The organism is Streptomyces gardneri (assembly GCF_006539185.1).
Classification (GTDB): Bacteria; Actinomycetota; Actinomycetes; order Streptomycetales; family Streptomycetaceae; genus Streptomyces; species Streptomyces gardneri.
In genome coordinates this window covers 56369-114039 of the sequence record NZ_BJMN01000011.1, presented here as the reverse complement: position 1 = coordinate 114039, position 57671 = coordinate 56369, and the positions used below count along the sequence as shown (strand labels likewise).

Sequence of the window (57671 nt, the reverse complement as noted above, 5' to 3'; positions counted from 1 at the left end):
GTCCCGGTCGGCGCCGCGACGATCCCGCTCCCTCCCCGCCGTCGACCTCGTCGAGCACGGTCTCGGCGGCGGGGGGCACACGTCCTCCAGGGGGGCGCACGGAGCGGGAACGCCCGGAGGTGGAGTCGTCACGGGCCGACCGCCATTACCGCCGAGGCGGGCGACCCGTAACCGATCATCAGGCGGTTTTCCGGTACACCCCGGGTGAACTCCCGGTGCGGTCGGCCTTTACGCGGGTCGGCCGGCCGGTGTCGGGGCCACGAGCTCGTCGACCGTGCGCGCGACGGTGCCGAACAGGTCGGAGACCGTCGTCAGGCTCGCCGCCTGGAGCGCGTCCGACGTGAGGACGGTGCCGTCCGGCGCGGCCAGCGGGCGGGTGGCGGTGGCCTCGGCGACGACGGTCGGGCGGTAGCCGAGGTTGAAGGCGCCCTGCGCGGTGAAGAGGACGCACATGTGCGTCATGAATCCGGCGATGACGAGGTCGGCGCCGGTGCCGACGCCGAGGTCCTTGAGGGTCTGCTCCAGGTCCGTGGCGTGGAAGGCGTTCGGGACCTGCTTGACGACCACCTTCTCGCCCTCGATCGGGGCGACTTCGGCGCTGATCGAGCCGATCTCGGCCCGGATGTCGTAGGGAGTTCCCTCGCCGCCGTCGTTCACGACGTGCACGACGGGCGTGCCGGCCGCGCGGGCGGCCGCGAGCAGACGGGCTCCGGCGGCCACGGCCTCCTCGGCACCGTCGAGCAGCATGACGCCGGTGCGGTAGGTGTTCTGGAAGTCGATCATGACCAGGGTGGACTCGGCCAGGCGCGGAAGATCCTGGGGCAGGCCGATCACATCGCGCAGGGTGGTGGACGCGGTCATGGCGGGGTCCTTCCGGTTCGTTGCTTACGGGGCGAGGAGGAGCCGAGCGCCCAGGAGAGGTCCTTCGTGGAGGCGGCCACCTCCCGGACGTTCTTCACGCTAACACATTACGTAATCATCGCTAACGCGATTCCGCGGAGGTATCCCGAGCGCCCACAAACCCCCAGGTCCCGGTGTTAGCGCTGTTATCGTGGGAGCCATGTCGACGGCACGAGAGCGCATCCTGGAAGCCACCGAGGAACTGCTCGCCACCAAGGACGCCCTGGCCATCTCGACGCGGGCCATCTGCGACCGGGCGAAGGTCGGCATGCCCGAGATCTACCGCCAGTTCGGCGACAAGCAGGGGCTGCTCACCGCCGTCGCCGACATCGGCTTCGAGCGCTTCCTCGCCGCCAAGCGGCGTAATCCGCTCACCGACGACCCCGTGGCGGACCTGCGGACGGCCTGGGACAGTCACGTCGCTTTCGCGCTGCGCAACCCGTATCTGTACCGCCTGATGTTCACGCCGACGGGCGACGCCAAGCCGCAGGCGATCAAGGAGGCGCAGGCCATCCTCCTGACGGCCGTGGAGCGCTGCCGGGACGCCGGGCGGCTGCGCATGACCCCCGAACTGGCCGGACAGTCGATCCTCTCCGCCAACGTGGGCGTGTGCATGATGGCGCTGTCGTTCCCCGAGCTGTTCGCGGGCGACGAGATCTCGCGGGCGGTGCGCGACGCCGTGATCGGCAAGGCCACCGGGGACGAGCGCGAGGACTCCCGGATCGGTACGGCGACGGTCCTCGCCCAAGCGCTCGTCGGCACCCTCACGGGCACGGCACCCGTCAGCGGCGCCGCCCTCGACGACCTGACCCGCGCGCTGACGCCGCCGGTCACGCCCCCGGAGGCATAAGGGAGCCGAGGCCGGGGCCTTCGGGGCGCGACCGTGCGCGGAAGGTGCGGCGGTACGTGTCCGGGGGCACCCCGACCGTGCGGTTGAAGTGCCGGCGCAGCGTCGTGGCGGTACCCATGCCGGTCGCCGTCGCGATGGCGTCCACGCCGTCGTCGGTGGCCTCCAGCAACTCCTGGGCGCGGCGGATGCGTTGCGTCAGCAGCCACTGCAGCGGGGTGGTGCCGGTCGCCGCCCTGAAGTGGCGCCCCAGGTTCCGCGAGCTCATGCGCGCCTGACGGGCCAGGTCCTCCACGGTCAGCGGCCGGTCGAGGCGCTCGACGGCCCAGGGCAGCAGGGCGGTGAGCGGGTGGTCGTCCTGGGCGGGCACCGGAGCGGTGACGAACTGGGCCTGCCCACCGGCCCGGTGCGGGGGCACGACCAGGCGGCGGGCGATCGTGTTGGCGATCGCCGAACCGTGGTCGAGGCGGACCAGATGCAGACACAGGTCCATCGCGGCGGCCTTGCCGGCGGAGGTGAGCACGCTGCCGTTGTCCACGTAGAGCACGTCCGGATCGACCTCGACCCGGGGGTAGCGGTCGGCGAGGGCCCGGGTGTGCGACCAGTGCGTGGTCGCGCGCCGCCCGTCGAGGAGCCCGGCGGCGGCGAGGACGAACGCGCCCGTGCACAGGGAGACCACCCGCGCGCCCGCCTCGTGGGCCGCACGCACGGCGTCGACCAGCTCGGCGGGCGGATCCACGTCGACGTCGGCCCAGCCGGGGACGATCACCGTGTCGGCGTACGGAAGCCGGTCGAGGCCATGGTCGGGCTCCAGCCGGAACCTGCCGACCCGCACGGCGTCGGGTCCGTGGAGGGCGAAGTCGTACCAGGGGTCGCCCAGATGGGTCAGGTCGGAGCCGAAGACCTCGTACGCCAGAGAGAGTTCGAAGTGCAGCATTCCCTCGGTGACGGCCAACGCGACGGTCTTCATGTCCGTAATTGTACGCAGCATGTCGTTCCAGACACTCACGCCGGCCGCCCACCACCCCGCAAGATGTTCACAGTTGAACAAACGGGAACGGCAAGAGCAGCAAGAAACGGCGGGAGAAGTCGATGACGGCAGGTCAGGCGGTAGCGGTGTTCGGTGCCTACGGGCACACCGGGCGGTTCGTGGTGGCGGAGTTGCTGAACCGGGGATTGGTGCCGATCCTGACCGGACGCGACGCGGACAAGCTGGCGGCGCTCGGCGCGTCCCACCCGGGGCTCGCCGTCCGGCCTGCCACGGTCGACGACGCGGCCTCACTGGACCGCGCCCTGGCCGGCGCGGCGGCCGTGATCAACGTCGCCGGGCCCTTCGCCTCGACGGCGGCCCCGGTGATCGAGGCGGCGCTGCGCGCCGGGATCCCGTACGTCGACGTGGCCGCCGAGCTCGAGGCCAACGCCGACACGTTCGCACGGTTCGCGGAGCGCGCCGCCGACGCCGGCACGGTCGTGATCCCGGCGATGGCCTTCTTCGGCGGCCTCGGCGACCTGCTGGTCACCGCGGCGATGGGCGACTGGACCTCGGCCGACGAAGCCCATGTCGCCTACGCGCTGAGCAGCTGGCACCCCACCGCCGGAACCCGCAGCGCGGGCACCGTCTCCCGGCAGCGCAGGGAGGGCCGGCGCGTCGTCTTCAGCGAGGGCCGGATGCAGTACCGCGACGACGCTCCGCCGACGACGAAGTGGTCCTTCCCCGAACCGATGGGGGTCCGGTCCGTGATCGGCGAGTTCACCATGGCCGATGTCGTCACCGTCCCGAGCCACCTGGCCGTCCCCGAGGTGCGCACCTACATGACGGTCGAGGCGGCGAAGGACGTGGTGGCTCCGGAGACGCCGGCGCCGACCGCGGTCGACGAGGCCGGGCGCTCGGCCCAGACCTTCCTCGTCGATGTCGTCGTGCGCTCCGGCGACGAGGAACGGCGCGCCACGGCGAGCGGCCAGGACATCTACGCCTTCAGCGCACCGCTCGCGGTGGAAGCCGTCCAGCGCGTCCTCACCGGCCGGATCAAGACGGTGGGCGTGGCCTCCGCCGGCGCGATCTTCGACGCACCCGACTTCCTCCGCGCCCTGACCGAGCAGACGTCGCTCTCCCTCGCGCCGCGAGGGTGACGCGCCCGTCAGGCGTTGACGACCGGAGGGTGGGCAAGGCCCTCGTCAGGCGTTGTTGACCGGCAGGACGTCGGGCGAGAGCGCGCCCGCTTGGGCCGTGGACGAGGTCATGAGACGACGGTGGTGGCGTCGGCAGAGCACCTCGTAACCGACCTCCCCCGCCGGACGGTTCACGTCGCCGACCACGACCTGGGCACCCTCGACGACCATCTCGCCGCCCACCGTACGGGCATTGTGCGTGGCCCTTGCCCCGCACCAGCACAGCGCCTCGACCTGGAGCTGCTCGAGCCGGTCCGCCAGCTCGATCAGCCGCTGCGAACCGGGGAAGAGCTTGGTCCGGAAGTCGGTGGTGATGCCGAAGGCGAAGACGTCCAGGCCGAGATCGTCGACGATACGGGCGAGCTGGTCGATCTGCTCCGGCGCGAGGAACTGCGCCTCGTCGACGATCACGTAGTCGGCCTTGCCGCCCTGGGACAGCTGGGCGACGAGATACGCGTACAGGTCCATGCCCTGCGGAGCCTCGACCGCCTCCGTCACCAGACCGAGCCGGGAGGACAGCTTGCCCTCGCCCGCCCGGTCGTCGCGGGTGAAGATCACGCCCTGGAGCCCGCGCGCGTCGCGGTTGTGGGCGATCTGGAGGGCCAGGGTGCTCTTCCCGCAGTCCATGGTTCCGGAGAAGAAGACCAGCTCGGGCATGACGGGTCAGGGACCTTTCAGGTCGTGGGGGGTGTGAGGCGTGGGGCGGCGAGGGTTCAGGAACGGACTTCGAGCAGCGGGACGAGCTGCTCCGCGGGGGTCATGGACCCGTGCATGCCGACCATCGCCGACTCGTGGGGCTCGTTGACGGACGCGGTGATCGCGACGTCGTCATGGGCCGCGGCGACGACGTCGCCGATCCTGCCGTACACCCGATCGTCGATCTCGTCGCCGAACCAGCCCAGGGCGATGGCCTCGTCCCGGCTCGCCACCCAGAACTGCTCGCCGATCACCTCGCGCCAGCAGGTGAGGACGTCCGCCTCGGCGCCGGGCACCGCGTACACATGCCGGGCCCGGCCTTCGCCGCCGAGCAGGGCCACGCCCGCGCGCAGCTCCCAGTCCTCGTCGAAGTCGATGCGGTGCTGCTCGTCGAAGGGGATGTCCACCATGCCGTGGTCGGCCGTGACGTACAGCGCGGAGCGGGGCGGCAGCTGCTCCGCGAGACGCTGCACGAGCCGGTCGACGAACATGAGCTGTCCGCGCCAGGCGTCGGAGTCGATGCCGAAGCGGTGGCCCGCCCCGTCGAGTTCGCTGTAGTACGTGTAGACCAGCGAGCGGTCGCCGGCGGCGAGCTGCTCGGCGGAGAAGTCCATGCGCTCCTCGCCGCTGAGCCGCCCGTGAAACGTTCCGCCGCTGAGCGCGACCTGGGTGAGCGGGGTCTGCTCGAAGATCGGGGAGGACACCTGGGCGGTGTGGATCCCGGCCGCGTGCGCGAGCTGGAAGACGGTGGGGTACGGCTGCCAGACGCGCGGCTCGGTCCACGGCCGCCAGCGCAGCTGGTTCATCAGCTCGCCGGTGTCGGGATTGCGCACGGTGTAGCCCGGCAGCCCGTGCGTACCGGGGTAGCGGCCCGTGCCGACCGAGGCGAGCGAGGTCGCGGTGGTGGCGGGGAAGCCGGCGGTGACCGGGCGGCCCGTGCCGCCGCGCGAGGAGCCGAGCAGCGAGGTCAGGTACGGGGCCTCGTCCGGATGGGCCTTGATCTGCTCCCAGCCGAGTCCGTCGATCAGGAAGACGCAGTTCCGGTCGGCCGGGGTCAGCTCGGCGATCCTCGGGTCGAAGCCGGGCACGCCCTGCGCCGCGACGAGCGTCGGGAGCAGGTCGCCGAGGGAGCCGAAGGTGTACTCGGGCACCGGAGCGGTGTCCAGGGACAGCGGGACCGGGTCGTCGGGCCAGCCGTGGGCGACGGCGGCGGGCTGGACCATCAGCGAGCGGTGGCGGCGGTGGCCGCGATCGCTTCGGAGAGCGCCTGGGCGAAGGCCAGGGTCTGCCGGACGGTGTCCGGACCGTCGCCGGCCTCGCTCACCCGCAGGCTGAGGTCGTCGGCGGTGGCGTTGCCCGTGTAGCCGTGGTCGGCGTCACAGTTGGCGTCGCCGCAGGCGGCGGGCTCCAGGTCGATACGGGAGACGGCGCCCCAGCCGATGGTGAGCACCACCTCGCGGGGCAGCGTGCCCGGGGTGTACGACTCGGGGTTGGCGACGACGCGGCTGACGACGACCGAGGAGATCCGGTCGAGCTTCACGGACTCGGTGGACGTCGTGGCGTACGGCGTCGGGGAGCTGGTGTCGGCGGCCTGCTCGTCGGTGTGGCTCACGATGAAGCGGTGCGGCGTCAGGACGAGGACGGTGACGTGGCGCCGGACCTCGTTCGCGTCGAAGGTGGTCTCCTGGTGCACCACGTACGACGCCACGGCCTCGCCGCCGACGGCGGCCTCCACCGCCTCGGCCACGAGGGCCGGGTAGTAGCCGCTGCGCTCGATCGCCGCGCGCAGCCCCTGGGTCGTCGTACCGCTCTTCGCCATGGACTCCATCCTACGGGGCCGTGGGCCCCCTCAGAGCCTCAGTAACTCGGCAGGCGACGCGGACCGAGGTCGGTGCGGGGCGGGGGCGGGGCCAGTCGGACGGTCGCCCCGAGGACGGACAGTCCGCGCGGGGCCACGACGACCGGCTCCAGGGAGACCGCCACCACCTCCGGGTGGTCGTCGACGAGCCGGGAGACCCTGAGCAGGAGCTCCTCCAGGGCAGGGGTGTCGACCGGGGCGGATCCGCGCCAGCCGAACAGCAGCGGGGCGGTGCGGATGGAGCGTACGAGCTCGGCGGCGTCCCGGTCGGTGGCCGGGACCAGCCGGTGGGCCGTGTCGCCGAGGAGCTCGGAGGCCGCTCCGGAGAGCCCGAAGGAGAGGACGGCTCCGACAGCGGGGTCGATGGCGGAGCGGACGAGGGTGTCGACGCCCCGGGGCACCATCGCCTGGACGACGGGCTGGAGCTCCTCGGGCTTGCCGAGGACCTCGGTCAGCTCGGCGTAGGCGGTGCGGAGCTGCTCCTCGGTGGCCAGGTCCAGGCGGACGCCGCCGAGGTCGGGGCGGTGGCGCAGGTGGGGCGCGGTCGTCTTGAGCGCGACGGGGTAGCCGAGTCGGCGGGCGGCGGCGACGGCCGCGTCGGGGGTGGGCGCGGGGAGGGTGGGCAGGACCGTGATCCCGTACCGCGAGAGCAACTCCCCGGCGTCCTCGGTGTCGAGGGTCACACCGCGGCTGTCCCCGTCGCCGCCGGCGCCGAGCACGCGCTCGATGAGCGCGGCGGCGCCCGCCTCGTCGATGTCCTCGTACTCGGGCACCCGCCCGGGCTCGGCGGCCTGCCGCCGCCACTGCCCGTACCGCACGGCCTCGGCCAGCGCCCGCACGGCGCGCTCGGCGGCGGGGTAGGCGGGGATGGTGGCCGGCCGGTCGGGGGCCTGGGCGGCGGTGCCCTGCTCGGCACTCCGGGTGCCGGCGGGGGTGGCGGTCTGCGCCGGGGGCACCGGGGGCGGGGCGCTCGCGTGGGGCGCGGCGTCGGACCCGGTGGAGGTCGTGAGGCGGGCGGAGGCCTGGGCCGTGTCGGATCCCGGCGCCGACACAGATCCCGATACAGATCCCGACGCCGGTGTCGAAGCCGGTGTGGACGCCGATGTCGACGCCGTTGCCGACGTCGTACGGGTCCCTGTCGGCGTCGGTCGTGTGCTCGTCGCGACCGCGAGGGCCTCCGCCAGGCCGCCCATCTCGACGTGGACGACGACGACGGGCTTCACCGGGGCGGGGACGGAGGCGACGGCCTCGCGGAGGGAGGCGGCGAGGACCTCCCCGTCTCCGGACTCGGTGGCGCCGTTCTCCCCGACCCAGGGGATCGCGTTCACCACGACCGCGTCCGAGGTCTCGTCCGCGAGCGCCGCCGCGAGCGCGTCCCGGAAGTCCGCCGGGCCCGCCGCGGTCGTCAGGTCGAGCGGCCGCAGCGGGCGCAGTCCCTCGGTCAGGCAGGCGTCGTACGTGAGGAGACCGAGCGACTCGGAGTTGCCGAGGATCGCGACCCTCGGTCCGGCGGGCAGCGGCTGGGCGGCGAGGAGCAGTCCGGCGTCCACGAGTTCGGTGACGGTGTCGACGCGGATCACCCCGGCCTGGCGCAGCAGCGCGGAGACCGTGGCGTGCGGGATGCGGGTGACGGGCACCCGGTGGCCGGGCGGCGCGCTGCCGCTGTGCCGGGCGCCCTTGACGACCACGACCGGTTTGACCGCGGCGGTGCGGCGGGCCAGCCGGGTGAACTTCCTGGGGTTGCCGATCGACTCCAGGTAGAGGAGGACGACGTCCGTGCCCGGATCGTCGTACCAGTGCTGGAGGAAGTCGTTGCCGGACACGTCGGCGCGGTTTCCGGCCGAGATGAAGGAGGAGAGCCCGGCGCCGTGCCGGTGGAGTCCGGCGAGGAGGGCGATCCCGATCGCGCCGGACTGGGTGAAGAGGCCGATCCGCCCGGCGGCCGGCATGTGGGGGGCGAGGGAGGCGTTGAGCCGGACGTCCTCGGAGGTGTTGATGATCCCGAAGGCGTTGGGCCCGATGATCCGCATCCCGTACGAGCGGGCCTGCCGTACGAGCTGGCGCTGTCTCTCCCGGCCGGCCGGGCCGCTCTCCGCGTATCCGGCGGAGAGGACGACGAGGCCCAGCACTCCGTGCTCGCCGCAGTCGGCGACGACCTCCGGCACCCGCTCGGCGGGGACGGCGACGATCGCCAGGTCCACGGGCTCGCCGATGGACGCCACGGAGGGGTGGGCGGGGACGCCGTCGAGCTCCGCGGGCCCGTCGGTGAGCGCGGCGTTCACCGCGTGGACGCGGCCGGTGAAGCCGGCGCCGAGGAGGTTGCGGAGGACGGTCCGGCCGACACCGCCGGGGGCACGCCCGGCGCCGACGACGGCGACGGAGCGGGGGGTGAGGAGCCGCTGGACGGACCGGGCCTCCGCGCGCTGCTCCCGCGCGCGCTGGACGGCGAGGGAGCGGTCGGTCGGTTCGAGGTCGAGGTGGAGCCGGACGGAGCCGTCCTCGAAGCTCCGCTTCTGGGTGTAGCCCGCGTCGGTGAAGACCTTGATCATCTTGTTGTTGGCGGGGAGCACCTCGGCGGCGAAGCGTCTGATGTCCCGCTCGCGCGCGACCGCCGCGATGTGTTCGAGGAGGGCGGAGGCGACGCCGCGTCCCTGGTGGGCGTCCTGGACGAGGAAGGCGACCTCGGCCTCGTCGGCCGGTTCGGAGGCGGGCATGCCGCGTTCGTCGATGCGGTCGTAGCGGACGGTGGCGATGAACTCGCCGCCCACGGTCGCGGCGAGTCCCACCCGGTCGACGAAGTCGTGGTGGGTGAAGCGGTGGACGTCCTTGGCGGAGAGCCGGGGGTAGGGCGCGAAGAAGCGGTAGTACTTCGACTCGTCCGACACCTGCTCGTAGAAGCTGACCAGCCGGTCGGCGTCGTCGGCGGTGATCGGCCTGATGCGAGCGGTGCCGCCGTCCCGGAGCACCACGTCCGCCTCCCAGTGATCGGGATAGGCGTGCTCCGGTGATGCCGGTGGTGCCGGTCGATCCGCCGCTTCCGACTGCTCCGACGCGCTCTGCATGGGGCCAGCCTACGGCCGGTCCACGACACCGGCACCGGTCGCGCGGCGGGTGCGTGCCGTGCAAGGTGGGGAGGGCCGAAGGGCAGTCGCATCCGGGCCGAAGGTCGGCACGAGCACCGCGCGTCCCATGAGAGACTGGTCTAGACAACCCGCTTGAGACTTGAAGGGCAACACCATGGCTGAGCGCCGCGTCAACGTCGGCTGGGCCGAGGGCCTCCACGCCCGCCCCGCGTCCATCTTCGTCCGTGCCGCCACGGCTTCCGGCGTTCCGGTGACGATCGCCAAGTCCGACGGCACCCCCGTGAACGCCGCCTCGATGCTCGCGGTGCTCGGCCTGGGCGCGCAGGGCGGCGAGGAGATCGTCCTGGCTTCGGAGGCCGACGGCGCCGAGGCCGCGCTGGACCGTCTCGCGAAGCTGGTGGCCGAGGGTCTCGACGAGCTCCCCGAGACCGTCTGACCCCGCTTTCCCGTACGACGAGAACCGCGACTGCCGGAATTCCGGCGGCCGCGGTTCTCTCGTTTTCAGAGCCTGCATTTCCGAGCATTTCCGGGCAGCGCGAATAGGCTCCGCCGAATTACTCTTCTTTGTATACGGTGCGCGCGTTAATTCTGGCCGCTCGCCGTGTTGACGACATGTTGCGAAACCCTCACACGGCCGCCGTCCGGCCTTTTGAGCCGGTGCAGCGCCAGCGAGCGCTCCGCGTGCAGCGCCGTCAGCGCCCTGGCCCGCTCGGCGTCGCCGCGCGCGACGGCGTCCACGATCGCGCCGTGCTCGGACCATGCCTCCACGGGGTGGGTGGGCTGGTCGACCGCGTACATCCAGGCGATCTTGTGCCGGAGCTGGGTGAGCAGCGCGGTCAGCGCCGGGCTGCCGGAGGCCTGCGCCAGCGTCTCGTGAAACCAGCCCCCGAGCGAGCGCAGATCCTCGCCCTGGCCGCGCCTGGCCCGCTCCTGCCCCAGCCTGACCAGGCCGCGCAGCACCTTCAGGTGCGCCTCGGTGCGGCGCTGCGCGGCGCGGGCGGCGCCCAGCGGTTCGAGCAGGGCCCGCATGTCGAGCAGATCGGCCGCCTCCTGCTCGGTGGGCTCGGCGACGTGGGCGCCGGCGTGGCGGCGGGTGACGACGAAGCCCTCGGACTCCAGGGTGCGCAGGGCCTCTCGGACCGGGACACGGGAGACCCCGTAGCGGCGCGCGAGCTGCTCCTCGGTCAGCCGCCCGCCCCGCTCGAAGACACCGGAGACGATGTCGTCCCGGATCGCCGTGCATACCGATTGCGCGGGAACGCGCATGTCCGACCTCCGCCTTGGTCCGCGAGAGACAATTCGAGCGACGCCTGTTCTGCGTCTGTTCCGCGACTCTATTGCAGTGGGCCGGAAATTCCGATGCCCCTCCGGAATCCAGGTATATGTTCCGGACGGCAAAAAGCCCCGGCTCAGTACGAGCCGGGGCTTCTGCGACGTGATCGGCGTGGCGTCAGAGGCTGACGCCGCGGGCACGCAGGTAGGAGATGGGGTTCAGGTCCGAGCCGTAGTCGGAGCCCGTCCGCGCCTCGAAGTGGAGGTGCGGGCCGGTCGAGTTGCCGGACGAGCCCGAGATGCCTATCTGCTGGCCCGGCTCGACGCTCTGGCCGACGTAGACCCCGATGGACGAGAGGTGACCGTACTGGGTGTACGTGCCGTCGTTCATCCGGATGACGATGTTGTTGCCGTACGCGCCGCCCCAGCCGGCCTCGACGACGGTGCCGGAGCCGACGGAGACGACCGAGCTGCCGTAGGAGGCGTGGAAGTCGATGCCGGAGTGGCTGCCGGAGGACCAGAGCGAGCCGCCGGTCTTGTAGCCGGTGGTCACGTACGAGCCGGCCACGGGGAGCTGGAAGGAGTTGAGGCGCTGACGCTCGGCCTCGCGGGCGGCGCGCTCGCGCTCCTCGCGGACCTCCCTGGCACGGGCCTCGGCCTTGCGCTTCGCCTCGGCGCGGGCCTCTGCCTGGGCCTTCTCCTTGGCGACGGCCTCGAAGGCCTCCTGCTCCTGGGCGGCGGCCTGGGCGTCGATCCGGTCCGCGAGCGAGTCCTCGGTGATCACCTGCGTGAGGCCGGTGTCCTCGGCGGAGCGGTTGTCCGTGTCGGCGGCGAGCGCCGGGGAGGCGAAGCTTCCGATGACGCCGGTGGTGGCGAGTGTCGCGACGCCGGCGATGCCCACGCTGCGGCGCGCCATCCGGCTCGGCCCACGATGCTTCCCGGTGGCACGGGTGAACGCCATGTAGGGGCTGGTCCTTTCCTTCCTTCTCGCCTACCGGGTTAGCTGACGGGTTCGGAGCAGGAAGGTCTCCTACGAGCCCCTCCGTACGTGACGAAGGCGCCCGATTCACCCCAGGGACTGTGTGGGTCCCCGGCTCCCCAGGCTCGCGCCTGACGGGGACTCGGCGATGACTGTCCGCTGCCGCGAGTGCGGCACGTGCAACTGACGAACAGCCGCACCGACGCTATGCGGATCGTCTGTCAATCACCAAACAGACACGCCAGTTTGTAAGACATGCCACAGGGCAGACGACCACCCTTGCCCGCAATCCGGACAAAGCGGAAGGCCTCGACGAAATCATGACGTCGAGGCCTTCCGTCGCCGGGTCGGCGTGTGCGACCCGGCGGTCGGCGCATGCGATCAGCCGGTCACCACGGTGACTTCACCGATGCCGAGCGCGCGCACGGGCTCGGCGATCTGCGCCGCGTCGCCCACGAGCACGGTGACGAGCCGGTCCACGGGGAAGGCGCTGACCACGGCCGCGGTCGCCTCGACCGTGCCCGTCTCGGCGAGGCGCGCGTACAACTGGGCCTGGTAGTCGTCCGGGAGGTGCTGCTCGACCTGGTCGGAGAGCGTTCCGGCAACCGAGGCGGCCGTCTCGTACTTGAGCGGTGCCACACCCACCAGGTTCTGCACGGCCGTCTCGCGCTCGGCATCCGTGAGACCCTCCGCCGCGAGGGTCCGCAGCACCTTCCACAGGTCGTCAAGTGCCGGGCCCGTGTTGGGGGTGTCGATCGAGCCGCTGATGGCGAGCATCGAGGCGCCGTTCCCCTCGGCGTCGGAGCGGAGCACCTGCCCGAAGGCCCGCACGCCGTACGTGTAGCCCTTCTCCTCGCGCAGGACCCGGTCGAGCCGCGAGGTCAGCGTGCCGCCGAGGCAGTACGTGCCGAGGACCTGGGCCGCCCAGACGCTGTCGTGGCGGTCCGGACCGATCCGGCCGATCAGCAACTGCGTCTGGACCGCGCCGGGACGGTCCACGATGACGACCCGTCCGGTGTCGTCGGCGGTGATCGGCGGCATCGCGAGCGCCTCGGCCGGCTCCCCGGTCCAGGCGCCCAGCGTCTCGGCGAGGACCTTGTCCAGGTCGACGCCCGTCAGGTCGCCGACCACCACGGCGGTGGCCGTGCCGGGGCGGACGTACGCCTCGTAGAAGGCGCGGACCGCGGCGGCGTCGATCGCGGCGACCGTCTCCTCCGTGCCCTGACGCGGCCGGGACATGCGCGACTCGGCCGGGAAGAGCTCCTTGGAGAGCTGCTTCGCGGCACGACGGGCCGGGTTGGCCGTCTCGTGCGGGATCTCGTCGAGGCGGTTGCGCACGAGGCGCTCGATCTCGGTCTCCAGGAACGCCGGGGCGATCAGCGCCTCGGAGACCAGCCCGAGCGCCTTGGGCAGCCGGGAGACGGGCACCTCGAGGGAGACCCGGACGCCCGGGTGGTCCGCGTGCGCGTCGAGCGTGGCGCCGCAGCGCTCCAGCTCGGCCGCGAACTCCTCGGCGCTGCGCTGGTCCGTGCCCTCGGAGAGAGCGCGGGCCATGATCGTGGCGACGCCGTCGAGACCGGCCGGCTCGGCGTCCAGCGGGGCCGGCAGGAAGAGCTCCACGGCCACGACCTGCTGGCCGGGGCGGTGGCTGGTGAGCACGGTCAGGCCGTTGGCCAGGGAGCCGCGGTCCGGGGCCGGGAAGGCCCAGGGCCTGGCGACGCCCGGCGCGGGCTGCGGGTGGAAGTCCATGCTCGTCAAAGACACGGCAGCGTCGGTCACTGGTCCGCTCCCTCTTCCTCGTCGCTGTCGCTCTCGCTCTGTTCGGTGGCCACCGGCTCGTAGACGAGCACCGCGCGGTTGTCGGGGCGCAGCCGGGCCTCGGCGGCCGCCCGCACCTCCTCGGCGGTGATGTCGAGGACGCGGTCGACGGCGGTGAGGGCGAGCTGCGGGTCGCCGAACAGCACCGCGAACCGGCACAGTTCGTCGGCGCGGCCCGCGACGGTGCCGAGCCGGTCGAGCCACTCGCGCTCCAACTGGGCCTGCGCGCGCTCCATCTCCTCGGACGTCGGCCCCTCGGCGGCGAAGCGGGCGAGCTCCTCGTCGACGGCGGCCTCGATCTGCGGGACCTCGACGCCGCCGGAGGTCTTGACGTCCAGCCAGCCCAGCGAGGGGGCCCCGGCGAGCCGCAGCAGGCCGAAGCCGGCGGCGACGGCCGTCCGGTCCCGGCGGACCAGGCGGTTGTGCAGACGGGAGGACTCGCCACCGCCGAGGACCGTCAGGGCCAGGTCGGCGGCGTCGCACTCGCGCGTGCCGTCGTGCGGCAGCCGGTAGGCGGCCATCAGCGCACGCGCCGGGACCTCCTCGACGAGGACCACACGCTGCTCCGAGCCCATGACGTCGGGCAGCGAGCCGTCACGCGGGGGCAGCTTGCCGTCGTGGGACGGGATGGAGCCGAAGTACTTCTCGACCCAGGCGAGGGTCTCCTGCGGGTCGATGTCGCCGACGACCGACAGCACCGCGTTGTTCGGCGCGTAGTACGTGCGGAAGAAGTTCCGCGCGTCCTCCAGCGTGGCGGCGTCCAGATCCGCCATGGAGCCGATCGGCGTGTGGTGGTACGGGTGGCCCTCCGGGTAGGCCAGCGCCGTCAGCTTCTCGAAGGCCGTGCCGTACGGCACGTTGTCGTACCGCTGGCGGCGCTCGTTCTTGACGACGTCCCGCTGGTTCTCCATGGACTCGTCGTCCAGGGCCGCGAGCAGCGAGCCCATGCGGTCGGCCTCCAGCCAGAGCGCGAGCTCCAGCTGGTGGGTGGGCATGGTCTCGAAGTAGTTGGTGCGCTCGAAGCTCGTCGTGCCGTTGAGCGAGCCGCCCGCGCCCTGCACCAGCTCGAAGTGCCCGTTGCCGTGGACCTGCTTCGAGCCCTGGAACATGAGGTGCTCGAAGAGGTGGGCGAGGCCCGTGCGGCCCTCGACCTCGTGCCGCGAACCGACGTCGTACCAGAGGCAGACCGCGGCGACCGGGGTCAGGTGGTCCTCCGAGAGCACCACGCGCAGGCCGTTCGCCAACCGGTGCTCGGTCGCTGTCAGGCCGCCGGAGCCGGCCTCGGCCGTGGCCGTGTGACCCATGGGCATGTACGTCCCTTCGATCGCGATGTGAAAAAGTCCTGCCACTGTATGCAAGCGCGCCGACACCTCGCGAAGTTCCCGCCCCTTCCAGATGTCCCTCTTCCGGGTCGCGGTCGGCGTTGTCGGTGGCACAGTCCACAATGGTCCGCGTCAGATCAACCATGTTGGTGAAGGAGCCGCAGCCGCGATGGCCCGCCGCAGCACGAAGACACCGCCGCCGGACGACGCGTACGAGGAGAGGATCCTCGACATCGACGTCGTCGACGAGATGCAGGGCTCCTTCCTCGAGTACGCGTACTCGGTGATCTACTCGCGCGCGCTTCCCGACGCCCGCGACGGCATGAAGCCCGTCCAGCGCCGCATCGTCTACCAGATGGGCGAGATGGGGCTCCGGCCCGACCGCGGGTTCGTCAAGTGCGCCCGCGTCGTCGGCGAGGTGATGGGCAAGCTCCACCCCCACGGCGACGCGTCGATCTACGACGCCATGGTCCGCATGGCGCAGCCCTTCTCGATGCGGCTGCCCCTCGTCGACGGCCACGGCAACTTCGGCTCCCTCGGCAACGACGACCCGCCCGCCGCCATGCGGTACACGGAGTCGCGCATGGCCCCCGCCGCGCTGCTGATGACCGAGTCCATCGACGAGGACACGGTCGACTTCTCGCCGAACTACGACGGCCAGGAGCAGGAGCCGGTGGCGCTGCCCGCCGCCTACCCGAACCTGCTGGTCAACGGCGCGTCCGGGATCGCGGTCGGCATGGCGACCAACATGCCGCCGCACAACCTCGGCGAGGTGATCGCGGCGGCCCGCCACCTGATCCGCCACCCGGGCGCCGACCTCGAGACGCTGATGCGCTTCGTGCCCGGCCCCGACCTGCCGACCGGCGGCCGGATCGTCGGCCTGTCCGGCATCAAGGACGCGTACGAGTCGGGCCGCGGCTCCTTCAAGATCCGCGCCACGACGACCGTGGAGACGGTGACGGCCCGCCGCAAGGGCATCATCGTGACCGAGCTGCCGTTCACGGTCGGCCCCGAGAAGGTCATCTCCAAGATCAAGGACCTCGTCGGCTCCAAGAAGCTCCAGGGCATCGCGGACGTCAAGGACCTCACCGACCGCAACCACGGCCTGCGTCTCGTCATCGAGATCAAGAACGGCTTCGTGCCGGAGGCGGTCCTGGAGCAGCTCTACAAGCTGACGCCGATGGAGGAGTCCTTCGGCATCAACAACGTGGCGCTGGTGGACGGCCAGCCGCTCACGCTCGGCCTCAAGGAGCTCCTGGAGGTCTACCTCGACCACCGCTTCGAGGTCGTCCGCCGCCGCTCCGAGTTCCGCCGCACCAAGAAGCGCGACCGGCTCCACCTGGTCGACGGCCTCCTCGTCGCCCTGCTCGACATCGACGAGGTCATCCGGCTCATCCGGGAGAGCGAGGACTCCGCCCAGGCCAAGGAGCGCCTGATGGAGCGCTTCTCGCTGAGCGAGATCCAGACGCAGTACATCCTCGACACCCCGCTGCGCCGCCTCACCAAGTTCGACCGCATCGAGCTGGAGACCGAGCGCGACCGGCTCAACGGCGAGATCGACGAGCTGACCGGGATCCTCGACTCCGACGCGGAGCTGCGGAAGCTGGTCTCGGCGGAACTGGCCGCGGTCGCCAAGAAGTTCGCCACCGACCGTCGGACGGTCCTGCTCGAATCGGCGGGCGCGCCGGTCGCGGCCGTTCCGCTGGAGGTCGCGGACGACCCCTGCCGGGTGCTGCTCTCCTCGACGGGACTGCTGGCCCGTACGGCGACGGCGGAGCTGCCGCCGGCCGACCCGGACGCGCCGCGCACCAAGCACGACCTGATCGTGTCGGCGGTGGCCGCCACCCAGCGCGGCGACGTCGGCGCGGTGACCTCGGACGGCCGGCTGCTGCGGATCGCGGTCATCGACCTGCCGCAGCTCCCGGACACCGCGACCACCCCCAATCTCGCGGGCGGTGCGCAGCTCTCGGAGTTCCTGTCCCTGGAGGCGGACGAGTCGGTGGTCTGCCTGACCACGCTCGACGAGTCCTCGCCCGGTCTCGCGCTCGGCACGCTGCAGGGCGTGGTGAAGCGCGTGGTCCCGGACTACCCGGCGAACAAGGACGAGCTGGAGGTCATCACCCTCAAGGAGGGTGACCGGATCGTCGGCGCGACCGAGCTGCGGACGGGCGAGGAGGACCTGGTCTTCATCACCTCCGACGCCCAGCTCCTCCGCTACCCGGCCGCGCAGGTCCGGCCCCAGGGCCGGCCGGCCGGCGGTATGGCGGGCATCAAGCTGACCGAGGGCGCCGAGGTGCTCTCGTTCACGGCGGTCGATCCGGCGGCGGAGGCCGTCGTCTTCACCGTCGCGGGCTCCACGGGCACCCTCGACTCCTCGGCGGGTACGTCGGCGAAGCTGACCCCCTTCGACCAGTACCCGCGCAAGGGCCGCGCGACGGGCGGTGTCCGCTGCCAGCGGTTCCTGAAGGGCGAGGACGTCCTGATCCTGGCCTGGGCCGGTGCCACTCCGGCACGGGCCGCGCAGAAGAACGGCACCCCGGTACCGCTGCCGGAGGTGGACCCGCGCCGCGACGGCTCGGGCACGCCGCTGCCGCAGCCGGTGGAGGTACTGGCCGGCCCTCCGGGGAACTAGGGCCCGTCCGGGCGGCTCACGGTCCCGAACCCGAGCCGCCCGGACCAGGATCTAGCTCTCGTCCGGTTCCTCGTCCGTCCGGCTCTGGCGCACGTACCGCAGGACGCCCCACATGCTGTGCTCGTCGGGGGCGTCCTGCGGGCCGTTCTGCTCGCATGCGGCGAGCTCCTTGCGCAGCCCGGCGGCGTCGACGCCGGAGCCGATCAGGACGAGCTGGGTGAGCCGCTCCTCGCCCGCGGGCCACGGCTCGGGGTAGAAGCGCAGGAAGCGGCCGACCGCGTGGACCGCGTAGCGGTTGACCGGGTCGGCGGCGCCGAGGTCCACGAAGCCCTTGATCCGGTACAGACCCTCGGGCCGCGCGTCCAGGAAGGCCATGAGGCGGCGCGGGTGGAGCGGGGTCGAGGCGGTCAGGGAGACCGTCTCGTACGCGGCGTGCGGATGCGCGTGGGCTTCGTCCTCGGGGCCGTACAGGATGTCCTCGATGGACATCTGGCCCTCGATCTCGTCCTCGGGCACCACCCGGTCGAAGAGCAGCTCCGGATCGACCCGCCCGTGCGAGGCGTCGACCACGACGGCCTTCCCGGCGAGACCGCCGACCGTCTCGCGTACGGCGGACAGCTCGGCCGCGGAGACCCGGTCCGCCTTGTTGACGACGACGAGGTCGGCGATCGTGAGGTGCCGGTCGGTCTCGGGGTGGCGCTCCCGGGTCGCCCGGAACTCGGCCGCGTCGACGACCTGGACGAGCCCTCCGTAGACGATCCGCTCGTTCTCGCTGGCGAGCACCATGCGCACCAGCTCCTGCGGCTCGGCGAGCCCGCTGGCCTCGATCACGATCACGTCGAGCCGGGACTCGGGCCGGGTCAGGACCTCCAGGTACTCGTCGAGCTCGCTCGCGTCGACCGCGCAGCACAGGCAACCGTTGCCGAGGGAGACGGTGGAGCCCACCTGCCCGGCGACGGTCATCGCGTCGATGCCGATGTCCCCGAAGTCGTTGACCATGACCCCGATCCGGGTACCCCGGGCGCTGCGCAGCAGATGGTTGAGGAGCGTGGTCTTCCCGGCCCCGAGAAACCCGGCGAGGACGACGACGGGGATCTGCTGCGTGGTCAAGGGTCGTGCCTCCGGTAGCGGGTTCCTTCCCACGGCTGTGGGAAGGCCCCAGGATAGGCGGGATCATCCGGGGGCGTCCGAATCCGCCCCTGAGGCGGGGGCGGCCCGGGGCGCGGCCGGGGAGTCCGGGACGCCCGGGTCGCTCGGGACGCTCGGGTCGCTCGGGTCGCTCGGTTCGCTCGGTTCGCTCGGGTCGCTCGGGTCCGGTATTTCCGGTCCCGGGTCCCCGACCCGTACCTTTTCTCGCATGAGACCCGCACAGACCGGCCCCGCGCGGCCCCTCGCGCGCCGTCGGCGGTTCGGTTGGCCTCGGCGGGTGTTCGCGCAGGTCCTGTTGATGCAGCTGGCCATCGCGACCGGTGTGACCGTCCTCGCCACCGGTCTCTTCCTCGCTCCCCTCAGCGACCAGCTCGACGACCAGGCCATGCGGCGGGCCCTGGCCATCGCCGAGACCACGGCCTCCCCCGGGCTCGCCGCCGACCTCGTCGGCACCCCGCCGTCCGCGCGGGGCCCGGTGCAGACCGAGGCCGAACGGATCCGGGTGTCCACGGGCGCCGAGTACGTCGTCGTCATGGACACCCGCGGAGTGCGCTGGTCGCACACCGACCCCGCCCAGATCGGCCGGCGCGTCTCCACCGACCCGAGCGCCGTCCTCGCGGGCCGCGAGGTGATGGAGATCGACAGCGGCACCCTCGGCCGCTCGGCGCGCGGCAAGGCACCGCTGCGCGACGCGGACGGCCGGATCATCGGCGCGGTCTCCGTCGGCATCGAGTACGACAGCGTCCGCGACCGGCTCCTCGCCGCGATCCCGGGCCTCCTCGCGTACGCCGGCGGAGCGCTCGCGGTCGGGGCCCTCGCGGCGTACCTGATCTCCCGACGGCTCCAGCGGCAGACGCACGACCTGGCCTTCTCCGACATCTCCGCGCTGCTCGCCGAGCGCGAGGCCATGCTGCACGGCATCCGGGAGGGTGTCGTGGCCATCGACCGCACCGGCTCCGTGCGGCTCCTGAACGACGAGGCGCAGCGCCTCCTCGGCCTCGGCCCCGAGGCCGCGGGCCGGTCCCTGGACGAGCTCCTCGGTCAGGGCCGTACGGCCGACGTCCTCGCGGGCCGGGTCACGGGCGAGGATCTGGTGACCGTCCAGGGCCACCGGGTCCTGATCGCCAACCGCATGCCGACCGACGACGGCGGCGCCGTCGCGACCCTGCGCGACCGCACCGAGCTGGAGCGGCTCGGGCGCGAGCTGGACTCGACGCGGGGCCTGATCGACGCCCTCCGCGCCCAGGACCACGAGCACGCCAACCGGCTGCACACCCTCCTCGGCCTCCTGGAGCTGGACATGCACGAGGAGGCGGTCGAGTTCGTCACGGAGGTGGTCGGAGTCCACCGTGCCACCGCCGAGCAGGTCACGGAGAAGGTCCACGACCCGCTGCTCGCCGCGCTCCTGGTCGGCAAGGCGACCGTCGCCGCCGAGCGCGGAGTCTCCCTGCGGATCTCCCCGGAGTCCCTGCTTCCGGACCGTCTCGTGGACCCCCGCGAGCTGGTCACGGTGGTCGGCAATCTGGTCGACAACGCCCTGGACGCCGTCGCGGGCACGCCAGGCGCCCGGATCGAGGTCGCGTTCCGCACGGAGGGCCGTACGGTCGTGCTGCGGGTCACGGACAGCGGCCCCGGCGTCCCCGAGGAGCGCCGTGAGCTGATCTTCACCGAGGGCTGGTCGACGAAGGAACCGCCGCCCCACGGCAGGCGCGGTCTCGGTCTCGCCTTCGTGCGCCGGCTGGCCGAGCGCCGGGGCGGCACCGCCCGTGTGGCCGGGGGCCCGGACGGGGGCGCGGAGTTCACCGTCGTCCTCCCGGACGCCCTGACGGACCCCGAACCCTCCGCCCCCGGTGGAGAGCACTTCGTACCCGAGCCGGCCGGGGAGTCGCGATGATCGAGGTGCTCGTCGTGGACGACGACGTGCTCGTGGCGCGTATCAACGCCGCGTACGTCGCCAAGGTCCCGGGCTTCCGGGTGTCCGCCACCGCCCACTCGACCGCCGAGGCACTGGCCGCCCTGGACGCGCATCCGGTGGACCTGATCCTCATGGACCACTACCTGCCGGACGAGAACGGCCTCGCCGCCGTACGGGAACTCCGCGCGCGCGGCCACCAGTGCGACGTGATCATGGTGACCGCCGCCCGGGACGTCGCCACCGTGCAGGCGGCGATGCGCCACGGCGCCCTCCAGTACCTGGTCAAGCCGTTCAACTTCGCCGGGCTGCGCTCCAAGCTGGAGGCGTACGCGGCGCTCCGGCGCGCTCTGGGAGCCGGCGGCGAGGCGGAGCAGGCCGAGGTCGACCGGATCTTCGGTGTCCTGGCGGCGGGCACCGTCGCCCCCGACCTGCCGAAGGGACACTCCCCCACCACGGCCGAGCTGGTGCGGCAGGTCCTGCTCGCCGCGGGCGGCCCGCTCTCCGCGCAGGAGATCGCCGAGCGGGCGGGCGTGAGCCGCCAGACCGCCCAGCGCTACCTCAAGCTCCTCGAACGCACCGGCCGGGTGAGCCTCTCCCTCCGGTACGGCGAGACGGGCCGCCCCGAGCACCGCTACGCCTGGACGTCCTCACCGCCCGCCGCCTGAGGCCGACTCCGCCCCCTCAGGCGGCTCGGACGGCCTGACGGCCCCAGCCGGCTCGGCCACTCAGGCGGCCCCGGCCCCGGTCAGCGCCCGGACCTCCGCCTCGGCGTGCCGCGCCTCGTCGGGCGGCTCGGCCGACATGACCGTGCCGATCCAGCCCGCGAGGAATCCGAGCGGGATGGAGACCACACCGGGGTTCTGCAGCGGGAAGACATGGAAGTCGACACCGGGGAACAGCGACTCCGGGCTGCCCGAGACCACCGGCGACAGCAGGACGAGCAGGACCGCGGGGACGAGCCCGCCGTACACCGACCAGACCGCGCCCCGGGTGGTGAACTTCCGCCAGAACAGCGAGTAGAGCAGGACGGGCAGGTTGGCGGAGGCGGCGACCGCGAAGGCGAGGCCGACGAGGAACGCCACGTTGAGATCGCGGGCGAGCAGCCCGAGGGCGATGGCGGCGGCTCCGATCCCGGCGGCCGCGAACCGCGCCACGGTCACCTCGCTGTACTGCCTCTTCGCGTGCTTGCGGCGCAGCGAGCTGTACAGGTCGTGGGCGACGGAGGCCGAGGAGGCGAGCGTGATCCCGGCGACGACGGCGAGGATGGTCGCGAAGGCGACGGCGGCCACGATGGCGAAGAGCACCGTGCCGCCGGTGGAGCCCGCGCCGCCGCCGAGGTCGAGGGCGAGCAGCGGGATGGCCGTGTTCCCCGAGGCGTTGGAGGCACGGACCTCGGCGGGTCCGATCAGGGCGGCAGCGCCGAAGCCGAGCACGATGGTCATCAGGTAGAAGCTGCCGATGAGGCCGATGGACCAGACGACGGAGCGGCGGGCGGCCCGGGCGGTGGGCACCGTGTAGAAGCGCGACAGGATGTGCGGCAGTCCCGCGGTACCCAGGACGAGGGCGATGCCGAGGCTGATGAAGTCGAGGCGCGCGGTCCAGTCGCCGCCGTAGCGCAGCCCGGGGACGAGGAAGTCCCGTCCGTGGCCGCTGCGGTCGGCCGCGGTGGAGAGCAGGTTGTTCACGTCTCCGTGGAAGCGGAGCAGGACGAGGACGGTGAGCGCGATCGTGCCCGCCATGAGCAGGACCGCCTTGACGATCTGGATCCAGGTGGTGGCCCGCATGCCGCCGAGGGACACGTAGATCACCATCAGCGCGCCCACGCCGATCACGGTCCAGGAGCGGGCCGCCTCGCTCGTGCCGCCGAGCAGGAGCGCGACGAGACTGCCGGCGCCGACCATCTGGGCGACGAGATAGAGCACGGAGACGGCCACGGAGGACGTTCCGGCGGCGATCCGTACCGGTCGCTCGGCCATCCGCGCGGCGACGACGTCGGCGAGGGTGAACCGCCCGCAGTTGCGGACGAGTTCGGCGACGAGCAGGAGGACGACCAGCCAGGCGACGAGGAAGCCGACGGAGTACAGCATGCCGTCGTAGCCGTAGAGCGCGATCAGCCCGGAGATGCCGAGGAAGGAGGCCGCGGACATGTAGTCGCCCGCGATGGCGAAACCGTTCTCCAGAGGCGAGAACAGCCTGCCCCCGGCGTAGAACTCCTCCGCCGACCCGTGCCGGTTGCGGCTCACCCAGGTGGTGATCCCGAGCGTGACGGCGATGAAGACGCTGAAGAGCACGAGCGCCAGGGTCTGGTGGTCTCCGGTCACCGCTGCGCCGCCCCTCGGGTCATCTCCTGGGTGTCCCAGCGGAGTTCCAGGGCCGCCCGGTCCCGGCGCAGCCGCGCGTGGCGCGCGTAGGCCCAGGTCAGCAGGAAGGTGGTGAGGAACTGTCCGAGGCCCGCGACCATCGCCACGTTCACCGCGCCGGCGACGGGCCGCGCCATGAGTCCGGGCGCCGCGGTCGCCGCGACGACGTAGGCGAGGTACCAGAGGAGGAAGGCGAGGGCGGCCGGGAAGACGAACCGGCGGTAGCGGCGGCGCACTTCCTGGAAGGCGGGGCTCCGCTGAACCTCCAGGTAGATCTCCGCCGCGCTGGGTTCGCGCTGCCGCGGCACTGCCGTGTCGTACCGGGGGTCGTCGATCGGCACCGCCGAATCGTCGCACCCCTCCTGCTTGTCCACCTGCTCCACCGGCCAACTCTCCTTGTCAGCGAACCGTTTCGGCCGCGTGCCCAAGGATGGACAGAGCGGGAAGATCCCGGACTCTTCTCCTCCCCCTCTTCACCCCATCAGGTGACAGTTCTCGTGGTTGGCCTGACCGGACCGTGCTGATATGCGTACCGCACGGTCCGGCCCTTTTCGGTCACCTGGCAGGCGCCTCCGTCAGGCGTCGATGCGCGAGCGGTCGAGGGTCGCCGCCGAGCTGGTGATGAACTCCTTGCGGGGCGCCACGTCGTTGCCCATGAGGAGGTCGAAGACCTGCTCCGCCGAGTCCAGGTCGCCGATGTTGATCCGGCGCAGGGTGCGGTGGCGCGGGTCCATCGTGGTCTCCGCGAGCTGGTCGGCGTCCATCTCACCCAGACCCTTGTAGCGCTGGATGGCGTCCTTGTAGCGGACCCCCTTGCGCTGGAACTCCAGGAGGGTCTGGCGCAGCTCGTTGTCCGAGTACGTGTAGACGTACTTGTCCTGGCCCTTCTTGGGCTGGACGAGCTCGATCCGGTGCAGCGGGGGCACGGCGGCGAAGACGCGCCCGGCCTCGACCATGGGCCGCATGTAGCGCTGGAAGAGCGTCAGCAGCAGGCAGCGGATGTGGGCGCCGTCGACGTCGGCGTCGACCAGCAGGACGATCTTTCCGTAGCGGGCGGCGTCGATGTCGAAGGTGCGGCCCGAGCCCGCTCCTATGACCTGGATGATCGCGCCGCACTCGGCGTTCTTGAGCATGTCCGAGACCGAGGACTTCTGGACGTTGAGGATCTTGCCCCGGATCGGCAGCAGGGCCTGGAACTCGCTGTTGCGCGCGAGCTTGGCCGTACCGAGGGCGGAGTCCCCCTCGACGATGAAGAGCTCGCTGCGCTCGACGTCGTCGCTGCGGCAGTCGGCGAGCTTGGCCGGCAGCGAGGAGGACTCGAGCGCGGTCTTCCTGCGCTGCGCCTCCTTGTGCTGGCGGGCCGCGATCCGGGTCCTGGCGGCGGCGACGGCCTTGTCCAGGACGGCGCGGGCCTGAGCCTTGGCGTCCCGCTTGGTGGAGGTCAGGAAGGCCTTGAGCTCCTTGGCGACCACGGCGGCCACGATCCGGCGGGCGGCGGAGGTGCCCAGGACCTCCTTCGTCTGCCCCTCGAACTGCGGCTCGGCTAGGCGGACGGTCACGACGGCCGTGAGCCCCTCCAGGGCGTCGTCCTTGACGATGTCGTCCTCGGCGACGCGCAGCATCTTGGCCGAGCGGAGGACCTCGTTCACCGTCTTGGTGATGGCCTGCTCGAAGCCGGAGACGTGGGTGCCGCCCTTGGGGGTGGCGATGATGTTGACGAAGGACTTGACTGTGGTGTCGTAGCCGGTGCCCCAGCGCAGCGCGACGTCGACGGCGAGCTCGCGGGTGACCTCGGTCGGGGTCATGTGCCCGCGCTCGTCGAGGACCGGGACGGTCTCCTTGAAGGTTCCCTGTCCGGTGAGGCGCTGGATGTCGCAGACGGCCTTGTCCTGCGCGAGGTACTCGCAGAACTCGCTGATGCCTCCGTCGAAGCGGAACGTCTCCTCGCTCTTGCCGATCCCGGCGAGGTCCCGCTCGTCGCGGACGACGATCGTGAGGCCGGGCACGAGGAAGGCGGTCTGCCGGGCGCGCTGGTGGAGCGTCTCCAGCGAGAGCTTGGCGTCCTTGAGGAAGATCTGCCGGTCCGCCCAGTAGCGGACGCGCGTGCCCGTGCGGGTCTTGGGGACGCGCTTGCCCTTCCGCAGGCCGTTGCCCGGGTCGAAGGGGCTGTCGGGGCCCTGCTCCGTGAAGATGCCGGGCACGCCGCGGCGGAAGCTGATGGAGTGCGTGGAGCTGTTCCGGTCGACCTCGACGTCGAGACGGGCCGACAGGGCGTTGACCACGGACGCACCGACACCGTGGAGACCGCCGGAGGCCGCGTACGAGCCGCCGCCGAACTTTCCGCCGGCGTGCAGCTTGGTCATGACGACCTCGACGCCGGAGAGCCCGGTCTTCGGCTCGACGTCGACCGGGATGCCTCGGCCGTTGTCCCGGACCTCGACGGAGCCGTCGTCGTGGAGGATGACGTCGATGTGGTCGCAGTAGCCGCCGAGGGCCTCGTCGACCGAGTTGTCGATGATCTCCCAGATGCAGTGCATCAGGCCGCGGCTGTCGGTGGACCCGATGTACATACCGGGGCGCTTGCGAACCGCTTCGAGCCCTTCGAGTACGAGCAGGTGCCGCGCGGTGTAGTTGGAACCGTCACGGTCTGCGGTCAGCAGCGCACTGGACGGCACGGACGTTTCGGCGGTCACGCGGTTCGCTCCTCGCTGAATTTGAAAACTGGCCCGGTGGGGTAAGGCCCGGCGTCGTTCACCGGTCAGAGGGTACCGAGGCCTGGTAGAGCCGTTGTCACGCCACCCTCCCCTATCCTCATGCTAGTCCAGAGTCGTATGGATGTTCGATCCCTCGAAGGGGTGACGCGAACATCACGTTCCCTTCCAGGCATGAACCATTTAGGCTCCGGGCACGTCCTCATCAACAACCGGCAACCACGCCGGGAGGACGCACCGACACAAGCAACGCGAAATCCGTAGAGCGAAGCAATACGGCTCATTCGCCGCCAACCGGCAGCAGACAGCCACCTTGGGAAAAAGTTTCGAGGAAAAGCCACGAGCGGGAACGTTTCCGGCCTGGTTGGATGTTGACCCTGGTACGACAGCTCGTCGAGCTAGAGAAGAGGCGACGTGACTACTGTTCTGACCCCCGCGAGCCCCCTGACGGCCGCTGACCGCTGCGACCGCTGCGGCGCCCAGGCATACCTGCGTGTCGTCCTGACCAGCGGAGGTGACTTGCTCTTCTGCGCCCACCACGGCCGCAAGTTCGAGCCGGAACTCAAGAAGATCGCCGCTGAGATACAGGATGAGACGGACCGGCTCACCGACGTGCCGGCCCGCACGATGGGCGAAGACCACGCCTGACACCCTGCACGACGAGCCCAGTGCCGGTCGCTGATCGGACGGCGGGCGGCCACCCCCGCAAGCAAGGGGGGTGGCCGCCCGTTCTCGTGCCCCAGAGCGCGGGTGTTCGTCAGATCCGTTCCGGCAGCACCGACGAGACCCTCGTGTAGACACCCGGGTTCTCCGCCTGCCCGCAGCCGCTCCCCCACGACACCAGGCCGACGAGAAGCCCCTTGGCCACCAGCGGTCCGCCGCTGTCGCCCTGGCACGCGTCCCGGCCGCCCTGCGGGTCGCCCGCGCACAGCATCGTGTCGCTGCGGTACCGGACACCGAAACCGCCCGGGTACGCCCGCTCGCACGCCGTGTCCGACAGCACCTGGACCCGGGCCGTCCGCAGCGTGGAGGGGTAGGTCCCGGTGCCGGTCGTGTCGCCCCAGCCGTAGACGTCCGCGTCCGTACCGGGCGTGTGCGCCGGATCTCCCGGGCGGGCGACGCCGATCACGTACGACTGCGGCAGTGCGCTCGCCAGCGTCAGCACCGCGAGATCGCCCGAGTTCGTCGTCGGGTCGTAGTCGGGATTGACCCAGGTGTCCGAGATCCCGACCTCCTGCCCGCCCTGCCCGCGCAGCGCGGCACGGCCGGCGATGACCACGAAGTCGCGCACCTCCCACGGCTCGCCGCCGAGGGCCTCTCGGCCCAGGCAGTGGGCCGCCGTGAGCACCTTGGTCGGCGCGACGACGACGCCGCCGCAGAACTGCCCCGCCCGGGTACCCCCGAACCGGTCACGGCTGGACAGCGCCACGACCCACGGCGCGTCCGCGATCAGGGCCTGCCGGCCGCCCACGACGACGCTGTCGGCGGCCACGGGGGCAGCGGTGGCGACCTGCCCCGCCGCAGCCGTGATCAGGCCCAGGGCACCCGTCAAGGCGCGGGTGAAGGGACCATGCATGGAGCCTCCTGACTCTCCGGTGATGTCGGTTCACCCAGCGTCCTGCACGCACACGCCCCGCGCACGCCCGCACACGCGGAAGGCCCGGTTCCTCCCTTTCGGGGAACCGGGCCTTCCGTGTACCGCTCTATGCCTCGGACGGATCAGTCGAGGTAGTCGCGCAGGACCTGCGAACGCGACGGGTGACGCAGCTTCGACATCGTCTTCGACTCGATCTGACGGATCCGCTCTCGCGTCACACCGTAGACCTTGCCGATCTCGTCCAGCGTCTTCGGCTGGCCGTCGGTGAGGCCGAAGCGCATCGAGACGACACCCGCCTCACGCTCGGAGAGCGTGTCGAGCACGGAGTGCAGCTGCTCCTGGAGGAGCGTGAAGCTCACCGCGTCGGCCGGCACGACCGCCTCGGAGTCCTCGATGAGGTCACCGAACTCGCTGTCTCCGTCCTCACCCAGCGGAGTGTGGAGGGAGATCGGCTCACGGCCGTACTTCTGGACCTCGATGACCTTCTCAGGGGTCATGTCGAGCTCCTTGGCCAACTCCTCCGGGGTGGGCTCACGGCCCAGGTCCTGGAGCATCTGGCGCTGCACACGCGCGAGCTTGTTGATGACCTCGACCATGTGCACCGGGATACGGATGGTGCGGGCCTGGTCGGCCATGGCGCGGGTGATCGCCTGACGGATCCACCAGGTGGCGTACGTGGAGAACTTGTAGCCCTTGGTGTAGTCGAACTTCTCGACCGCGCGGATCAGACCCAGGTTGCCCTCCTGGATCAGGTCCAGGAAGAGCATGCCGCGGCCGGTGTAGCGCTTGGCCAAGGAGACCACCAGACGGAGGTTGGCCTCCAGGAGGTGGTTCTTGGCCCGGCGGCCGTCCTCGGCGATGATCTCCAGCTCGCGCTTGAGCTTCGGCGCGAGCTTGTCCGAGTTCGCCAGCTTGTCCTCGGCGAACAGGCCGGCCTCGATGCGCTTGGCGAGCTCGACCTCCTGCTCGGCGTTGAGGAGCGGGACCTTGCCGATCTGCTTCAGGTAGTCCTTGACCGGGTCGGCGGTGGCACCGGCGACGGCGACCTGCTGCGCCGGAGCGTCGTCCTCGTCCTCGTCGGACAGGACGAAGCCCTTGCTCTCGCCCTCGGTCTCTTCCTCTTCACCCTTGCCGGGCGCGACGTCCTCGAGGAGCTCTTCGCCCTCGGCGAGCTCGTCGGCGTCCTTCTTGGAGGTGGTCTTCTTGGCCGCCGTCTTCTTGGCGACGGTCTTCTTGGCCACCGTCTTCTTGGCGACGGTCTTCTTCGCGGCCGCCTTCTTGGCGGGCGATCCGGCCTCGTCGGCCAGGTCGTCGCCGTCCGTCGCGGCAGCCGTCGCGGCCGTGACGGTGGTCTTCGTCACGGTCGTCCTGGCAGTGACGGTCTTGGTGGCGGTGCGCTTGGCCGGGCTCTTCGCAGCGACGCTCTTGCGGGCGCGCTTCGGCGACTCCGCTGCACTGACCATCAGCGTCACACCCTCTTCCTCGAGGATCTGATTGAGGCTGCGCAGAACATTCTTCCACTGGGTTGGCGGAATCTGGTCGGCTTCGAAGGCCCGACGCACGTCATCGCCGGCGATCTGCCCATCAGCCTTTCCCCGCTCGATGAGCGCCATCACAGACTCGGACTCGGCGATCTCCGGCGGGAGCGTACGGGATGTGCTGGCCGACACGAACAACCTCTCGGAACGATGGAAACGGCTTCCGGCCCCGCCCTGGATAGGGCCGGAGCCGACGACCATCGGCGGGAAATGTGCCGACGGCGCGGGTTGGGCCGGGGAACTGCACAGCGCCTCCAACGGCTGCTGTATTCCTTCCTCGGCTGTCACCTCTTAGGTCATCGCACGGCTCGGAGGAGTGTTACGCCCAATCTTCGTGGCCCGAGTCACACCTCATTCGCGGCGAAACGGCCGAAGCGGTACATCATGGCACATTCGCGCCGCCGGAACCCTGGCGCCATCCGGGGAGATCCGACCGGGCTCCCCGGACCGCGCTCGGACCCGGCGGCACGCGATGTGCGCGCCTCCGCGCTCCCGGCCACGGCCCGCGGTCAGTGTTCGCGGGGGGCGGGAACGACGCGCTCCACCTCGGGGTGGACGGTCAGCAGCTGACGCATGGCGGCTTCGGCGCCCTGGGCGTCCCCCGCCGCCAGCGCGTCGGCGATCCGGGCGTGGTGGCCGAGGCACGCCTCGCTCGGGCGGTCGCAGCCCGTGACGGGACCGCCGGAGACCTGGAGCGCGGCGCCGACGATGCCGGAGAGGTGCTCCAGCATCCGGTTCCCGGCGAGCTGAATGAGCAGGGAGTGGAACTCGGTGTCCGCGCGGGAGAAGGTGATCGCGTCACCCTGGGCGTACGCGTGCCCCATGATCTCGACCATGTCGGCGAGGCGCTGCTGGACGTCCTCACGGCCGTGTCCGGCGGCGAGCCGCGCGGCCAGGGGCTCGATGGTCCAGCGCAGCTCGTTCAGCTCGCGGCGCTGGTCGTCGCGCTGCGGGCCGAAGGCGCGCCACTCGATGATGTCGGGGTCGAGGAGGTTCCAGTCGCTGACGGGCCGCACGCGGGTGCCGACGTTGGGGCGGGCGCTGACGAGGCCCTTGGCCTCCAGCACGCGCAGCGACTCGCGCACGACGGTGCGTGAGACCTCGAAGCGCTGGCCGATCTCCTCGGGGACGAGGGGGCGGTCGGCGCCGAGGTCGCCGGAGACGATCATCTGACCGAGCTGCTGGACGAGCTGGCCGTGGAGCCCTCGGCCCCGGCTGCCGGCGCTGCGGCGGCCGACGCGGCCCAGGTCGGTGTCCACACCCTCCCAGGAGGGCGGACCCACGCGGCCGGCGCCGGGCGCCTCCGCGTAGGGGTAGCGGTCGAGATCGCCCGGGGCGCCGAGGCCTGACTCGACGGGACGGGCGGCGGTCATCATGGTGTGCGCAAGGGTACTCACGCATCCTTTGTCGGCGTTGCTTCCGTGACCCTTGAGGTCTTTGGTGAAAAGCACACGAAAGGGTGATCGGCACCCACTACACAATTGACGATTATTCGGACATAGAGGGCAATTTTTAAGGGAGTTGCCCGAAACCCGGAATCTTTCAATCCATAAGTGATCACCAACGGGCCCTCCGGCGAAGCCCGGTGAACACATAGGCACAGAGCAAGCCGGTCAACACCAGCGAGAGCGCCACCCCCGCGGGCTGCCCGACCACCCGCAGCGCCCCCGCCAACCACCGGTCAACGCCCGGGGACCACTGCGGACCGGCGATCTCGCGCAACCGCGCCGGCAGCCCGGCGACCGAACGCACCGACGGGCCCGTGAGCACCTGCTGCAGGAGCGGAACGAAGGCGACGGGTACGGCGAGGACCGCGGCCACACCGGCGGCGGCGGCCCTGAACACCCCGGCGCCCAGCACTCCCGCCCAGGCGCAGCCGACGAGCAGCCCCAGCCAACTCGCGCAGAGCGACGGCCAGTTGTCCGGTACGGGAATCAACTCAGCGCCGTAGACGAGCCTCAGGGCCCCCAGGTCCGCCGCCGTGACGAGCACCCCGAGCCCGAGGGCGACGGCCGCCGCCACGACGAGCTTGGCGAGCAGCAGGCGAAGCCGTCGGGGCACGGCGCCGCGGCCGGCGGTGAGCGCGGGGTAGCGGTACTCCTCGCCGAAGGAGAAGGCCCCGATCAGACCCGCTCCGAGGGCGGCGGGCGGCAGCGGGGAGATCGCCGGCCATCCGGCCAGGACGACGGGCAGCGCCGTCGATCCTCCGCGCGCGAGGAGCACGGCGAGGGTCACGGAGACGAGCAGGACCACCGCCACGACGAGCGAGGTGCTGGGGACGCCGGCGAGCCGGTGGAGCTCGTACCGCAGGGGGCGCGAGGGCGAGCGGGCCGGCTTCCGCGCACGGGTCCTCTCCTCGGCCGAGTCGCCACGCCCGGTGGCGCCGGACGCCTGCCCGGCGTCCCGTGAGGGCGGGACCCGGCCCTGAAGGGCCTCCTGCCCGGAGGTGTCACTAGGGGGCGCACCGCCCTCCGGGGCTCGGGGCGCGGGCGCCGTGTCGCCGGTCTCGTCGGCGAGCCGGTGGACCACGACGCCGTGCCGGAACGCGGTGTCGCCGACGGCGGCGCAGTCACTGCCGTAGACCGACAGCAGGTTGCCGTCCTCCGCGACCACCTCGACCGGCCGGCGGGCGGCCCTGGCCTCCTGGGTCACGGCCGCGGCCAGGCGCGCGACGTGGGGGGTGCGGACGGCGACGCGGGGTCGCAGGCGGGTGCGCGCGAACTCGGTCGCGTCCTGGTCGGCGACGAGCCGGCCGCGGTCGAGGGTGACGACCCGGTCGGCGTTGCGGGCCGCGTCCTTGGGGTCCTGTGTCGTGTAGAGGACCGTTCCCCCGCCGGCCGCGTGGGCGCGCAGGAGTTCGTACACCCCTGCGCTCTCGGTGGCGGAGAGGCCGGCGCCCGGCTCGTCGAGCAGCAGGGCGTGCGGGGTGCCCAACAGCGCGCACGCCAGGCCGAGTCGGCGCTCCGCCCCGAGCGGGAGGGTGCCGATCCGGCGCCCTTCGAGGCCCGCGAGACCGACGGACCGCAGCACTTCACCGGTCCGTGCGGCGGGGGTTCCGGAAGCGGCGCCGAGCATCCGCAGCTGCCCGCGGAGCGTGCGGGAGGGGTGCCCGGGGACGTCGCCGAGGAACACGCCGACCTCGCGTGGCGGATGGGCCACCCCGTGCAGCGGCCGGCCTCGGAAGTACGTGATCCCCCGGCCCGGATCGAGGTCCAGCATGAGCCGGAGCGTGGTGGTCTTGCCGGAGCCCGGGGGGCCGAGGAGCGCGGTCACGGCACCCGGCCGCGCCTCGAAGGTCAGATCTTCCACGGCCGGCAGTCGGTCGCGGCGGGGAGTGCTGGTCAGTCCGATTGCCTGGAGCATCGCTTCTCTCGCGGTAGGTGACACCGCTCCGCGGCAGGGCGGCGCTATCGCAGCAAGATAACGCTACATTTCGGACTTTCGGCGCAGGGTTGGCGCCCGGGGCTCCGGGCGGCCGGGTCGGTCAGACCTCGGGGCGCAGCATCGGCGGGTTGAGAAGGGTGGCTCCACCTGCTCTGAAGAGCTGGGCGGGACGGCCTCCCTGACGGGTCGTGGTGCCGCCGGCCGGGACCAGGAAGCCGGGCGTGCCGGTCACCTTGCGGTGGAAGTTGCGCGGGTCGAGGGCGACGCCCCAGACGGCCTCGTAGACGCGCCGCAGCTCTCCGACGGTGAACTCCGGCGGACAGAAGGCCGTGGCAAGGGAGGAGTACTCGATCTTGGAGCGGGCCCGCTCCACTCCGTCGGCGAGGATCTGGGCGTGGTCGAAGGCGAGCGGCTCGGCTCCCCCGCCCGGGCCTCCCTCTCCCTCGGTTCCCCCGCCCGTGGCCCCCTCGCCACCGACGGGCCCGTCCTCGCCGAGCAGCTCCCCGACGGTGGCCCAGCGGGCGCTGTTCGCGTCTCCGCCCGCTCGCGGCGCGGGCAGGTCCGGGGCCAGGGCCAGGTGCGCGACGCTGACGACGCGCATGCGCGGGTCCCGGTCGGGAGCCCCGTAGGTCGCCAGCTGCTCCAGGTGTGCGCCGTTGCCCGGTACGGGCGGCGGGTCGCCCGGGTCGTGGGCGCGGAGTCCGGTCTCCTCGATCAGCTCGCGGGCGGCCGCGGCGCCGAGGTCCTCGCCCTCGCGGACGAAGCCTCCGGGGAGCGCCCACCGTCCCTGGAACGGCGGTTCCCCTCTCTTCACGATCAAGGTGCAGAGCGCGTGGCGCCGCACGGTGAGCACGACCAGATCGACGGTGACAGCGAAAGGCGGATAGGCCGACGGGTCGTAGGGAGGCATGCCGCGATCATAGTCGTCTCCCTGACGATAAACACGCCTCGCGGAAGGATCTGCGACGACTTCTTCGCCGCGCCGTGAAGCTTCCGTCGTGTCTGCGCCCGGCATCCCGTCACACCCCCAGTTGAAGGCCCTCTGCGGCCTCCTCGACCATACCGAGACCGAGCCTGCCGACCCGCACGGCGAAGGGCTCGCCCGCCACCACGAGCCCCGACAGCCGGATCGCTCCGAGCGGGGCCGAGGGCATGGGGTGCACCGCCACGGAGCGCCCCGGCACGTCGGGGCGGATCCCGGCGAGGGCGACGAGCGTCTGGACCGCTCCGGCCGCCGCTACGGCCGCCGGTCTGCATGCGGCCGGGTGCGGCGCCGGACGCCCTCCCGCCGTCCGCTGCTCGCCCGCGTACATCTCGGGGAGCCGGTACTCGAAGGCCGCGGCGGCGTCGAGCAGCCCGCGCAGCAGGGAGGCGGCCTCCTTCTCGTGGCCGGCGGCGGCGAGGCCGGCCACGGCGACCGCCGTCTCGTGCACCCGGACCGCGCCGGCCCGGTGGCCGAAGGGGTTGTGGCCGGGTTCCTTGGATCCCAGACCGCGCAGCCCCCAGCCGGAGTCGAGGGCCGGGGTGGCGAGCAGTCTGGCCACCTGCTCGGTCTCTGCCCTGTCCAGCAGGCCCTGCGCGTGGCTGCCGCCGCCCAGCAGTCCGGTGTCGAGCAGGTGCGCGGCCCAGCCGCCCAGCCGGGACCAGGTCCGGCCGTCCGGTGCGCGGGCGACGGCGGGCCGGCCCCCCGCCAGGTCGTCGAGCCAGAACTCGCGCCGGAACCGCTCGCGCAGTGTCCGCGCGACTTCGCGCAGGGCGTCTCCTCCGGGCCTCCCGCAGGCGTCGAGCAGGTCGGCGCCGAGCAGGGCCGCACGGTGCGCGTGGGCCTGGGTCTCGGCCCGCCAGGGCCCGGCGGGCCCCGGGTCGGGCACGAAGCCGCTGGGTTCGGCCGTGCGGCGCAGCCAGCCCAGGCACCGCTCGGCCACGGGAAGCAGCTCCTCCAGGTCCGCGGCGGGCAGCCCCCAGCGACGGGCCTCCGCGAGCACGACGGGAAAGGCGAGCGTGGCCTCGATGCCCGTGCAGCGGGGCGGGAGGTACGGGCCCGCGTCCCGGAGGGGGCCGGGGAGACGACCGGACTCGGGTCCGGTGCCCTGGAGTTGTGCGCGGCCCAGCGCGCGGAGCGTGGTCGCGGCCAGCCGGGTCCCGAGGGGGAGGACCATGCGGGCTGCCCAGAGGGCCTCGGCGGTGACCGGTCCGCAGCGCCAGGGGACGCCGGCCGCGAGATGGACGTCGGCGGGGTGGGCGGGGTCCCGCTGGAGGAGCGCCCGCAGGTCCTCGACGGAGGCGCTGAGCAGCTCCCCCGGGCGGGGGTCGTCGCCCTCGGCCCGTGCCTCGGCGACGAGGTGGCCGCCGGGTCGCCCTGCGCCGCCACCCGAGGGGGCGCCGACCCCAGCTGCCCGGTCGCCACGTACCTGCAGCCGGATCGTGAACGGCGCGCCGGGCGCAAGTTCGGCCTCCCACCGCAGGACTCCGGCCGCCGCCAGGGAGTCCATGGGCGGCGGGTCCGCGGTGACGGCGACGGATCGTCCGTCGCCCGCGGTCCAGCGCAGTCCGGTGCCGTGGACGCTCGGGGTGAGTTCGGGTCCCGTCCTGCCGGACGCCACCGCGCCCAGGTCCGCGAGATCCGTGCCCAGAGCGATCTCCACGGGGAGGCGGAGGGAGCGGGCGGTCGCGTTGCGCAGGGTGATGCGCTCGGCTCCGTCGGCGCCTCGCGAGCGCTCGACGGCGAGCCCGGGATCGGGTCCCGCGTCCCCGGGGAGCCGCAGGACGCCGAGGAAGACGGCCCGGTCGGCGGCCGCCATCCGGCCCTGGAGCGCGAGGGGTTCGCGCCCCGCCACCCGCAGGACGCAGCGGGACAGGAGCCGTCGTCCCGCCGCGTACACGCCCTCGGGTCCGTCTCCCGTGAGCTGGCCGTGCTCGGCGCAGATAGCGAGGGCGGGCAGCGCCACGCAGAGGAGCGCGCCGTGCACCGAGGGCAGCTCGCCGGGCCGCACCGCCCGTGGGGGCGTGGCGCCCACGCCGGACGGGTGTCCGTGCGCGGGCCCCTTGGGGTGTCCTGCGGGGCGCCCGGGGGCCGGGACGGGGCTGAGGGCCATGGCGGGTGTGGGGTGCTCTCTGTGCGGTCCGGGCGGCCGGCGGGGCGTCGGCGGGACAGTGCGTCCGACTCCGCCAGAGTGGTGAACGCGCGCGCGGGCGGCCGGGTCACGGTCGTCATCGCCCGCTCCTGCTGCCGCGCTGCCCGCCGGGGCGCGGGGCCGCGCTCCTCGGCCTGCTCGCGGCCGGGCCGCTCGGCCGGACGCCGGCGGGTGCCCGGCGCTCTCCGCCGGTCTGCCGTCCGGGCTTCCTGAGGCTGTGCCGGGCGCTCTGGGCGCGGGCGGCGGTCCGGGTCGCGACCCGCCGCGTGGACGCTGACGTGGCCTGCTCCGCCGCGCCGCGGGAGTCTCGCTCGCTCCGCAGGCAGGAGCGCAGCGACTCGGGGTCGAGTCCCTCGTTGCAGGCCTGGTGCAGCAGTCGGGCGAAGACGTACTCGGGGTCGGCCTCGAGGGCGAGTCCGAGGGCGACCCGGGCGGTCGGCTCGTCGCCCGTGGACCAGGCCGTCCAGCCCGCGAGGGTGAGCGGCGCGGCGGCGTGCTCCTGGTAGGGGGTGACGCAGCGGCGGGACAGGACGCGCCAGAGCCGCAGAGCGGCGGTGCCCTCCCAGCCCTCCATCCATTCGGCGGCGCGGTCCCGTGTGGCCCGGTCCTGGAGGCCCAGGATGAGCGCGGCGGCCTCCTCCGTACCGATCAGGGCGTCGTCGGCCGCGTCGGCCGCCGCGACCCCGCCGGAAGGCTGTGTGCGGGCCTCCGGGACGGCGAACCGGCGGAGGATCTCGCGGGCGGTGCGCAGCGTCGCCTCGCGCACCTCCTCCCGTCCCCGGCCGGGCGGGCCTTCGAGGATCCTGGGCACGATCGAGGCGGCGGCCGCGTCGAGGGCGGCGCGCTGAGATTCGTCCCCGGGCGCCCCCTGCGGCTTGAGCCGGGCCTCCATGTCCCGCAGCGAGCCGCGCACCTGGACTCCGGCGTAGGCGGCGGTAGCCGCTGCCACCGAGGTGCCGACGAGCCCCATGGGCGTCCCTCCGGGCGGGCAGCACCGGTCGTTGGGGCAGCAGTAGGAGAAGTACAACCCGTCGGAGATGCAGAGGACTTCGTAGACGGGGATGTCGAGGGCGCCGCAGGCGGTCCGCAGCCGCTGCGCGAAGGGACGCAGCCGCTCCATGACCCTGCCGGCGGCCTCGCCGGGCTCCGGGTCCTGGCACAGGAAGACGACGATCCCGTCAGGTCGGTCGCCGTTCCGGTCGCCGCTCTCGACGAGACACTCGGCGAGGTGGTCCGCCGTGGACGCCCATTCGCGGGGTGAGCGCGGGATGCCGAGCCTGACCCGACCGCCGAAGCGGCCGTGCTCGCCGTGGAGTCCGACCAGGACGACGGAGTCGGTGGGATGGAAGCCCAGCATGTAGGGCAGGGCGTCGGCCAGTTCCGCCGGGCTGCGCAGGGTGATCCGCTGGCTACGGGAAGGTCCGCTGGATTCGTGGTGATTCGCGTTCATGGTCACGACGGTCTCGTGATCTCCCGAATCGCGAAACCCCTGTGGATAACTCCCGAAACCGGAACCGTCGGCCCCGTGGAGTTGTCCACAGGGCCGACGGCGCGAACGCTCCGAAACCCCTATCCTCGTGACTGTTTGACGGTGTGTGAGACGGAGGGGGAGACGACGCGCCTGACAGCGCGTGAGGCGCTCAGCCCGCGGCGGCGAGGACCAGCGGGAGGACCTGTTCGGCACCGGCCTGGCGGAGCAGGCGGGCGGCGACCGCGAGGGTCCAGCCGGAGTCGGTGCTGTCGTCCACGAGCAGGACGGGCCCTGGATTCGCGGCCAGCGCGCCCGCCAGGTCCTCGGGGACGGTCAGGGCGCCGGAGAGCGCCCGGAGGCGCTGGGCGGAGTTGCTGCGGCGTGCCGCGTGGGCTCCGTCCGGCCCGGTGTAGCCCAGGGTGCCCAGGAAGGGGAGGCGGCCGACGGTGGCGATCCCCTGGGCCAGGGAGCCGACCAGCAGCGGACGGGTCCGGGACGGCAGGGCGACGACGCCCACCGGCCGGGCGGACGCGTCCGGGACGTTCGGCGCCCAGCCGCCCGGGGACCGCGCCCAGTCGGCGAGGACGGCCACCGCGGCCTTCAGGACGTCGTCGGGGACCTGACCGTCGGGAGTGTTGTCGGCGAGCAGCGGGCGCAGCCGGTTGCCCCAGCCGATGTCCGAGAGCCGCCCCAGGGCGCGGCCGGTGGAGCACTGCTCTCCGGCGGGGATGCGTCCCTTGAGGTTGACGCCCAGCGCGGGCATTCCCGTCGGCCACATCCGGCGCGGTTCGACCTCCACGCCCGGGCGGTCCAGCTCCTTCGTCGCTCCGGTCAGAGTCTCCGAGGAGACGGAGGAATCCGCCCAGGGCCCCGCGCAGTTGTCGCAGCGGCCGCACGGGACGGCCCCTTCGTCGTCCAGCTGCCGGCGCAGGAACTCCATCCGGCACCCGGAGGTGCTCACGTAGTCGCGCATGGCCTGCTGCTCGGCCGCCCGCTGCCGCGCCACCCACGCGTAGCGCTCGGAGTCGTAGGTCCACTCCTGGCCGGTGGAGGTCCAGCCGCCCTTCACCCGCTTGACGGCCCCGTCCACGTCGAGGACCTTCAGCATGGTCTCCAGCCGGGTGCGGCGAAGATCGACCGCCGCCTCCAGAGCCGGTACGGACAGCGGCCGTCCCGCGTCGGCGAGGGCCGTGAGGGTCTGCCGGACCTGGGTCTCGGGCGGGAAGGCCGTATCGGCGAAGTAGCGCCAGATGGCCTCGTCCTCCTTGCCCGGCAGCAGGAGGACGTCGGCGTGCTCGACGCCACGTCCCGCACGACCGACCTGCTGGTAGTAGGCGATGGGGGACGAGGGCGACCCCAGGTGCACCACGAAGCCGAGGTCGGGCTTGTCGAAGCCCATGCCCAGCGCCGAGGTCGCGACCAGGGCCTTGACCCGGTTCTCCTGCAGGTCGACCTCGGCCTGCAGCCGGTCGGCGTTCTCCGTCCGCCCCGTGTAGGAGGCCACCGTGAACCCGCGCTGCCGCAGGAAGGCGGTCGCCTCCTCGGCGGCGGCCACGGTGAGGGCGTAGATGATCCCCGACCCCTGCAGCTCGTCCAGGTGCTCGGCGAGCCAGGCCAGGCGGTGTGCGGCGTCCGGGAGCCGGACCACGCCCAGGCGCAGGCTCTCCCGCTCCAGCGGTCCGCGCAGCACGAGGGCCTCGCCGGCCCCGGTGCCCAGCTGCTCGGCCACGTCCGCGGTCACGCGTGCGTTGGCCGTCGCGGTGGTGGCCAGTACCGGCACTCCGGGGGCGAGTTCGGCGAGCATCGCGCGCAGCCGCCGGTAATCCGGCCGGAAGTCGTGCCCCCAGTCCGAGATGCAGTGCGCCTCGTCGACCACGAGGAGACCGGTCGTGGCCGCGAGCTTGGGCAGCACCTGCTCCCGGAAGTCCACGGAGTTGAGGCGCTCCGGGCTGACGAGCAGAACGTCGGTCTCGCCGCGCTCCACCTCGTCGTAGATGGTGTTCCACTCCTCCGGGTTGGCCGAGTTGATCGTGCGCGCCTGGATACCGGCCCGCGCGGCCGACTCGACCTGGTTGCGCATCAGGGCGAGCAGCGGCGAGATGATCACCGTGGGGCCGGAGCCCCGGCGCCTCAGGAGAGCCGTGGCGACGAAGTACACGGCCGACTTGCCCCAGCCGGTCCGCTGCACCACCAGGGCCCGCCGGCGCTCCTCCACCAGGGCCGCCACCGCCTGCCACTGGTCTTCCCGCAGCCGCGCCGAACCCCCCGGCGCACCGACGAGCTCAGCGAGGATGGCATCGGCTTCGGCACGGAGCTCCTGGTTGTCCATGACCCCATGCAACCCGATGGCACGGACAATCGCCCAACTCACTCAGCGTGACGCAGTGCTCGCACGCCGCTCGACCGCCGCGCGAGCGGTCGGGGTCAGCCTGAGGCGGAACGAATGTTTCCGCTGGGGCTCGCGCCCTCGGGGTGAAACAGGAGGGGAAACGGGGAGTGAACAATGGGCAACTGGGCAGGGATATGAAAGGCATACCGCCGCATTCCCGTCAGTGACCTCAATTGCTCATTGCCGCTCGCGCACGGGCCACGCCAGAATTGGGAAACCGCCCCGCACGGCCCGTCAGCGGCCCTGAAGGACCGTGCCGTGGTGCGCCCTCACCCGACTTTGCCCGCCGCGCGGGCGCGTATCCGAAGGGAGGACCGTGACCCTCGGATTCGCTCCGTCCACAGCCGCCTCGACCACTTCGTCGACGGGGTCCGCCAGCCGCCTCTCACGGACGCTCGAACCGGCCGAGTGGGCCGCGGCGGGAATCCCGCTGCTCGGCAATCCGCGCGAGGTCGTCAGCGGCCTGCACTCACGCCACACGCCCACGCCCTCGACGGCGATCGTGGCGGTCCTGGACCACGAGGAGCGGCTCACCGCCAGCGCCTCGTTCGTCCGCCGCGCGATGCCCGCGGACGGCTGGGAGTTCCGCAACGCGCTCCTCGCGCACCTGCGACGTGTCATTCCGCATGACCTCCGGCGCCGTGCCCCGGTGCGGACCGCAGTGCTGCTGTACTGCCGCGAGGGCGACGAGCGCTGGACGGAGGAGGACGGAGCCTGGATGTGGGGGCTCCGGGACGCCTGCACTCTGCACGGGCTCCGCTGCGGGGCGTACATCACGCTGACGCACGGGGGCTGGCAGGTGCTCGGCGAGGGTCGGGGAGGCCGACGGCCGAGCTCCGACTCGCACCCGGTCCCGCTCGGGAGTGACACGGCCGAGCTGGGCCACCTCACGCCGAGAACGGCGAGCGGCGCGTCCGAACCGCTGCGCCGCGTCGCCGCCCGCTGACGGTCGGCTTCCCGCCGATCGCCCTTCCCGACGATCGCTCCCGCCGGTCACCCTTCCCGACGATCACCCTTCCCACCGGGCCGGGCTTCGGTCCGGTGGGAGAGATGGTCGGTCAGCATGCGGAGCAGTGCGGTCCGGTCAGACGCCGGCGCCGACGAGCGCCGCGACCCGCTCCGGATCGCCGCAGACGATCAGCAGCACGCCCGCGCGGGCCATCGCCAGCGGCAGGGCCCGGGCAGCGGTCTCGTCGCCGCCGTTGACGGCGACGATCACCACAGGCCGGACGGCGGCCCGCTCGACGGCGGCCGCGTCCGCGAAGAACACGTCGTCGCCGGTGTCCTGCTGGGCCCAGTAGGCGGCCTCGCCGAAGGACAGCTCGTGAGCCGTCCACGGGTGCTGGTCGCCGGTGGTCAGGACCAGGACCTCGCCGGGCGCCCGGCCGCTCTCCAGGAGCAGGTCCAGGGCCTCCTCGGCGGCGTCCAGCGCACCGTCGGCCGGGGCCGGGATGACCTGGAGCTGCGGGGTGGACCGCTGGTCGGAACGATTCTCCGGGCCGGTGGCCGGGGACTGCCCGGCACCGGGCTGCGGGCGCGGGGCCGGCGGCGCGGGCTTGGCCGGGCCGGGGACCGGACGTCCGGGTCGCGGAGAGGCCGCGGAACGCGGGCCGGGGACGGGACGAGGGGTCGACGCGGGACGGCCGGCGGCCGCGGTGGCGCGGGGACCCTGGGCGCTCTCGTGAATCTGAGGCTCCTCGGGGGTGAGAGGCATGGGTGGATGTCTATCAAACGCCGCTGCGCCAGGCATCGGCGGGTGGGCGCACAGGTGCGCCCCGGCTGCTCGGGCGGCCTTGGAGAAGGGCTCGGCAACCGGAAGTTCAGAAGTCGAAGCCGAGTTGGCCCCCGCTTTCCAGCGCGGCCGCCTCCGCGGAGAGGCGGACCTTCTTGAGGTGGCGCCACCGGGGCAACGCGTCCAGGTACGACCAGGAGAGACGGTGGTACGGGGTGGGCCCCAGCTCCTCCAGCGCGGCCTTGTGGACCGGCGAAGGGTAGCCCGCGTTCGCCGCGAAGCCGAACGCCGCACAGCCCTCGGTCTCGGCCTCGAGCTCCGCCATGACGGTGTCCCGCCGGACCTTGGCGATGACGGAGGCGGCGGCCACGGCGACACAGGACTGGTCGCCCTTGATCACCGTACGGACCTGCCAGGGGCTGCCGAGGTAGTCGTGCTTGCCGTCGAGGATCACGGCGTCCGGCCGGACGGGAAGCCCTTCGAGGGCCCGGACCGCGGCGAGCCGGAGCGCCGCGGTCATCCCGAGTTCGTCGATCTCCTGCGAGGACGCGTCGCCGAGCGCGTACGCCGTGACCCACTGCTCCAGCTCCGCGGCCAGCGCCGTACGGCGCTTGGGGGTGAGCAGCTTGGAGTCGGTGAGTCCGGCGGGCGGGCGGCGCAGTCCTGTGACGGCCGCGCACACCGTGACAGGACCGGCCCACGCCCCGCGTCCGACCTCGTCGACTCCGGCGACGATCCTGGCGCCGGTGGTCGCTCGGAGCGATCGCTCGACAGTGTGGGTGGGAGGTTCGTACGGCATGGCGCCAGCCAGGTTACGCCGCCCGGTGCCGCCCGCGATACCCGGATTCCCCTCAGGTCTCCCCGACCCGGAGCAGCGGCACCATGACCCGGTCGATCATGTCGGCGATCTCGTCGTCCGGCCATTCGCTCCCGCACACCTTGGAGCGGTACATCATCAGGGCGGGGATCACGTCGAGCACCAGGCCGTCGATCGCGTCGGCCCGCACGTCACCGCGCTCGATTCCGCGCCGCAGCACGTCCTTGAAGAGCCGAGTGGAGGGTTCGGTCACCCCCGCGACGATCAGATCATGGAACCTCTGCGCGGACTCCACGTCGCATTCGTGAAGGACCGCGCGCAGGGCGTGGCCGGGCTTGGAGAACATCACGTCCCGGACCCGGAGACAGAGCGCGTACAGGTCCTCGCGGACACTCCCGAGGTCCGGCGCCTCGTCGAGCGTCGGCAGCCCGGCCTGGAGGGCGTCCGCGACGAGGTCTTCCTTCGACGGCCAGCGCCGGTACACCGCGGCTTTGCCGGTCTGCGCGCCGACCGCGACACCCTCCATCGTCAGGCCGTTCCAGCCGACGCTGCCCAACTGTTCGAGCGTGGCCTCCAGAATGGCCCGTTCCAGCACGGCGCCACGGCGTCGCAGAGACACCCCCTCCGGCCGGGCGGCGGCCGTGGAGCGCGAAGTAACCATCAGGATCTCTCCGTTGAGCAAGTAGATCGGGCACCGGCAGCGCTCAGTGAACGGTTGCGTTCACTGAGGGGGACTCACTACCGTGGAAAACAGTGAACGGGTGCGTTCACTAATTCTTCCGTGGGGGATCCATAGTGACAACTTCTCCGGTGGACACACAGACCAAGAACGGCCCTGCTCGCGCCGGAGGCCGACCGGGCATCGCCCTGGCCGTCATCGCCGCCTGCCAGCTCATGGTCGTCCTCGACGCCACCATCGTGAACATCGCCCTGCCGCACATCCAGGACGCGCTCTCCTTCTCGACCACCGACCTCTCGTGGGTGCTCAGCGCCTACACGCTCACCTTCGGCGGGCTGCTGCTCCTCGGCGGACGCGCGGGAGACATCCTGGGGCGCCGCCGGGTCTTCATGGCCGGCATCCTCGTCTTCACCTTCGCCTCGCTGCTCGGCGGCTTCGCCCAGGAGCCCTGGCAGCTGCTCGCCGCGCGCGCTCTGCAGGGCGTCGGCGGCGCCATCGCCTCGCCGACCTCGCTCGCGCTGATCACCACGACGTTCCCCGAAGGGCCTGAGCGCAACCGCGCGTTCGGCGTGTTCGCCGCCGTGTCCGCCGGTGGTGGCGCGATCGGGCTGCTCGCCGGCGGCATGCTCACCGAGTGGCTCGACTGGCGCTGGGTCCTCTTCGTCAACGTACCGATCGGCCTGCTGATCGCCTTCCTCGCGCCGCGCTACATCGCGGAGTCCGAGCGTCACCCGGGCCGCTTCGACATCGCGGGCGCCATGACGTCGACGCTCGGCATGGCGGCGCTGGTCTACGGATTCATCAGCGCGTCCGAGAAGGGCTGGAAGGACTCGCTGACCGTCGGCTCGTTCGTCGCGGCCGTGGCCCTCCTCGTGGCCTTCGGACTCGTGGAGTCGAGGGCCAAGGAGCCGATCACCCCGCTGAGGATGTTCGCCGAGCGCAACCGCTCGGGCACGTACGTCATCATGCTCAGCCTGTCGGCCGCCATGTTCGGCATGTTCTTCTTCATCGTCCTGTGGGTCCAGGACGTCCTCGGGTACAGCCCGATCCAGTCCGGTCTCGCCTTCCTGCCGGTGACCGTCGCGATCGTCACGGGCGCGGGGCTCGCGCAGCGGCTGCTGCCGGTCCTCGGGCCGAAGCCGTTCATGGTGAGCGGCTCGGCGATCACCGGGATCGGGCTCTTCTGGCTGACCTTCATCACCTCGGACAGCAGTTACGCCGGCGCCGTCCTCGGCCCGATGGTCCTGTTCGGCTTCGGCATGGGGCTCAACTTCGTGACGCTCACGCTCACGGCCGTCTCCGGGGTGGCCCAGCACGAGGCGGGCGCCGCGTCGGGCCTGCTCAACGCCACCCAGCAGGTCGGCGGTTCGCTCGGCCTGTCCATCCTGGTCACGGTCTTCGGCACCGCGAGCCGCGAGGAGGGCGAGAAGCAGGCACCCGACTTCCTCGCGACCGCGACGCCCGAGCAGCAGGCGGAGCTCGCGAAGACGGGGGAGCTGCCCGCGCCCTGGGGCCACGAGGTGCTGACCTCGGGCATCGCCTCGGCGTTCACCGCCGCCGTCGGGATGGTGCTGATCGCGCTGGTCACGGCGGTGCTGGTGATCCGGGTCCGCAAGAGCGACCTGGAGGCGCTCAGCGGCCGGGCGGAGGCGGCCGGCCCGGCGGCCTGACGAGGGCGGCACACCCGCCTGAGCAGAGCCGTACGCCCGTACGCCCTGCACTTCTCCGCATACGCCGATGTCCCCCGGCCCCTGTCCGGGCCGGGGGACATCGCCCGCCTCAGACGGCCGACCCGTCCGGGACCCACCCCGGAAGATCCTCGGTCTGCCGCAGCCACTCGGCCGGCGGAGTCCCGGCCGCCGCGGAGGCCACGACGCCCCCGGCGATGGCACAGGTCGTGTCGACGTCGCCGCCTACCTGCGCGGTCGTCCAGAACATCTGCTCGAAGTCACCCAGGGCCCGCGCCGCCGACCAGAGGGCGAAGGGCACGGTGTCGTGCGCGCTGGTCCGCCGGCCGCTGCCGAGCACCGCGGCGACCGTGCCCGCGTCCCCGTAGTCGAGCATGTCGCGCGCCCGGCGCAGGCCCGCCCCGACCGCGCTGCGCGGCACCAGCGCGACGACCCCGTCGAGCAGCGCCTCAGGCGTGGGCGGTCCGGCCGGGTCGGCGGCGAGGGCGGCGGCGGCCGCCACGGCCATCGCGCCCACCACGGCCTCGCGGTGCTGGTGCGTCGTGTACGCGGAGATCTCGGCCTGGTGCGTCGCCTGCTCCGGGTCGTCCGCGTACCAGGCGCCGAGCGGGGCGATCCGCATCGCGGCGCCGTTGCCCCAGGACCCTTGCCCGTTGAAGAGGGCCGCGGACAGCTCTCGCCAGTCCCCGCCCTCCCTGATGAGCCGGAGCATCCGGTTGACCGCCGGACCGTAGCCCCGGTCGAAGTCGTGGTGGTTCGCGAAGGACAGGGCGAGGGCGTCCTGGTCGATGCGGTCGTGGCCGGCGAGGACGGCGAGGACGGAGCAGGCCATCTCGGTGTCGTCGGTCCACTGCCAGGGGCCGGGCGGCAGCTCGCGCCGCTTCAGCAGGGGGTAGTGGGCGGGTACGAAGAACTGGGAGCCCAGGGCGTCTCCCACGGACAGCCCGCGCAGGCTGGCCAGGGCGCGGTCGAAGCGCCGGTCGAGTGAGGAGTCAGCGGTCATCGCTCAGCCACTCTATCCGGTGTGCCCGTACGGTTCCGGGGTACGCCAGCGTTCGAACGGCCTGTCCAGCCGGTATCTGCCGTCCTCGCCCAGCAGGAGCGTGTGGGTCTCGGCGTTGCCGGGGTTCGACAGGGACTCGAAGTCCGCGACCGTCCAGTGGAACCAGCGCATGCAGAACAGCCGCATGGTCAGCCCATGGGTGACGAGGAGGACGTTCGGCGGATGGTCGGGCGCCTCGAAGCTGCGGTAGAGGCTCTCCAGGAAGGCCCCGACCCGGTCGTAGACATCCGCCCCGGACTCGCCCTGGGCGAAGCGGTAGAAGAAGTGCCCGTACGCGTCCCGGTACGCCTTCTGCAGGCGTACGTCGGCCCGTTCCTGCCAGTTGCCCCAGTCCTGCTCCCGCAGGCGGGGCTCCTCGCGCACCCGCATCTGCTCCCGGGGCAGCCGGAAGGCCCGGAGGGTCTCATGTGTGCGGCGGTACGGCGACACGTAGACGCTGACCTGCTCGTCCCCGAACAGGTCCCGCAGCCGCTCCCCCGTCTCCTCCGCCTGTCGCCACCCGGTCTCGGTGAGCCGGAGCGCGTGATCGGGCTCGCGCTCGTACACCGTGTCATCGACATTGCCCTCGGACTCTCCGTGCCGTACGAGAACGATGCGCCGCGGTCGTGCCATACCCCGACCCTAGATCGCGGGCCGGCGGGAGGCTCGACCGAGGCCCCTCTCGGGGCCCATCCGGCGTAGGTCCCGGCGCGTGGAACCGGCGGAGCCGCGCGCTCTCAGACGGTCCAGGCCGCGTCGAGCTGCACCACGTCACCGGTCAGCGCCGCCACGTCGGCATCGGTCCTGGCGCGCAGACCGAGCCGCTCGACGCGCTCCACCCGGTACTTGCCGTGCTCCGCTGCGGACCGCCACATCGACAGCACCAGGAACTCGCTGCCCGGCGCCTCGCCGAACAGGCCCCGCAGCATGCCGGGGGATCCGGCCATCGCCGGGTTCCACACCTTCTCCTGCATGAGCGCGAAGTGCTCGGCACGGTCCTCGTGGACACGGCAGTGCGCCACCCGTGCCACATCGGCGTCGGCGAACTTCGGCTCGAACCCCGTCTTCACGTCGAAGCGGTGGTCGAAGAGCTTGACCTGGATGTCCTTGTACGTGCCCACCTGCGAGGCCGCCAGACGATCGTGCGACCGCGCCATGAACGAGTCGTAGAAGGCCCGGCTCTCCCAGAACGCGAAGATGTGGGCGACATCCGGCCGCGCCCGGCTCCACCCGCCGCCCTGGCCCCGGAATCCCGGCTCACCGAGCAGCCCCGCCCATTTTCGCTGTCCCCGCTCGAACCCTCGACGGTCCACCACGGTGCAGCGAATCCACTTGACCAGCACCGCGCCATCGTACGGGCCCGGGGAGCGCCCCGGCAGTGCGCGTCAGACTCCCGCCGCGTGCACTCGCTCCAACCCCGCGCGCTCCTCGTCGTCGATCTCGATGCCGAAGTCCGTCTCCAGCGTCGCCGCCAACTCGTCGACGGTCACCACCCGTTCCTCGGTGACACCGTCCGTCCCCATGGTCGTCAGCGTCTGGCGCACCAGAGCCCTGCGCACCTCGGTCCCCGGCTGCTGTGCCACGACCTGGCCGAGGAAGCGGGACTCCGGATGGCTGGAGCTGAAGTGGTTCATGACCGTGAAGTCGCCCGGGTACAAGGTCTGCGGGGAGAACGCGTACAGATCGGTCCAGCCGTGCGGACGCAGGGAGCGCAGGACGTGGATGCCCTCGTCCTCGGTCCCGACCCCGAACGTCCAACCGCCCTGCTCCACGCGCGCGCCGTCCCGCAGGGGCACCGGCTCCAAGGGCCCCTGCCAGCCGAACCCCGCGTCGGCGAGCCACTGTTCGCCCTCCGCCTGGACGACCAGCAGCGCGTGGGTGACGGGCAGCAGCGCCGCACCGCGCGTACGGTTGCGGGCTCCGCGCCCGGCCACCCGGAAGCCGATCCGCTCCAGCGCCGCCGCGAGGAGCGAGTTCTGTTCGTAGCAGTAACCGCCTCGGCGGCGGCCGAGGAGCTTGGCCTGAAGGCTCTTCAGATCCAGGGGGACCGGTCTGCCGAGAGCCACGTCGAGGTTCTCGAAGGGAATGGACCGGACGTGCGCCCGGTGTACCGCCTTCAACGTCCGCAGATCGGTGGAGAGTTCCCCGTCGCGTCCGATGTCGTAGCCGATTCGAGCCAGATAAGCGTCGAGATCCAGCTCGTCACCACTCCACAAACCGCTCTCCCCCTCCACCACCGGGTCCACTGTCCTAGGCCCATGACACCATGAGCAATCTCCCCGCGACCACGGGCTTTTGAGCGTGGCGGGGCGACGGTAGAGGCGAGGCGTACGCGGGGGCGTGCGTGGAGAGGGGAAGCACCGTGAGCGGACTCAACAAGGGCGTGGCGAAGGTCGAGGTGACGCTCAAGTGGGATCCTGCCCCGTCGGGTGTGCCGGCCCACGATCTGGATCTCGTCGCCGGTGTCTTCACGGCCGACGACCCGCACGGATCCCCGGTCTATCTGGTGCACTTCGGCAGCCGCTCCCCCGACGGCACGATCACACTCCACCGTGACAGCCGTACGGGCCAGGGCTTCGGCTACGACGAGGCGATGACGCTGGAGCTGGACCGGCTCGCACCGCACTACGCGCGCGTGGTGGTGGGTGTGACCGTTCAGCAGGGTGGCGGCAGGCTGGTCTTCGGCGACATAGCGAACACCGGCATACGGATCCGCGAGGGGTACACCGACCTCCTGACCCACGACTTCGCGGACGTACCGGAGGCCCTGTCGGCCACGGTCGTGGAATTCACCCGGGACGGCACGGACGGCTGGTCGTACCGCTCGATCAACCGCGGCTTCGACGCCGACCCCCGCGCCTTCGCGAAGGTCCTCGGTTCCGAACCGGCCTGACGGGCTCGCTCAGCTTCGTTCGAAGCAGTGGGTGCGGCCGATGACGGAGAAGCCGCGGCGCTCGTACCAGTGGCGCGGCCAGTCCGCGGCGAAGGCGGTCAGGAAGCGGGTGCCACAGTCCTGGGCTGCGGCCAGCCTCAGGGCGGTGGCCACGACGGCGTCGGCATGGCCGCGCCTGAGGTGGTCCTCCGCCGTCATCAGGTCCTCCAGCTGCGCCGTGCCGGTCGCCGGGTCCAGATAGAGATCGGCCCAGGAGGCGACGTCGCCCTCGTCCGTACGGGAGCCGATGAAGTGCACGACGTCGGCCCCGCGTCGGCGGGCCTCGCGCCGTTCGACGAGATGGCGGATGACCTCGCCGTCGACGTCCGGGAGGAAGCCCCGCCACCTTCGGGCGAGTGGCTCACGCAGCGCGTCGAGGTCGACCACCTCGGCGGATCCACCGGCCGGCACCGGGCCCTCGTGCACCATGACCAGCAGGGTCGAGTGCGTGTATCCGGCCCGGCCCAGCGACTCCGCGCACGCCGCTCCGGTCGCGTCGTCCAGGACGGAGATCAGGCGGTGCGGCAGATGCCCCAGCGCCTCGTCCGCCAGGGCGGGCAGCGCCTCGGTGTCGACGTCCGTGTCGATGACGACCTGATTGTTCGCGTGGGAATGCGAGAAGGCGTCGTCATAGGCGGCGAACCCGCCGGGTAGATCGACGACACGCGCGGCCTGACGGCGGGCGAAGGCGGACATGAAGGCGTGGATTCGCTGGAGTTCCGGGCTCGGCATGGCCGGAGCCTAGGCAGCTGCGAACCCCCGCCGCCCCCGAATTACGCGAGAGCCGCCGCGTCACGCGAAAGAGAGGGCGCCGACCGATGGTCGACGCCCTCTCTCAGAGGAGGCTCAGCGCCCTGGGCGGCAGTTGCTCACCGCCGCCCCGGACGCGCTTCCGCTCGCGGTCAGCTGCAGCCGCTGGTGGAGCCGCAGCCCTCGCAGATGTAGCAGGAGCCGGCGCGCTGCATCTTCGTACCGCAGGAGAAGCAGAGCGGGGCGTCGGCGCTGATGCCGAGCTGCATCTCGACGAGCTCCGCCGAGGTGTGCGCCTGCTTCGCGGCCGGGATCTCGACCTGCGGGGCCGGGACCGGGGCCGCGACGGCCTTCAGTTCCTGGGCGCGGGGTGCGGACTGGGCCAGGGCCTCGACGTCGACCTCGTCCTCGGCCTGCTCGTACGAGCCGGTGTCGAGGTGGCGCTGACGCTCCTCGGCGGAGTGGATGCCGAGGGCGGAGCGGGTCTCGAAGGGCAGGAAGTCGAGCGCCAGGCGACGGAAGATGTAGTCGACGATCGACTGCGCCATCCGGACGTCCGGGTCGTCCGTCATACCGGCCGGCTCGAAGCGCATGTTCGTGAACTTCGAGACGTAGGTCTCCAGCGGAACGCCGTACTGCAGACCGACGGAGACGGCGATGGAGAAGGCGTCCATCATGCCGGCGAGGGTCGAACCCTGCTTGGACATCTTGAGGAAGACCTCGCCGAGACCGTCGTCCGGGTAGGAGTTGGCGGTCATGTAACCCTCGGCGCCACCCACGGTGAAGGAGGTGGTGATCCCCGGACGGCCCTTGGGCAGACGCTTGCGGACCGGACGGTACTCGACGACCTTCTCGACGGCCTCGCGGATCGTCGCCTCGGACTTCGCGGTGACCTCGGCCTTCTCGTCCTCCTTCTTCTTCGCGGAGAGCGGCTGGCCGACCTTGCAGTTGTCGCGGTAGATCGCGAGCGCCTTGACGCCCATCTTCCAGGCCTCGAAGTAGACCTCCTCGACGTCCTCGACCGTGGCCGTCTCCGGCAGGTTCACGGTCTTGGAGAGGGCGCCCGAGATCCACGGCTGGATGGCGGCCATCATGCGGACGTGACCCATCGCGGAGATGGAACGCTCGCCCATCGCGCAGTCGAAGACCTCGTAGTGCTCGGTCTTCAGGCCGGGGGCGTCGATCACATTGCCGTGCTCGGCGATGTGGGCGACGATCGCCTCGATCTGCTCCTCCTGGTAGCCCAGGCGGCGCAGGGCCTGCGGGACGGTGCCGTTGACGATCTGCATCGAGCCGCCGCCGACGAGCTTCTTGAACTTGACCAGGGCGAGGTCGGGCTCGAGGCCGGTGGTGTCGCAGGACATCGCGAGACCGATGGTGCCGGTCGGGGCGATGACCGAGGCCTGGGCGTTGCGGAAGCCGTTCTTGGCGCCGAGGCGGATCACGTCCTGCCAGGCCTCCGTGGCGGCGGCCCAGATCGGCGAGTCCAGGTCGTCGATGCGGACGGCCTTGGTGTTCTCGTCGGCGTGCTGCTGCATGACGCGCTGGTGAGGCTCGGCGTTGCGGGCATAGCCGTCGTAGGCGCCGACGACCGCGGCGAGCTCGGCGGAGCGCTTGTACGAGGTGCCGGTCATCAGGGAGGAGATGGCACCGGCGAGGGCGCGGCCGCCGTCGGAGTCGTACGCGTGGCCGGTCGCCATCAGCAGGGCGCCGAGGTTGGCGTAGCCGATGCCGAGCTGACGGAAGGCGCGGGTGTTCTCGCCGATCTTCTCGGTGGGGAAGTCGGCGAAGCAGATGGAGATGTCCATCGCGGTGATGACGAGCTCGACGACCTTGGCGAAGCGCTCGACGTCGAAGGACTGGCTGCCCTTGCCGTCGTCCTTGAGGAACTTCATGAGGTTCAGCGAGGCGAGGTTGCAGGACGTGTTGTCCAGGTGCATGTACTCGCTGCACGGGTTCGAGCCGTTGATACGGCCGGACTCGGGGCAGGTGTGCCAGTGGTTGATCGTGTCGTCGTACTGGATGCCCGGGTCGGCGCAGGCCCAGGCGGCCTCGGCCATCTTGCGGAAGAGCGACTTGGCGTCGACCTCCTCGATGACCTCGCCCGTCATGCGGGAGGTGAGACCGAACGTGCCACCGGACTCGACGGCCTTCATGAACGTGTCGTTCACGCGGACGGAGTTGTTGGCGTTCTGGTACTGGACGGACGTGATGTCGTCGCCGCCCAGGTCCATGTCGAAGCCCGCGTCACGGAGGGCGCGGATCTTCTCCTCCTCCTTGACCTTGGTCTCGATGAAGTTCTCGATGTCGGGGTGGTCGACGTCGAGGATGACCATCTTGGCCGCACGGCGGGTCGCGCCGCCCGACTTGATGGTTCCCGCGGAGGCGTCGGCGCCGCGCATGAAGGAGACCGGGCCGGAGGCGTTGCCGCCGGAGGAGAGCAGCTCCTTGGAGGAGCGGATGCGGGAGAGGTTCAGGCCGGCGCCGGAGCCGCCCTTGAAGATCATGCCCTCTTCCTTGTACCAGTCGAGGATGGACTCCATGGAGTCGTCGACGGACAGGATGAAGCAGGCGGAGACCTGCTGGGGCTGCGGGGTGCCGACGTTGAACCAGACCGGCGAGTTGAAGCTGAAGATCTGGTGCAGGAGGGCGTAGGCCAGCTCGTGCTCGAAGATCTCGGCGTCGGCGGGCGACGCGAAGTAGCCGTACTCCTCGCCGGCCTTCGTGTACGTCTTCACGATCCGGTCGATGAGCTGCCTGAGACCGGTCTCGCGCTGCGGGGTGCCGACCGCTCCGCGGAAGTACTTGCTGGTGACGATGTTGACCGCGTTCACCGACCAGAAGTCGGGGAACTCGACGCCACGCTGCTCGAAGTTGATCGAGCCGTCGCGCCAGTTGGTCATGACGACGTCACGACGCTCCCAGGCCACCTCGTCGTACGGATGCACGCCAGGGGTGGTGTGGATGCGCTCGATACGCAGGCCCTTGCTCGCCGACTTGGCTCCCTTGTTGCGGGAACCACGTGCCGGGCCGCTCGCCGTCTCTGTCATGCCGCCTCCCATATACGGGCAAAACACACTTTGGCACCCAGAAAGTCCCAGGGCACCGTCTTCTGTACGTCTTTCGGTACTACTGCCACGGGGACCGCGCGGGTCACCCGGGGCACGTCTGTCGGGCCGCTCGGCGGCCGATCGCCGGGCCGATGCCGGCCCGGACCGCCGATCAGTCGGCGGCGGTGGCGGGAACGGGGACCTCAGGGGTCGCCCCGGTCCCGCAGTTCTCGGCGGGAGACCGCTCGCGGAGTTCCACGATGGCGGTCTCGAAGTCTTCGAGGCTGTCGAAGGCCTTGTACACGGACGCGAAGCGCAGGTACGCGACGAGGTCGAGCTCCTGCAGGGGGCCGAGGATGGCCAGGCCCACGTCGTGGGTGGTCAGCTCGGCGCTGCCGGTGGCGCGCACCGCCTCCTCGACCCGCTGGCCGAGCTTGGCGAGGGCGTCCTCGGTGACCGGTCGCCCCTGGCACGCCTTGCGCACACCCGAGATGACCTTGGTGCGGCTGAAGGGCTCGGTGACACCGGACCGCTTCACGACCATGAGCGAGCACGTCTCCACCGTGGTGAAGCGGCGGGAGCAGTCGGGGCACTGACGGCGGCGTCGGATCGACGTCCCGTCGTCGGTGGTGCGACTGTCGACGACTCGGCTGTCGGGGTGCCTGCAGAAGGGGCAGTGCATGGCTTCCGACCCTCCTCACGGCACGACTGATGAGCCTCGCCCAACCCGTCAAGGCCCTGCGAAGCGACCTCCAGCATAGGTGATGCGAGCGCCCCCGGCAGACCGGGGACCACTACCCCTGGGCGGTCGATGCCATCCAACCACTAGATCTTGGGTTAGGGGCGATTCCGACCCTTGCGCGTGTCGCGGATCGCCCGCTCCCACGGCCCGGCCCTCCCGGGTGCGACACTGGGAGGGCACACCGGATGCCCGCGGCCCAGCGGCGAAGGCTACCGTAATGACCGAATTGGGCTCGCGGGGTGCTGCGGAGTGACGGTACTCATACACCCCCACGCATACACGCGTAAGGCAATCTGCGAATTTTCACTCGAACGTGTGTTTGGCGCAACCTTTCGAAAGCCACTACCGTTGTGCCAGCCAGGGAGACAAATTCGAGAGGGGCCGACGACGTGACCACCACCGCAGACAGTGCCACCATCACCGCCCAGGACCGCTCCCAGGGCCGACTCGAGCCGGTGCACGCCATGAATGACGCAGCCATGAACGGCGAGGAGCCCGGGCGCCCCGCCCGTGCCCTTCCCGGGCGACCTCCAGGCATCAGGGCCGACAGCTCCGGCCTCACCGACCGGCAGCGCCGGGTGATCGAGGTCATCCGCGACTCGGTCCAGCGGCGCGGCTACCCGCCGTCGATGCGCGAGATCGGCCAGGCCGTAGGACTGTCCAGCACGTCGTCGGTGGCTCACCAGCTCATGGCTCTGGAGCGCAAGGGCTTCCTCCGCCGTGACCCGCACCGCCCCCGGGCATACGAGGTGCGCGGCTCGGACCAGCCGAGCACGCAGCCGACGGACACCACGGGCAAGCCCGCCGCGTCCTACGTTCCCCTGGTCGGCCGGATCGCGGCCGGTGGCCCGATCCTGGCCGAGGAGTCCGTCGAGGACGTCTTCCCGCTCCCCCGGCAGCTGGTCGGCGACGGCGAGCTGTTCGTCCTGAAGGTCGTCGGCGACTCGATGATCGAGGCCGCCATCTGTGACGGCGACTGGGTCACCGTCCGCCGCCAGCCCGTCGCGGAGAACGGCGACATCGTCGCCGCGATGCTCGACGGCGAGGCCACGGTCAAGCGTTTCAAGCGCGAGGACGGGCACGTCTGGCTCCTCCCGCACAACGCCGCGTACCAGCCCATCCCCGGTGACGAGGCCACCATCCTCGGCAAGGTCGTGGCGGTGCTCCGGCGGGTGTGACACCTCGCCGGCTCTGACCGGGCCCCGGGACCCACTGCGCCGGTCCCGGGGCCCTGCCGTGCACGCACGGCAGGGATCAGTCGCTCGCCGCCTTCGACGCCGCGTCGATCGCCGCCAGCGACTTCCGCACCTGGTTGCGGTCCGTGGTGTACCAGAAGTCGGGCAACGAGGACTTGAGATAGCTGCCGTACCGCGCCGTGGCCAGACGGGGGTCGAGCACCGCGACGACACCCCGGTCACCGGTCGCCCGCACGAGCCGGCCGGCGCCCTGAGCCATCAGCAGAGCCGCGTGCGTGGCCGCGACCGCCATGAAGCCGTTGCCACCGGCCTCCTCGACCGCCTTCTGGCGCGCGCTCATCAGCGGGTCGTCCGGGCGCGGGAACGGGATCTTGTCCATGACCACCAGCTGGCAGCTGGCACCCGGCACGTCCACACCCTGCCAGAGCGACAGCGTGCCGAAGAGGCAGGTCTTCGGGTCCGCGGCGAAGTTCTTGATCAACTCACCGAGGGTGTCCTCGCCCTGGAGCAGGATGGGCAGCTCCGGAATCCTGCTCCGCAGATCCTCCGCCGCCTGCTGGGCCGCCCGCATCGAGGAGAAGAGGCCGAGCGTGCGGCCGCCGGCCGCCTCCATCAGCTCGGCGAGCTCGTCGAGCATGTCGCCCCGCTCGCCGTCCCGCGCGGGCCTCGACAGGTGCTTGGCGACGTACAGGATGCCCTGCTTCGGGTAGTCGAACGGGGAGCCGACGTCGATGCCCTTCCAGACGGGCAGGTCGTCCCCCGTGGTGCCCTCGGGCGCGAGGCCGAGCGAGGCCCCGACCCCGTTGAAGTCGCCGCCGAGCTTGAGGGTGGCCGAGGCCAGGACCACGGAACGCTCCGTGAAGAGCTTCTCCCGCAGCAGGCCCGAGACCGAGAGCGGAGCCACCCGCAGCGAGGCTCCGAAGCGGTCGTGACGCTCGTACCAGACGACGTCGTACTCCGAGCCCTGGGTGATCCGCTCCGCGACGCCGTGCACCGTCTCCACGGAGGCCATGGCCTGCTTGCGGACGGCGTCCTCGTCCTGCACGGACCGGTCCCGGGTGGAGCCGAGGGCCGTGATCACGGCGCGGGCCGCGTCGCGCAGCGCCATCAGCGCGTAGGCGAGGTCCTCCGGGATCTTCTCCAGGCGGCCCGGCAGTGCGAGCTCCATGACCCGCTCGAAGCCCTCGGCTGCGGTCTGCAGCTGATCGGCGACCTTCTCGTCGACGAGCTTCGCGGACCGGCGCACGGCGCGGTTGACCTGGCCGGGGGTGAGCTCGCCGGTGGCGACGCCGGTGACTCGGGAGACCAGCTCATGGGCCTCGTCGACGATCAGCACCTCGTGCTGCGGGAGCACCGGGGCGCCCTCGATGGCGTCGATGGCGAGCAGCGCGTGGTTGGTCACGACGACATCGGCGAGCTTGGCGCGCTCGCGGGCCGCCTCGGCGAAGCACTCCGCCCCGTACGCGCACTTGCTCGCGCCCAGGCATTCCCGGGAGGAGACCGAGACCTGGGACCAGGCCTTGTCGGAGACGCCCGGGGTCAGGTCGTCCCGGTCTCCGGTCTCCGTCTCGTCGGACCAGTCCCGCAGGCGCAGCAGGTCCTGGCCCAGCTTGCTGGAGGGGGCAGCCGCCTCGAAGGGGTCGAAGAGGCCGTCCTCCTCGTCCTGCGGAACTCCTTCGTGGAGCCGGTGCAGGCAGAGGTAGTTCGACCGGCCCTTGAGCATGGCGAACTGCGGGCGGCGACGCAGCTGCGGATGCAACGCGTCGACCGTCCGGGGAAGGTCGCGCTCGACGAGCTGGCGCTGGAGCGCCAGCGTGGCGGTGGCGACCACGACCCGCTCCCCCTGGGCCAGCGCCGGCACGAGATAGCCGAGCGACTTGCCCGTGCCGGTTCCGGCCTGGACGAGGAGGTGGGAATTGTCGTCGATGGCCTCGGCCACGGCCTCGGCCATGGTGACCTGGCCGGGGCGCTCCGTGCCGCCGACGGCGGAGACGGCGGCGTGGAGGAGGTCGGGGAGGGATGGCTTCGTCATAGCGCTTCCAGCCTACGGGGCGGCACTGACAGCCCGGTCACACGCAGGCCTCACGCGAGCGGGTTGGGGACGGTCCCGTGGACGGCGGCGTGCGGGCGCTCGGGCCGGTCGCGGTAGCCGTCCAGGTGCAGACGGTTGCGGTTGAGGCAGAGCCGCTCGATCCGGGGCGTGAGGAGATCGAAGAGCTCGAAGCGTTCCTTCAGCTCGGGGAAGCGTGCCTGGTGGCGCAGGATCTCCGCGCGGACGAGGGACCAGAACTCGGTCTCGGGGACATCGAGTTGTTCCTCGCAGAGCGGCGCGAGATAGCGGAAGACACCGACGAAGAGCCCCGAATGGATGAACTGGGTGAGGAAGCCGGGTTCCTCGGTGAGCAGCACCGAGCGGACGTCGTCCGGCATGGTGTCGTGCTCGGGGAGCGGCTGGGCGCTGATGTTCACGTCGTCGACGAAGTCCTTGATCGCCAGACGCACGGGGACGTCCTCGCCGTCGCAGACGACGATCGCGTTCTCGCCGTGCGGCGAGAAGACCGTGCCGTACCGGTAGAGGAAGTGCAGCAGCGGGGGCAGCAGGGCTCCGAAGAGGTGCTGGAGCCAGACGGCGGGTGCGAGTCCCGACCGCTCGACGAGCTCCGCGACGAAGGCCCGCCCGTTCGGATCGGTGTGGAGCAGCGAGGCGAGGGTCCGGGCGCGCTCGCCGGGAGGCAGGTGGAGCGGCTCGCGCCAGATCGCGCCGAGGAGTTCCTTGTACTGGTACGGGACTTCGGGCAGCCGGTCGTAAAGGGGGTGCTCGACGGTGACGGACGCGACTTCGCCGAGGAGGATCACTCCGCACTCGTCCCGCAGGAACGCGTCGCCGTCGCGCAGTCCGTGGACCCAGGCGGTCACGGCGGGGGCGGCGACGGTGCGTTCGGTGGGCAGCCCGCGCCAGACGAGCGTGTTGAGCACCGACAGCGGGAGTTTGACGGTGTGGCGGTCGGGGCGGCTGGTGTTGAGGAACGTACGGACGGACTGCTGGGGCAGGCGGACGTCGCCGTCGGCGGAGAGCGGGACGACGGTGCCCGCGGCCACGGCCGGGGCGTAGAGCGGGAGCAGGACCTCGTCCCACTGCCAGGGGTGGACGGGCAGCAGGAGGTAGCCGTCGGGTTCGTGGCCCCGGGCGGCGAGCTCGGCGCGGAAGGCGGCGTGGACCTCGGGGTCCAGTTCCCGGATGTAGAGGCGGTCGGGGGTTTCGAGGCCGGCGACGCCTCGGTAGGCGGCGATGCGGTTGCTGACGGCGATCCACGGCAGTCGGGTGGCGCGGCGCGCCTCGGGGGCCCAGCGGGCGGCGTCGGTGGCGGAGAAGCCGATGCGGCCCTTGTTGAGGACGAGCCAGGGGTGGCCGGTCTGGTGGCCTTCGAGTTCGGCGTAGGACAGATCGGCGAGCCGGTCGGCGGTGAATGCGGTGCGGTCGAGGCGGGCGTCGGCGGCGAGGGTCGCGGAGAGTTCGCGGATGAGGTGGCCGAGGGTGGCGCCGTCGAGCCGGAGGAGTCCCCGGGCGCGGACCAGGAAGTCGAGGGGGTCGGTCATGGGCCGGCCCTCGTGGCTGATCGAGTCGGCGTCGACCCGCCAGCTGCCGTAGGCGCCGCGGCGGGCGAGGAAGGTGAGCGTGGTGCCGTCGTCGAGTGTGAGGGCGTGACGGCCGGGATCGCCGTCGTCGGCCGCGACGGGTTCGACGATCTCCTCGTAGGCGAACTCGGCGAGGGCCTTGGCGAGGAGGCGGGCGGAGACCCGGGTCCAGGTGGCGGAGGT

General features: G+C 71.8%; 46 protein-coding genes and 1 riboswitch (2 of these 47 running past the window's edge). Of the genes, 11 read left to right on the top strand and 35 right to left on the bottom strand.

Annotated features, from left to right (window positions below; translation table 11 throughout):
• Together SGA01_RS08630 and SGA01_RS08625 are read right to left on the bottom strand one after the other, a co-directional pair.
• A protein-coding gene (locus tag SGA01_RS08630; protein ID WP_141294929.1) for a YfhO family protein crosses the window boundary here: on the bottom strand, positions 1–79 show its 5' end (the start). The gene continues 2636 nt to the left of window position 1, outside the view; only the first 79 of its 2715 coding nucleotides appear in the window; the start codon lies at positions 77–79; its stop codon lies beyond the left edge, outside the window.
• Positions 80–228: 149 nt separating this feature from the next.
• Complete coding sequence (locus SGA01_RS08625; RefSeq protein WP_141294927.1) at positions 229–861, bottom strand: isochorismatase family protein; 633 nt, start codon at positions 859–861, stop codon at positions 229–231.
• A gap of 199 nt (positions 862–1060) precedes the next feature.
• Between SGA01_RS08625 and SGA01_RS08620 the strand changes: the two genes are divergently transcribed.
• A complete protein-coding gene (locus SGA01_RS08620) occupies positions 1061–1750 on the top strand; it encodes a TetR/AcrR family transcriptional regulator (protein WP_141294925.1) in 690 nt (229 codons plus the stop codon).
• Here the strand turns inward: SGA01_RS08620 and SGA01_RS08615 are convergent.
• A complete protein-coding gene (locus SGA01_RS08615; RefSeq protein ID WP_141294923.1) occupies positions 1731–2717 on the bottom strand; it encodes a helix-turn-helix domain-containing protein in 987 nt (328 codons plus the stop codon). The genes SGA01_RS08620 and SGA01_RS08615 overlap by 20 nt on opposite strands.
• Before the next feature lie 122 nt (positions 2718–2839).
• On the opposite strand from SGA01_RS08615, the gene SGA01_RS08610 reads away from it, so the two are divergent.
• Positions 2840–3877 (top strand): saccharopine dehydrogenase family protein, encoded by a 1038-nt coding sequence (locus SGA01_RS08610; protein ID WP_141294921.1) that lies wholly within the window; start codon positions 2840–2842, stop codon positions 3875–3877.
• A 45-nt stretch (positions 3878–3922) separates the two neighbouring features.
• Here SGA01_RS08610 and SGA01_RS08605 read toward each other — a convergent pair whose 3' ends face one another.
• The 4 genes from SGA01_RS08605 to SGA01_RS08590 are packed head-to-tail and all read right to left on the bottom strand — an operon-like array spanning position 3923 to position 9532.
• Positions 3923–4573: a thymidine kinase gene (locus tag SGA01_RS08605; protein WP_141294919.1), complete on the bottom strand. Its 651-nt coding sequence runs from the start codon at positions 4571–4573 to the stop codon at positions 3923–3925.
• Between the two features lie 56 nt (positions 4574–4629).
• A complete protein-coding gene (locus SGA01_RS08600; RefSeq protein ID WP_141294917.1) occupies positions 4630–5835 on the bottom strand; it encodes an alkaline phosphatase family protein in 1206 nt (401 codons plus the stop codon).
• Positions 5835–6431, bottom strand: coding sequence for a DUF5998 family protein (locus SGA01_RS08595; RefSeq protein ID WP_055645982.1), 597 nt, complete (start codon positions 6429–6431; stop codon positions 5835–5837). The genes SGA01_RS08600 and SGA01_RS08595 overlap by 1 nt, the downstream gene beginning before the upstream one ends.
• A 38-nt stretch (positions 6432–6469) precedes the next feature.
• On the bottom strand, positions 6470–9532 hold the full coding sequence (locus tag SGA01_RS08590; RefSeq protein WP_141294915.1) for a bifunctional acetate--CoA ligase family protein/GNAT family N-acetyltransferase: 3063 nt from the start codon (positions 9530–9532) through the stop codon (positions 6470–6472).
• Positions 9533–9707: 175 nt separating this feature from the next.
• Here SGA01_RS08590 and SGA01_RS08585 point away from each other — a divergent pair, with 175 nt between their 5' ends.
• Positions 9708–9989: an HPr family phosphocarrier protein gene (locus tag SGA01_RS08585; protein WP_015036698.1), complete on the top strand. Its 282-nt coding sequence runs from the start codon at positions 9708–9710 to the stop codon at positions 9987–9989.
• Positions 9990–10135: 146 nt separating this feature from the next.
• Here SGA01_RS08585 and SGA01_RS08580 read toward each other — a convergent pair whose 3' ends face one another.
• From SGA01_RS08580 to SGA01_RS08565, 4 genes are all read right to left on the bottom strand, one after another.
• Positions 10136–10819 carry a GntR family transcriptional regulator gene (locus tag SGA01_RS08580; protein WP_141294913.1) on the bottom strand — a complete coding sequence of 228 codons (684 nt, stop codon included), beginning with the start codon at positions 10817–10819 and terminating at the stop codon, positions 10136–10138.
• Positions 10820–11003: 184 nt separating this feature from the next.
• On the bottom strand, positions 11004–11786 hold the full coding sequence (locus SGA01_RS08575) for a M23 family metallopeptidase (RefSeq protein WP_141294911.1): 783 nt from the start codon (positions 11784–11786) through the stop codon (positions 11004–11006).
• Positions 11787–11798: 12 nt separating this feature from the next.
• A riboswitch (cyclic di-AMP (ydaO/yuaA leader) is annotated at positions 11799–11962 on the bottom strand.
• Positions 11963–12185: 223 nt separating this feature from the next.
• Positions 12186–13553, bottom strand: a complete 1368-nt coding sequence (locus tag SGA01_RS08570) for a M16 family metallopeptidase (RefSeq protein ID WP_055640946.1) — start codon at positions 13551–13553, stop codon at positions 12186–12188.
• Positions 13554–13579: 26 nt separating this feature from the next.
• Positions 13580–14926, bottom strand: coding sequence for a M16 family metallopeptidase (locus tag SGA01_RS08565; RefSeq protein WP_055640947.1), 1347 nt, complete (start codon positions 14924–14926; stop codon positions 13580–13582).
• 187 nt (positions 14927–15113) lie between these two features.
• On the opposite strand from SGA01_RS08565, the gene SGA01_RS08560 reads away from it, so the two are divergent.
• Entirely contained in the window at positions 15114–17576 is a 2463-nt protein-coding gene (locus SGA01_RS08560) for a DNA gyrase/topoisomerase IV subunit A (RefSeq protein ID WP_141294909.1), read from the top strand.
• Between the two features lie 51 nt (positions 17577–17627).
• Here SGA01_RS08560 and SGA01_RS08555 read toward each other — a convergent pair whose 3' ends face one another.
• Entirely contained in the window at positions 17628–18686 is a 1059-nt protein-coding gene (locus tag SGA01_RS08555; protein WP_141294907.1) for a CobW family GTP-binding protein, read from the bottom strand.
• Between the two features lie 247 nt (positions 18687–18933).
• Between SGA01_RS08555 and SGA01_RS08545 the strand changes: the two genes are divergently transcribed.
• Positions 18934–20619, top strand: coding sequence for an ATP-binding protein (locus SGA01_RS08545; RefSeq protein WP_141294903.1), 1686 nt, complete (start codon positions 18934–18936; stop codon positions 20617–20619).
• Positions 20616–21305, top strand: coding sequence for a DUF7342 family protein (locus tag SGA01_RS08540; RefSeq protein ID WP_141294901.1), 690 nt, complete (start codon positions 20616–20618; stop codon positions 21303–21305). The genes SGA01_RS08545 and SGA01_RS08540 overlap by 4 nt, the downstream gene beginning before the upstream one ends.
• A gap of 60 nt (positions 21306–21365) precedes the next feature.
• On the opposite strand, the gene SGA01_RS08535 is transcribed toward SGA01_RS08540, so the two are convergent.
• From SGA01_RS08535 to SGA01_RS08525, 3 genes are all read right to left on the bottom strand, one after another.
• On the bottom strand, positions 21366–22961 hold the full coding sequence (locus SGA01_RS08535) for a monocarboxylic acid transporter (RefSeq protein ID WP_141294899.1): 1596 nt from the start codon (positions 22959–22961) through the stop codon (positions 21366–21368).
• Positions 22958–23374, bottom strand: coding sequence for a DUF485 domain-containing protein (locus SGA01_RS08530; protein ID WP_371866013.1), 417 nt, complete (start codon positions 23372–23374; stop codon positions 22958–22960). The genes SGA01_RS08535 and SGA01_RS08530 overlap by 4 nt, the downstream gene beginning before the upstream one ends.
• 201 nt (positions 23375–23575) lie before the next feature.
• Positions 23576–25693: a DNA gyrase/topoisomerase IV subunit B gene (locus SGA01_RS08525; RefSeq protein ID WP_141294895.1), complete on the bottom strand. Its 2118-nt coding sequence runs from the start codon at positions 25691–25693 to the stop codon at positions 23576–23578.
• A 432-nt stretch (positions 25694–26125) separates the two neighbouring features.
• Between SGA01_RS08525 and SGA01_RS08520 the strand changes: the two genes are divergently transcribed.
• Positions 26126–26359 (top strand): DUF7455 domain-containing protein, encoded by a 234-nt coding sequence (locus SGA01_RS08520; RefSeq protein WP_055640955.1) that lies wholly within the window; start codon positions 26126–26128, stop codon positions 26357–26359.
• A 109-nt stretch (positions 26360–26468) separates the two neighbouring features.
• Here the strand turns inward: SGA01_RS08520 and SGA01_RS08515 are convergent, their stop codons facing one another.
• The 8 genes from SGA01_RS08515 to SGA01_RS08480 form a co-directional block, all read right to left on the bottom strand.
• Complete coding sequence (locus tag SGA01_RS08515; RefSeq protein WP_141294893.1) at positions 26469–27287, bottom strand: S1 family serine peptidase; 819 nt, start codon at positions 27285–27287, stop codon at positions 26469–26471.
• 143 nt (positions 27288–27430) lie between these two features.
• Positions 27431–28978, bottom strand: coding sequence for an RNA polymerase sigma factor (locus SGA01_RS08510; protein WP_055645983.1), 1548 nt, complete (start codon positions 28976–28978; stop codon positions 27431–27433).
• 377 nt (positions 28979–29355) lie between these two features.
• On the bottom strand, positions 29356–30243 hold the full coding sequence (locus SGA01_RS08505; protein ID WP_141294891.1) for a FadR/GntR family transcriptional regulator: 888 nt from the start codon (positions 30241–30243) through the stop codon (positions 29356–29358).
• Between the two features lie 160 nt (positions 30244–30403).
• Positions 30404–32209 carry an ABC transporter ATP-binding protein gene (locus SGA01_RS08500; RefSeq protein WP_141294889.1) on the bottom strand — a complete coding sequence of 602 codons (1806 nt, stop codon included), beginning with the start codon at positions 32207–32209 and terminating at the stop codon, positions 30404–30406.
• Positions 32210–32330: 121 nt separating this feature from the next.
• A complete protein-coding gene (locus SGA01_RS08495; protein WP_141294887.1) occupies positions 32331–33140 on the bottom strand; it encodes an NUDIX hydrolase in 810 nt (269 codons plus the stop codon).
• A gap of 109 nt (positions 33141–33249) precedes the next feature.
• Positions 33250–35325 (bottom strand): glycogen debranching N-terminal domain-containing protein, encoded by a 2076-nt coding sequence (locus SGA01_RS08490; protein WP_141294885.1) that lies wholly within the window; start codon positions 35323–35325, stop codon positions 33250–33252.
• A gap of 115 nt (positions 35326–35440) precedes the next feature.
• Positions 35441–36814, bottom strand: coding sequence for a DUF4192 domain-containing protein (locus tag SGA01_RS08485; RefSeq protein WP_141294883.1), 1374 nt, complete (start codon positions 36812–36814; stop codon positions 35441–35443).
• A 190-nt stretch (positions 36815–37004) separates the two neighbouring features.
• Positions 37005–39164, bottom strand: coding sequence for a RecQ family ATP-dependent DNA helicase (locus SGA01_RS08480; RefSeq protein ID WP_141294881.1), 2160 nt, complete (start codon positions 39162–39164; stop codon positions 37005–37007).
• 376 nt (positions 39165–39540) lie between these two features.
• Here SGA01_RS08480 and SGA01_RS08475 point away from each other — a divergent pair, with 376 nt between their 5' ends.
• Positions 39541–40170, top strand: coding sequence for a hypothetical protein (locus SGA01_RS08475; RefSeq protein WP_141294879.1), 630 nt, complete (start codon positions 39541–39543; stop codon positions 40168–40170).
• A gap of 138 nt (positions 40171–40308) precedes the next feature.
• Here SGA01_RS08475 and SGA01_RS08470 read toward each other — a convergent pair whose 3' ends face one another.
• From SGA01_RS08470 to SGA01_RS08460, 3 genes are all read right to left on the bottom strand, one after another.
• Positions 40309–40938 carry a hypothetical protein gene (locus SGA01_RS08470; protein WP_141294877.1) on the bottom strand — a complete coding sequence of 210 codons (630 nt, stop codon included), beginning with the start codon at positions 40936–40938 and terminating at the stop codon, positions 40309–40311.
• 106 nt (positions 40939–41044) lie between these two features.
• Positions 41045–41755: a ribonuclease HII gene (rnhB, locus tag SGA01_RS08465; RefSeq protein ID WP_141294875.1), complete on the bottom strand. Its 711-nt coding sequence runs from the start codon at positions 41753–41755 to the stop codon at positions 41045–41047.
• Positions 41756–41807: 52 nt separating this feature from the next.
• Positions 41808–42434 (bottom strand): TetR/AcrR family transcriptional regulator, encoded by a 627-nt coding sequence (locus SGA01_RS08460; RefSeq protein ID WP_141294873.1) that lies wholly within the window; start codon positions 42432–42434, stop codon positions 41808–41810.
• 134 nt (positions 42435–42568) lie between these two features.
• Here SGA01_RS08460 and SGA01_RS08455 point away from each other — a divergent pair, with 134 nt between their 5' ends.
• Positions 42569–44122 (top strand): MFS transporter, encoded by a 1554-nt coding sequence (locus SGA01_RS08455; RefSeq protein WP_141294871.1) that lies wholly within the window; start codon positions 42569–42571, stop codon positions 44120–44122.
• A gap of 109 nt (positions 44123–44231) precedes the next feature.
• Here SGA01_RS08455 and SGA01_RS08450 read toward each other — a convergent pair whose 3' ends face one another.
• The 4 genes from SGA01_RS08450 to SGA01_RS08435 all read right to left on the bottom strand — a co-directional run bounded on the left by SGA01_RS08450 (position 44232) and on the right by SGA01_RS08435 (position 47398).
• Positions 44232–45143 (bottom strand): ADP-ribosylglycohydrolase family protein, encoded by a 912-nt coding sequence (locus tag SGA01_RS08450; protein ID WP_141294869.1) that lies wholly within the window; start codon positions 45141–45143, stop codon positions 44232–44234.
• A gap of 12 nt (positions 45144–45155) precedes the next feature.
• Entirely contained in the window at positions 45156–45815 is a 660-nt protein-coding gene (locus SGA01_RS08445; protein ID WP_055640967.1) for a histidine phosphatase family protein, read from the bottom strand.
• Between the two features lie 104 nt (positions 45816–45919).
• On the bottom strand, positions 45920–46525 hold the full coding sequence (locus SGA01_RS08440; RefSeq protein WP_055640968.1) for a YdbC family protein: 606 nt from the start codon (positions 46523–46525) through the stop codon (positions 45920–45922).
• A gap of 42 nt (positions 46526–46567) precedes the next feature.
• Positions 46568–47398 carry an arylamine N-acetyltransferase family protein gene (locus tag SGA01_RS08435; protein ID WP_229917974.1) on the bottom strand — a complete coding sequence of 277 codons (831 nt, stop codon included), beginning with the start codon at positions 47396–47398 and terminating at the stop codon, positions 46568–46570.
• Positions 47399–47544: 146 nt separating this feature from the next.
• On the opposite strand from SGA01_RS08435, the gene SGA01_RS08430 reads away from it, so the two are divergent.
• Positions 47545–48075, top strand: coding sequence for a TerD family protein (locus SGA01_RS08430; RefSeq protein ID WP_141294865.1), 531 nt, complete (start codon positions 47545–47547; stop codon positions 48073–48075).
• A 9-nt stretch (positions 48076–48084) separates the two neighbouring features.
• On the opposite strand, the gene SGA01_RS08425 is transcribed toward SGA01_RS08430, so the two are convergent.
• The 3 genes from SGA01_RS08425 to nrdR all read right to left on the bottom strand — a co-directional run bounded on the left by SGA01_RS08425 (position 48085) and on the right by nrdR (position 52596).
• A complete protein-coding gene (locus tag SGA01_RS08425; RefSeq protein WP_141294863.1) occupies positions 48085–48846 on the bottom strand; it encodes a GNAT family N-acetyltransferase in 762 nt (253 codons plus the stop codon).
• A 170-nt stretch (positions 48847–49016) separates the two neighbouring features.
• Entirely contained in the window at positions 49017–51914 is a 2898-nt protein-coding gene (locus tag SGA01_RS08420) for a vitamin B12-dependent ribonucleotide reductase (RefSeq protein ID WP_141294861.1), read from the bottom strand.
• A 172-nt stretch (positions 51915–52086) separates the two neighbouring features.
• Complete coding sequence (nrdR, locus tag SGA01_RS08415; protein ID WP_055640973.1) at positions 52087–52596, bottom strand: transcriptional regulator NrdR; 510 nt, start codon at positions 52594–52596, stop codon at positions 52087–52089.
• Positions 52597–53045: 449 nt separating this feature from the next.
• On the opposite strand from nrdR, the gene lexA reads away from it, so the two are divergent.
• Positions 53046–53834: a transcriptional repressor LexA gene (gene lexA / locus SGA01_RS08410; protein ID WP_024754934.1), complete on the top strand. Its 789-nt coding sequence runs from the start codon at positions 53046–53048 to the stop codon at positions 53832–53834.
• 76 nt (positions 53835–53910) lie between these two features.
• Here the strand turns inward: lexA and SGA01_RS08405 are convergent, their stop codons facing one another.
• Together SGA01_RS08405 and SGA01_RS08400 are read right to left on the bottom strand one after the other, a co-directional pair.
• Positions 53911–55884, bottom strand: a complete 1974-nt coding sequence (locus SGA01_RS08405; protein ID WP_141294859.1) for an ATP-dependent DNA helicase — start codon at positions 55882–55884, stop codon at positions 53911–53913.
• 50 nt (positions 55885–55934) lie between these two features.
• Positions 55935–57671: the 3' portion of an IucA/IucC family protein gene (locus SGA01_RS08400; protein WP_371866011.1), read on the bottom strand. The gene runs 93 nt beyond the window's last position; 1737 of the gene's 1830 nt are visible here — the last part of the coding sequence; its start codon lies beyond the right edge, outside the window; it ends in the stop codon at positions 55935–55937.

Excerpts from the sequence above, each read along its gene's own strand:
- SGA01_RS08460 (WP_141294873.1), bottom strand. The coding sequence starts at position 42,434 with ATGGTTACTTCGCGCTCCACGGCCGCCGCCCGGCCGGAGGGGGTGTCT.
- rnhB (WP_141294875.1), bottom strand. The coding sequence starts at position 41,755 with ATGCCGTACGAACCTCCCACCCACACTGTCGAGCGATCGCTCCGAGCG.
- SGA01_RS08445 (WP_055640967.1), bottom strand. The coding sequence starts at position 45,815 with ATGGCACGACCGCGGCGCATCGTTCTCGTACGGCACGGAGAGTCCGAG.
- SGA01_RS08565 (WP_055640947.1), bottom strand. The coding sequence starts at position 14,926 with ATGGGTCACACGGCCACGGCCGAGGCCGGCTCCGGCGGCCTGACAGCG.
- SGA01_RS08490 (WP_141294885.1), bottom strand. The coding sequence starts at position 35,325 with ATGGCCCTCAGCCCCGTCCCGGCCCCCGGGCGCCCCGCAGGACACCCC.
- SGA01_RS08495 (WP_141294887.1), bottom strand. The coding sequence starts at position 33,140 with ATGCCTCCCTACGACCCGTCGGCCTATCCGCCTTTCGCTGTCACCGTC.
- SGA01_RS08590 (WP_141294915.1), bottom strand. The coding sequence starts at position 9,532 with ATGCAGAGCGCGTCGGAGCAGTCGGAAGCGGCGGATCGACCGGCACCA.
- SGA01_RS08485 (WP_141294883.1), bottom strand. The coding sequence starts at position 36,814 with ATGAACGCGAATCACCACGAATCCAGCGGACCTTCCCGTAGCCAGCGG.
- SGA01_RS08570 (WP_055640946.1), bottom strand. The coding sequence starts at position 13,553 with ATGGACTTCCACCCGCAGCCCGCGCCGGGCGTCGCCAGGCCCTGGGCC.
- SGA01_RS08620 (WP_141294925.1), top strand. The coding sequence starts at position 1,061 with ATGTCGACGGCACGAGAGCGCATCCTGGAAGCCACCGAGGAACTGCTC.
- SGA01_RS08500 (WP_141294889.1), bottom strand. The coding sequence starts at position 32,209 with ATGCTCCAGGCAATCGGACTGACCAGCACTCCCCGCCGCGACCGACTG.
- SGA01_RS08480 (WP_141294881.1), bottom strand. The coding sequence starts at position 39,164 with ATGGACAACCAGGAGCTCCGTGCCGAAGCCGATGCCATCCTCGCTGAG.
- SGA01_RS08585 (WP_015036698.1), top strand. The coding sequence starts at position 9,708 with ATGGCTGAGCGCCGCGTCAACGTCGGCTGGGCCGAGGGCCTCCACGCC.
- SGA01_RS08540 (WP_141294901.1), top strand. The coding sequence starts at position 20,616 with ATGATCGAGGTGCTCGTCGTGGACGACGACGTGCTCGTGGCGCGTATC.
- SGA01_RS08545 (WP_141294903.1), top strand. The coding sequence starts at position 18,934 with ATGAGACCCGCACAGACCGGCCCCGCGCGGCCCCTCGCGCGCCGTCGG.
- nrdR (WP_055640973.1), bottom strand. The coding sequence starts at position 52,596 with ATGCACTGCCCCTTCTGCAGGCACCCCGACAGCCGAGTCGTCGACAGT.
- SGA01_RS08575 (WP_141294911.1), bottom strand. The coding sequence starts at position 11,786 with ATGGCGTTCACCCGTGCCACCGGGAAGCATCGTGGGCCGAGCCGGATG.
- SGA01_RS08610 (WP_141294921.1), top strand. The coding sequence starts at position 2,840 with ATGACGGCAGGTCAGGCGGTAGCGGTGTTCGGTGCCTACGGGCACACC.
- SGA01_RS08470 (WP_141294877.1), bottom strand. The coding sequence starts at position 40,938 with ATGCCTCTCACCCCCGAGGAGCCTCAGATTCACGAGAGCGCCCAGGGT.
- SGA01_RS08625 (WP_141294927.1), bottom strand. The coding sequence starts at position 861 with ATGACCGCGTCCACCACCCTGCGCGATGTGATCGGCCTGCCCCAGGAT.
- SGA01_RS08420 (WP_141294861.1), bottom strand. The coding sequence starts at position 51,914 with ATGACAGAGACGGCGAGCGGCCCGGCACGTGGTTCCCGCAACAAGGGA.
- SGA01_RS08450 (WP_141294869.1), bottom strand. The coding sequence starts at position 45,143 with ATGACCGCTGACTCCTCACTCGACCGGCGCTTCGACCGCGCCCTGGCC.
- SGA01_RS08605 (WP_141294919.1), bottom strand. The coding sequence starts at position 4,573 with ATGCCCGAGCTGGTCTTCTTCTCCGGAACCATGGACTGCGGGAAGAGC.
- SGA01_RS08580 (WP_141294913.1), bottom strand. The coding sequence starts at position 10,819 with ATGCGCGTTCCCGCGCAATCGGTATGCACGGCGATCCGGGACGACATC.
- SGA01_RS08615 (WP_141294923.1), bottom strand. The coding sequence starts at position 2,717 with ATGAAGACCGTCGCGTTGGCCGTCACCGAGGGAATGCTGCACTTCGAA.
- SGA01_RS08600 (WP_141294917.1), bottom strand. The coding sequence starts at position 5,835 with ATGGTCCAGCCCGCCGCCGTCGCCCACGGCTGGCCCGACGACCCGGTC.
- SGA01_RS08560 (WP_141294909.1), top strand. The coding sequence starts at position 15,114 with ATGGCCCGCCGCAGCACGAAGACACCGCCGCCGGACGACGCGTACGAG.
- SGA01_RS08515 (WP_141294893.1), bottom strand. The coding sequence starts at position 27,287 with ATGCATGGTCCCTTCACCCGCGCCTTGACGGGTGCCCTGGGCCTGATC.
- SGA01_RS08595 (WP_055645982.1), bottom strand. The coding sequence starts at position 6,431 with ATGGCGAAGAGCGGTACGACGACCCAGGGGCTGCGCGCGGCGATCGAG.
- SGA01_RS08405 (WP_141294859.1), bottom strand. The coding sequence starts at position 55,884 with ATGACGAAGCCATCCCTCCCCGACCTCCTCCACGCCGCCGTCTCCGCC.
- SGA01_RS08425 (WP_141294863.1), bottom strand. The coding sequence starts at position 48,846 with ATGCCGAGCCCGGAACTCCAGCGAATCCACGCCTTCATGTCCGCCTTC.